The sequence below is a fragment of the Vibrio sp. RM-41-2B genome (assembly GCF_024744415.1).
Taxonomy (GTDB): Bacteria; Pseudomonadota; Gammaproteobacteria; order Enterobacterales; family Vibrionaceae; genus Vibrio; species Vibrio diabolicus.
In genome coordinates this window covers 1-53877 of the sequence record NZ_JAMQWD010000037.1, presented here as the reverse complement: position 1 = coordinate 53877, position 53877 = coordinate 1, and the positions used below count along the sequence as shown (strand labels likewise).

53 protein-coding genes, 1 tRNA gene and 1 riboswitch are annotated in these 53877 nt (G+C 45.9%); of the genes, 37 read left to right on the top strand and 17 right to left on the bottom strand.

The genetic code is table 11. The features are described 5' to 3' along the window. Positions 1-62: 62 nt before the first annotated feature. Positions 63-153, top strand: a tRNA-Ser gene (locus tag NB463_RS17505). A gap of 732 nt (positions 154-885) precedes the next feature. Here the strand turns inward: NB463_RS17505 and NB463_RS17500 are convergent. From NB463_RS17500 to hemC, 4 genes are read right to left on the bottom strand one after another with little or no spacing between them, the layout of a single operon-like run. After that, positions 886-2067 (bottom strand): heme biosynthesis protein HemY, encoded by a 1182-nt coding sequence (locus tag NB463_RS17500; protein WP_258432275.1) that lies wholly within the window; start codon positions 2065-2067, stop codon positions 886-888. Further along, positions 2067-3278, bottom strand: a complete 1212-nt coding sequence (locus NB463_RS17495; protein ID WP_053807592.1) for a uroporphyrinogen-III C-methyltransferase — start codon at positions 3276-3278, stop codon at positions 2067-2069. The genes NB463_RS17500 and NB463_RS17495 overlap by 1 nt, the downstream gene beginning before the upstream one ends. A gap of 17 nt (positions 3279-3295) precedes the next feature. After that, positions 3296-4024, bottom strand: coding sequence for a uroporphyrinogen-III synthase (locus NB463_RS17490; protein ID WP_053807593.1), 729 nt, complete (start codon positions 4022-4024; stop codon positions 3296-3298). A 2-nt stretch (positions 4025-4026) separates the two neighbouring features. Continuing rightward, the gene (gene hemC, locus NB463_RS17485) at positions 4027-4965 is read right to left on the bottom strand and encodes a hydroxymethylbilane synthase (protein WP_005393847.1); all 939 of its coding nucleotides are present in this window, start codon (positions 4963-4965) and stop codon (positions 4027-4029) included. 346 nt (positions 4966-5311) lie between these two features. Between hemC and NB463_RS17480 the strand changes: the two genes are divergently transcribed. Then, the gene (locus NB463_RS17480) at positions 5312-7840 is read left to right on the top strand and encodes a class I adenylate cyclase (RefSeq protein ID WP_006743006.1); all 2529 of its coding nucleotides are present in this window, start codon (positions 5312-5314) and stop codon (positions 7838-7840) included. 69 nt (positions 7841-7909) lie between these two features. On the opposite strand, the gene cyaY is transcribed toward NB463_RS17480, so the two are convergent. Next, a complete protein-coding gene (gene cyaY, locus NB463_RS17475; RefSeq protein ID WP_012841286.1) occupies positions 7910-8224 on the bottom strand; it encodes an iron donor protein CyaY in 315 nt (104 codons plus the stop codon). A 74-nt stretch (positions 8225-8298) separates the two neighbouring features. Here cyaY and lptM point away from each other — a divergent pair, with 74 nt between their 5' ends. From lptM to NB463_RS17440, 7 genes are all read left to right on the top strand, one after another. Then, on the top strand, positions 8299-8415 hold the full coding sequence (gene lptM / locus NB463_RS24000) for an LPS translocon maturation chaperone LptM (protein ID WP_005378746.1): 117 nt from the start codon (positions 8299-8301) through the stop codon (positions 8413-8415). A 61-nt stretch (positions 8416-8476) separates the two neighbouring features. Then, the gene (gene lysA / locus NB463_RS17465; RefSeq protein WP_006743007.1) at positions 8477-9730 is read left to right on the top strand and encodes a diaminopimelate decarboxylase; all 1254 of its coding nucleotides are present in this window, start codon (positions 8477-8479) and stop codon (positions 9728-9730) included. Between the two features lie 10 nt (positions 9731-9740). Then, positions 9741-10571, top strand: a complete 831-nt coding sequence (gene dapF, locus NB463_RS17460; RefSeq protein ID WP_006743008.1) for a diaminopimelate epimerase — start codon at positions 9741-9743, stop codon at positions 10569-10571. After that, positions 10565-11296 carry a DUF484 family protein gene (locus NB463_RS17455; protein ID WP_006743009.1) on the top strand — a complete coding sequence of 244 codons (732 nt, stop codon included), beginning with the start codon at positions 10565-10567 and terminating at the stop codon, positions 11294-11296. Before dapF ends, NB463_RS17455 begins: the two co-directional genes overlap by 7 nt. Continuing rightward, positions 11262-12194, top strand: coding sequence for a tyrosine recombinase XerC (xerC, locus tag NB463_RS17450; protein ID WP_258432273.1), 933 nt, complete (start codon positions 11262-11264; stop codon positions 12192-12194). The genes NB463_RS17455 and xerC overlap by 35 nt, the downstream gene beginning before the upstream one ends. 8 nt (positions 12195-12202) lie before the next feature. After that, positions 12203-12919: a 5-amino-6-(5-phospho-D-ribitylamino)uracil phosphatase YigB gene (gene yigB, locus NB463_RS17445; RefSeq protein WP_258432272.1), complete on the top strand. Its 717-nt coding sequence runs from the start codon at positions 12203-12205 to the stop codon at positions 12917-12919. 138 nt (positions 12920-13057) lie between these two features. Continuing rightward, complete coding sequence (locus tag NB463_RS17440; RefSeq protein ID WP_258432271.1) at positions 13058-15544, top strand: EAL domain-containing protein; 2487 nt, start codon at positions 13058-13060, stop codon at positions 15542-15544. An 83-nt stretch (positions 15545-15627) separates the two neighbouring features. On the opposite strand, the gene NB463_RS17435 is transcribed toward NB463_RS17440, so the two are convergent. Beyond that, positions 15628-16233 carry a tRNA-uridine aminocarboxypropyltransferase gene (locus NB463_RS17435; protein WP_258432270.1) on the bottom strand — a complete coding sequence of 202 codons (606 nt, stop codon included), beginning with the start codon at positions 16231-16233 and terminating at the stop codon, positions 15628-15630. Beyond that, positions 16233-17783, bottom strand: coding sequence for a COG3650 family protein (locus tag NB463_RS17430; protein WP_258432269.1), 1551 nt, complete (start codon positions 17781-17783; stop codon positions 16233-16235). The genes NB463_RS17435 and NB463_RS17430 overlap by 1 nt, the downstream gene beginning before the upstream one ends. A 47-nt stretch (positions 17784-17830) precedes the next feature. Here NB463_RS17430 and NB463_RS17425 point away from each other — a divergent pair, with 47 nt between their 5' ends. After that, positions 17831-18301, top strand: coding sequence for an EVE domain-containing protein (locus NB463_RS17425; protein ID WP_258432268.1), 471 nt, complete (start codon positions 17831-17833; stop codon positions 18299-18301). 53 nt (positions 18302-18354) lie between these two features. Here the strand turns inward: NB463_RS17425 and NB463_RS17420 are convergent, their stop codons facing one another. Both NB463_RS17420 and NB463_RS17415 read right to left on the bottom strand, forming a co-directional pair. Then, a complete protein-coding gene (locus NB463_RS17420) occupies positions 18355-19179 on the bottom strand; it encodes a Cof-type HAD-IIB family hydrolase (protein WP_005393831.1) in 825 nt (274 codons plus the stop codon). A 237-nt stretch (positions 19180-19416) separates the two neighbouring features. Further along, complete coding sequence (locus NB463_RS17415) at positions 19417-20424, bottom strand: alpha/beta fold hydrolase (RefSeq protein ID WP_109170342.1); 1008 nt, start codon at positions 20422-20424, stop codon at positions 19417-19419. 65 nt (positions 20425-20489) lie between these two features. Between NB463_RS17415 and rhtB the strand changes: the two genes are divergently transcribed. The 7 genes from rhtB to NB463_RS17380 all read left to right on the top strand — a co-directional run bounded on the left by rhtB (position 20490) and on the right by NB463_RS17380 (position 27168). Beyond that, complete coding sequence (gene rhtB, locus NB463_RS17410; protein WP_005393828.1) at positions 20490-21107, top strand: homoserine/homoserine lactone efflux protein; 618 nt, start codon at positions 20490-20492, stop codon at positions 21105-21107. Positions 21108-21132: 25 nt separating this feature from the next. Next, entirely contained in the window at positions 21133-22356 is a 1224-nt protein-coding gene (locus NB463_RS17405; RefSeq protein ID WP_005393827.1) for an EAL and HDOD domain-containing protein, read from the top strand. A 155-nt stretch (positions 22357-22511) separates the two neighbouring features. Next, a complete protein-coding gene (locus tag NB463_RS17400) occupies positions 22512-22847 on the top strand; it encodes a metalloregulator ArsR/SmtB family transcription factor (RefSeq protein WP_005393826.1) in 336 nt (111 codons plus the stop codon). Positions 22848-22889: 42 nt separating this feature from the next. Beyond that, positions 22890-23891, top strand: coding sequence for an ArsJ-associated glyceraldehyde-3-phosphate dehydrogenase (locus tag NB463_RS17395; RefSeq protein ID WP_005393824.1), 1002 nt, complete (start codon positions 22890-22892; stop codon positions 23889-23891). Between the two features lie 12 nt (positions 23892-23903). Beyond that, positions 23904-24398 (top strand): cyclin-dependent kinase inhibitor 3 family protein, encoded by a 495-nt coding sequence (locus NB463_RS17390; protein WP_145473433.1) that lies wholly within the window; start codon positions 23904-23906, stop codon positions 24396-24398. Positions 24399-24655: 257 nt separating this feature from the next. Then, a complete protein-coding gene (arsJ, locus tag NB463_RS17385) occupies positions 24656-25873 on the top strand; it encodes an organoarsenical effux MFS transporter ArsJ (RefSeq protein ID WP_005393820.1) in 1218 nt (405 codons plus the stop codon). Between the two features lie 281 nt (positions 25874-26154). Continuing rightward, a complete protein-coding gene (locus tag NB463_RS17380) occupies positions 26155-27168 on the top strand; it encodes an acyltransferase (protein ID WP_005393819.1) in 1014 nt (337 codons plus the stop codon). Here NB463_RS17380 and NB463_RS17375 read toward each other — a convergent pair. Continuing rightward, positions 27165-27494: a DUF2500 domain-containing protein gene (locus NB463_RS17375; protein ID WP_258432266.1), complete on the bottom strand. Its 330-nt coding sequence runs from the start codon at positions 27492-27494 to the stop codon at positions 27165-27167. The genes NB463_RS17380 and NB463_RS17375 overlap by 4 nt on opposite strands. 328 nt (positions 27495-27822) lie before the next feature. On the opposite strand from NB463_RS17375, the gene NB463_RS17370 reads away from it, so the two are divergent. From NB463_RS17370 to NB463_RS17355, 4 genes are all read left to right on the top strand, one after another. After that, complete coding sequence (locus NB463_RS17370; protein WP_005393815.1) at positions 27823-28191, top strand: hypothetical protein; 369 nt, start codon at positions 27823-27825, stop codon at positions 28189-28191. Between the two features lie 1082 nt (positions 28192-29273). Further along, a complete protein-coding gene (locus NB463_RS17365) occupies positions 29274-29894 on the top strand; it encodes a lysoplasmalogenase (RefSeq protein WP_005393811.1) in 621 nt (206 codons plus the stop codon). A gap of 69 nt (positions 29895-29963) precedes the next feature. Then, positions 29964-30185: a YecH family metal-binding protein gene (locus NB463_RS17360; RefSeq protein WP_005393809.1), complete on the top strand. Its 222-nt coding sequence runs from the start codon at positions 29964-29966 to the stop codon at positions 30183-30185. A 107-nt stretch (positions 30186-30292) separates the two neighbouring features. Next, positions 30293-30877, top strand: a complete 585-nt coding sequence (locus tag NB463_RS17355) for a YhgN family NAAT transporter (protein ID WP_005393807.1) — start codon at positions 30293-30295, stop codon at positions 30875-30877. Between the two features lie 57 nt (positions 30878-30934). On the opposite strand, the gene NB463_RS17350 is transcribed toward NB463_RS17355, so the two are convergent. Continuing rightward, positions 30935-31201, bottom strand: a complete 267-nt coding sequence (locus NB463_RS17350) for a DUF1145 domain-containing protein (protein WP_005378704.1) — start codon at positions 31199-31201, stop codon at positions 30935-30937. A 25-nt stretch (positions 31202-31226) separates the two neighbouring features. After that, positions 31227-31826 (bottom strand): 16S rRNA (guanine(966)-N(2))-methyltransferase RsmD, encoded by a 600-nt coding sequence (rsmD, locus tag NB463_RS17345; protein ID WP_012841297.1) that lies wholly within the window; start codon positions 31824-31826, stop codon positions 31227-31229. A 230-nt stretch (positions 31827-32056) separates the two neighbouring features. Here rsmD and ftsY point away from each other — a divergent pair, with 230 nt between their 5' ends. From ftsY to glpG, 6 genes are all read left to right on the top strand, one after another. Beyond that, the gene (ftsY, locus tag NB463_RS17340) at positions 32057-33253 is read left to right on the top strand and encodes a signal recognition particle-docking protein FtsY (protein WP_258432265.1); all 1197 of its coding nucleotides are present in this window, start codon (positions 32057-32059) and stop codon (positions 33251-33253) included. 22 nt (positions 33254-33275) lie between these two features. Then, positions 33276-33950 carry a cell division ATP-binding protein FtsE gene (ftsE, locus tag NB463_RS17335; protein ID WP_005393800.1) on the top strand — a complete coding sequence of 225 codons (675 nt, stop codon included), beginning with the start codon at positions 33276-33278 and terminating at the stop codon, positions 33948-33950. Continuing rightward, positions 33940-34908, top strand: coding sequence for a permease-like cell division protein FtsX (gene ftsX / locus NB463_RS17330; protein WP_005393793.1), 969 nt, complete (start codon positions 33940-33942; stop codon positions 34906-34908). Before ftsE ends, ftsX begins: the two co-directional genes overlap by 11 nt. A 177-nt stretch (positions 34909-35085) precedes the next feature. Then, positions 35086-35943 carry an RNA polymerase sigma factor RpoH gene (rpoH, locus tag NB463_RS17325; protein WP_005378693.1) on the top strand — a complete coding sequence of 286 codons (858 nt, stop codon included), beginning with the start codon at positions 35086-35088 and terminating at the stop codon, positions 35941-35943. A gap of 493 nt (positions 35944-36436) precedes the next feature. Next, positions 36437-36757: a thiosulfate sulfurtransferase GlpE gene (gene glpE / locus NB463_RS17320; protein WP_005378691.1), complete on the top strand. Its 321-nt coding sequence runs from the start codon at positions 36437-36439 to the stop codon at positions 36755-36757. Further along, positions 36757-37599 (top strand): rhomboid family intramembrane serine protease GlpG, encoded by an 843-nt coding sequence (gene glpG / locus NB463_RS17315; RefSeq protein WP_170903530.1) that lies wholly within the window; start codon positions 36757-36759, stop codon positions 37597-37599. The genes glpE and glpG overlap by 1 nt, the downstream gene beginning before the upstream one ends. A gap of 58 nt (positions 37600-37657) precedes the next feature. Here glpG and NB463_RS17310 read toward each other — a convergent pair whose 3' ends face one another. Then, entirely contained in the window at positions 37658-38068 is a 411-nt protein-coding gene (locus tag NB463_RS17310; RefSeq protein ID WP_046874381.1) for a flagellar basal body-associated protein FliL, read from the bottom strand. A 161-nt stretch (positions 38069-38229) separates the two neighbouring features. Between NB463_RS17310 and NB463_RS17305 the strand changes: the two genes are divergently transcribed. Beyond that, positions 38230-38769 carry a chorismate lyase gene (locus NB463_RS17305; protein WP_080955994.1) on the top strand — a complete coding sequence of 180 codons (540 nt, stop codon included), beginning with the start codon at positions 38230-38232 and terminating at the stop codon, positions 38767-38769. After that, positions 38770-39624 carry a 4-hydroxybenzoate octaprenyltransferase gene (ubiA, locus tag NB463_RS17300; RefSeq protein WP_005393780.1) on the top strand — a complete coding sequence of 285 codons (855 nt, stop codon included), beginning with the start codon at positions 38770-38772 and terminating at the stop codon, positions 39622-39624. Between the two features lie 67 nt (positions 39625-39691). Here the strand turns inward: ubiA and plsB are convergent, their stop codons facing one another. After that, on the bottom strand, positions 39692-42118 hold the full coding sequence (plsB, locus tag NB463_RS17295) for a glycerol-3-phosphate 1-O-acyltransferase PlsB (protein WP_053807606.1): 2427 nt from the start codon (positions 42116-42118) through the stop codon (positions 39692-39694). A 368-nt stretch (positions 42119-42486) separates the two neighbouring features. On the opposite strand from plsB, the gene lexA reads away from it, so the two are divergent. From lexA to dinF, 3 genes are all read left to right on the top strand, one after another. Then, positions 42487-43110: a transcriptional repressor LexA gene (lexA, locus tag NB463_RS17290; protein WP_005393778.1), complete on the top strand. Its 624-nt coding sequence runs from the start codon at positions 42487-42489 to the stop codon at positions 43108-43110. Between the two features lie 190 nt (positions 43111-43300). After that, on the top strand, positions 43301-44095 hold the full coding sequence (locus tag NB463_RS17285) for a class I SAM-dependent methyltransferase (RefSeq protein WP_005393777.1): 795 nt from the start codon (positions 43301-43303) through the stop codon (positions 44093-44095). 55 nt (positions 44096-44150) lie between these two features. Beyond that, complete coding sequence (dinF, locus tag NB463_RS17280) at positions 44151-45500, top strand: MATE family efflux transporter DinF (protein WP_170892860.1); 1350 nt, start codon at positions 44151-44153, stop codon at positions 45498-45500. Positions 45501-45557: 57 nt separating this feature from the next. Here the strand turns inward: dinF and sthA are convergent, their stop codons facing one another. After that, entirely contained in the window at positions 45558-46988 is a 1431-nt protein-coding gene (gene sthA, locus NB463_RS17275; RefSeq protein WP_258432262.1) for a Si-specific NAD(P)(+) transhydrogenase, read from the bottom strand. A gap of 263 nt (positions 46989-47251) precedes the next feature. Here sthA and fabR point away from each other — a divergent pair, with 263 nt between their 5' ends. Together fabR and NB463_RS17265 are read left to right on the top strand one after the other, a co-directional pair. Next, complete coding sequence (fabR, locus tag NB463_RS17270; protein ID WP_005378632.1) at positions 47252-47893, top strand: HTH-type transcriptional repressor FabR; 642 nt, start codon at positions 47252-47254, stop codon at positions 47891-47893. Continuing rightward, positions 47893-48258 carry a YijD family membrane protein gene (locus NB463_RS17265; RefSeq protein ID WP_005378634.1) on the top strand — a complete coding sequence of 122 codons (366 nt, stop codon included), beginning with the start codon at positions 47893-47895 and terminating at the stop codon, positions 48256-48258. The genes fabR and NB463_RS17265 overlap by 1 nt, the downstream gene beginning before the upstream one ends. A gap of 65 nt (positions 48259-48323) precedes the next feature. Here the strand turns inward: NB463_RS17265 and trmA are convergent, their stop codons facing one another. After that, the gene (trmA, locus tag NB463_RS17260; protein ID WP_033907263.1) at positions 48324-49433 is read right to left on the bottom strand and encodes a tRNA (uridine(54)-C5)-methyltransferase TrmA; all 1110 of its coding nucleotides are present in this window, start codon (positions 49431-49433) and stop codon (positions 48324-48326) included. 186 nt (positions 49434-49619) lie between these two features. Next, a riboswitch (cobalamin riboswitch) is annotated at positions 49620-49817 on the top strand. 56 nt (positions 49818-49873) lie between these two features. On the opposite strand from trmA, the gene btuB reads away from it, so the two are divergent. Genes btuB through murI form a run of 3 tightly spaced genes read left to right on the top strand, consistent with a single transcriptional unit; the run spans position 49874 to position 53297 of the window. Next, a complete protein-coding gene (btuB, locus tag NB463_RS17255) occupies positions 49874-51709 on the top strand; it encodes a TonB-dependent vitamin B12 receptor (RefSeq protein ID WP_152815620.1) in 1836 nt (611 codons plus the stop codon). Between the two features lie 60 nt (positions 51710-51769). Beyond that, a complete protein-coding gene (locus tag NB463_RS17250) occupies positions 51770-52453 on the top strand; it encodes an ATPase (RefSeq protein ID WP_104969913.1) in 684 nt (227 codons plus the stop codon). 40 nt (positions 52454-52493) lie between these two features. Next, positions 52494-53297 carry a glutamate racemase gene (murI, locus tag NB463_RS17245; RefSeq protein WP_258432261.1) on the top strand — a complete coding sequence of 268 codons (804 nt, stop codon included), beginning with the start codon at positions 52494-52496 and terminating at the stop codon, positions 53295-53297. Here murI and NB463_RS17240 read toward each other — a convergent pair. Then, positions 53260-53715: an RNA-binding protein gene (locus NB463_RS17240; RefSeq protein ID WP_046874612.1), complete on the bottom strand. Its 456-nt coding sequence runs from the start codon at positions 53713-53715 to the stop codon at positions 53260-53262. The genes murI and NB463_RS17240 overlap by 38 nt on opposite strands. Positions 53716-53877: the final 162 nt, after the last annotated feature.

Sequence of the window (53877 nt, the reverse complement as noted above, 5' to 3'; positions counted from 1 at the left end):
TCGTTATTTGCATAGACAAATAACAACATCATCAGTGTACTAATCTGTTGATGACAATTTGTGGAGAGATGGCTGAGTGGTTGAAAGCACCGGTCTTGAAAACCGGCATACGTTAATAGCGTATCTAGGGTTCAAATCCCTATCTCTCCGCCACTATTCAGAAGCCTCGCTAGAAATAGCGAGGCTTTCTTCGTTTCTGACGCTTGGAAATTCGTTAGGGACTGGAATCAATCCCTTAGCTGATCGTATCCCCGGACTAGGTATCCCTGCACTATGTCACTTGAGAAGCCTTGCTTTAAGCGCGTTCTCGCTATCCACGGGTTGTGCTGCGACAGAAGTTCATAACTTTATCTTCTAACGAGAGCCATCAAGTCTGAGTATTGGCATTCCTACCTCTAAGGGTAAAGTGTTTCTGTTAACAAGAGACTTGCCTTTACTCTTTACCCTTTACTCGATGTTGCGTGCGTTAGCGCTCTTAGTGTTACCTAGTGGCTCTTCGCTATCTTGCTCTGGTTGGTACAATAAACACGTTCTAAGTATTGTATAGGACAGTCCTGCATTGAAGAGAATGGAGAGTATCGGAGCTTATGTGCCTATTTTTTCTTCCTACTCTATTCCAAGTTATCTGCATTTTGTTAGTAGAGTTCCTTCTTAGAAGCTTAGATTTTGAAGAAAGTGAGTAAGCTATCTTTTAGAGGCTTTTAGTGAGCTTAATGGAGTGCTGCTGGGAACGAACTAAAGAAGCTTTGCTGGGGCCTCCTAATGAAGTTCAGGCGATTGCAGGGCATTAGCTCTAGTGGATATTGCAGGTTTGTGGAGTGTTGATAAATGACAGGCAATAAAAAAGCCGACAGTAAACTGCCGGCTTGGTTAGATGACCGCTACTTAGTCGTTCTGGACGAGCGTGAGAGCTTTACGAGAGACTTCGTGAGCGGCTTTAGTTAGATTCTGCTTCTCTAGTGTATCTGCTAGGAATGCATAATCAGAGACGTCAGAGCGAAGCTTTAAGGCGATCTCGAAGTGGTCTTGGGCTTCTTGCCACTTCTCTTGACGGAAATAGAAGTGCGCTAACGCGCTATGTGCTGCGGCGTTCTCTGGCTCTTTCTTCACTACTCCCTCTAAGAAAACCACGACAGGGTGGATATCTGGCAGGTTTAGATCTGGCAGTAGTTGATAAAGCTCAGGAGCCGATTGTTTTTTCAATGCTTCTTTTAGCACAGTAAAGGCTTCAGCATCTGCTTTCCGGGCTATCAACTCACGAGCAAAACAGGCTACTAGGTGTGTGTCTTGTTTTACTTTGCGTGCAAGGCCATTCCAATGAGAGATAAGCCCTTCGCTACCTTGCTGCTGTGCCACTTCATGGAGTAAGCCGCATTGCGCCTTTTGAATCAGATCTGCATGTTCTTCTTCCGTGATGAGTTTTGCTTTGGTTAACTGTGGCAAGAGGTCAATAAGAGGTTGCCACAATTTTAGCTGCATGTACGTTGTTTTCAGCAAGTTCAATACAATCGAATTACTCGCATACTGACCTTTTAACGATTGCAAAGTATCGAAAGCAGCCTCGAACTCGTTGTCGCGGATAAATTGTTTCGCTCGAGTCAGCTCTACTGCGAGATGAGCATTCTCTTGCTGGCTTGCTAGCTCTAGGTAGTGATCACGTTTTGCTTTATCACCTTGACCTTGTGCAGCTTCAGACGCGACTAAGTAACAAAGTAGTGGCATGTCGTGATGATTCGCCCAACGAGTCACTTTTTTCTCGGCACCTTTCCAGTCTCCTTCTAGGAGTTTAATAATGCCTTCATTGGTGTATCGGCGGGAATGGCGCATTTTGCGCACACTGAAGTAGTTCCATGTTGTAGAACTTGCGTAAACTAGCTTTTTAATTAGGTACTCAAGTAGAAAAAGACCTGCGAGTGCTGCGATAACGAATACGACCAATGTCGTTACGCTCATCTCGATCGTTTTCTCAGCGATGGAGATGAGAACATAGCCTTGCTGACCAGAAAATTGAGTGCCAACAAATAGTCCTGCACCTAGTACAACAAATAGGAAAATAAGACGAAACATTACTTATCCTCCATACCTGTCATCGTTGTGACTTCGCGACGTAGGCGCTCACGGATGACATCTGATAGTTGAGACTGACTTTGCAGTTTCGTTGGGTATTCCACTTGAATGTTTTGCTGGCTTAACTGGTTAACAGTTTTGTTGAACTCTTTAACGGAATTATCGTCTTGGTTGAAGAAAGCTAATGCCCATTTATCGGCCGTTTTTAGAGACGTGGTGTAAATTTCACCTTGCTCTTGGTACACCGCTTTTATTGCGGTCTCCAATTTGGCTTTGATGTTTTCTTTTAGGTAAAAGTGTTGCTCAGGAGAAAGCAGTGGAATGACGTTACCATCGCGCGTGCGGAACGTAATGAAGTTTTCTGAAAAGTCCTTCAGAGAGGTCATTAAGTTATCTTGCCAGTTTGCAATATCTTCAGACACTTCAGTGTTCTCTACGACTTCTGCTTCTGGGAGTAGTGCATTGGCGAGTGGTAGCTTGTCTACTTGCTGTTGCAGAGCAGTTAAGCGTAGTACCAATCCATCACGGTCAATCAGCGGGATAGTACGAAGTTTGGTGATATCGTTCGCCATTGCTTTACGTAGTTTGACGAGGCTAGGGTCATTCAGTGCGGCAATGCGTTGATCAGCACTTTCCATTAGTTGAGTTGCGCTTTCTACGTCATGCTCTAAGAACAGTTTACGACCTGCTAATTTGACGAGGTAATCGGCTTCAGCAAGTAGCCAGTCGTTTGGTCGGCGACCTTTCACATCGGCAACGGCAAGCTGTAAGCTTTCAATGCTCTTCTGTTGCTGTCCCAGTACCACTTCCGCTTTGTGTGTCACGGTCGTTGCTTTCTCGATGGTTTCTTCTTGTACCCGGCTGAGCTCTTGCTTCATGGAAGCTTGAGTGCTTTCTAGCTGACTTTTTAGTTGGGCGATCTGCGCTTGGTAATCGGCTTGCTGCTGATGTAGCTTGTATGCGAGGCCACCGCCAAAAATAATCGATAAGATGATAGCGACTGTGCCTAGTTTAACTCCGCGCTTGCCTTGTTTTTCTTCAAATTCGACTTTGGCTGGCTCGGCTGTTTTTGGGGGCTCGGCCACTTTTGGCTGTTCTTTTTTAGGGGCCGCATCCTGCTGCGATGTGCTTTTTTCGGCTATCGGTGCCGATGAGGTTTCTTCGGAAAGGTTTTTATCGTTATTTTTTTGGTCGTTATTTTTACTTGTCATGCCTATATCCTGTGTAGCTAGGGCTGGAGAGCCGCCAGTAATTCTTGGTTGGATGCGCTTCCCGTGCATCTCACCCGAGTGAACCCCCTTTGAAGTGCGATGTCAGCGATACGCTGACTGGGGATATACAACTCTTGTTGATTAAGCCAAGTCAATTGCTCTGACGTCAATTGGCTGCACAAATAATCCAGTTGCTCACCACTGGTGACGATGATCTGGTCAATTTGTAGGGTTTTCCATAGTGAGACACAGCTTACTGGATCGAATGGGATGAATTCTCTCTTGTAAGTCTCACTATAGTGAACTTTTGCGCCACGTCTCACCAATGCATCTTTGATCAGCTCTCTTCCACCGTTCCCACGAAGGATAAGAACCTGTTGTTGGGCCACATTATTGAGCTCTGGCAGTCGCAATAAATGTTCACTATCACTGACTTGGGGATAGTGTACTTTCTGTTGGGTACATTTGCTTAAATAGTGTGCTGTTTTTTGACCAACGGCAAGGTAAATGGCTTGTTTCGGCCATGATGTCTCGTTGCTGGCTATGATTTGCTGTGCACATTGCACGGCATGTCGACTAACAGCGATAACAATTTGAGCTTGATGCAGGTGTTTAGAGAGGTGCGTGTCCGTGAGATCGGCGACAATGTCGATCAGAGGATGGTGATATGCGGAAATGCCGTGCCTTTCGAGCAGAGAGCAAAGCGCGCTGCCTTGCTCTCCCGGCCGAGTGACCAACACTGCCATGATTATTCGTGATCTGCGTACAGCTTAGTTAGGATTTCACGAGCGCCGTTATCCAGTAGTTCATTGGCTAACTGCACTCCTAACGTTTCGCCGTCTTTACGATGGCCACGGATTTCACCACGAACAATTTCGCTGCCATCTGGTTCGCCAACTAATGCGCGTAGCCAAATGTTATCGCCATCTAGCAGGGCATAGCTGCCGATAGGTACCTGACAGCCGCCTTCTAGCGTCAGGTTCATTGCGCGCTCACACAAAACGCGGTCTACGGTGTCTTGGTGGTTAAGTGGCTCAAGTAGCTTAAGCAGCCTTTCATCGTCAAGGCGGCACTCAATACCGACAGCACCTTGGCCAACCGCAGGTAATGATTGCTCTGGCTCGATAAAGCTACGAATGCGCTCTTCAAGCTTCAATCGTTTAAGGCCTGCCGCAGCAAGAATGATCGCATCGTATTCACCCGCATCTAGTTTACCAAGGCGAGTGCCCACATTACCGCGAAGCTCTTTAATGATGATATCTGGACGATATTCTTTCAGTTGGCATTGACGGCGCAAACTGCAAGTACCAACCACTGCACCTTGAGGGAGTTCATCAATGTTGCTATAGGTATTGGAAACGAAAGCATCACGAGGGTCTTCACGTTCACAAATGGTCACGAGGCCAAGACCTTCCGGGAAATCGACGGGCACGTCCTTCATTGAGTGAACGGCAAGGTCTGCACGGCCTTCTAGCATTGCGACTTCAAGCTCTTTTACGAATAAGCCTTTGCCGCCAACTTTTGCTAGCGGTGTATCCAAAATCACGTCACCTTTGGTCACCATAGTTACTAACTCGACTTCCAAACCAGGGTGAGCGGCTTGAAGGGCGTCTTTGACAAAGTAAGCTTGCCATAAAGCAAGAGGGCTTTTTCGAGTTGCAATGCGAATAGGTGTGGATTGTGTCATGATCTTCTCAATGCTGTTTGGATTTGGGTTTATCCTACCATTCTCATCAAGAAATGCTTACTGTTAGTTCGTTATCTCTGAGAGCTATGAATGGAATTACATGACGTTATGAAAATAGTGTGACTGGATTCTCAATTAGACTAAGGACTATTATTAGTAATAGGTAATAAGAGCGACACTACCGCGCGATTAATTTTGTGACTAAAGTATGGTTTTGCATCCTGAGTGGTGCGTGGGCGTGAAACTTTACCCGTACCAATAAAAGTGTTAAATTGATCACGTTTTTAGGCCGTTTTGGTTTAAAACGTCAGCAGATTTTCGTGATTGTTCAACCAAGGAATTCCCCTTGCAGGCTTACACCCAAAAAATCATTCAGCGACTAGATAATTTGAATCAGCAGCGAGTTGATCGCGCGCTGGCGCTTATGGATTCGCAAAGCCAGCAAGTCTTCCACTTGATTCCTGCCTTGTTGAACTACAACCACCCTGTGATTCCTGGCTATTACGATGCCGATGTCCCGTTTGGTGTGCATGGGCTGGCGCTAAATAGCATTCAGCAGCAATTCATTGATGACATTCAACTTGCGATTGGTCAGCCACTTAAGACGGCAGAGAAGCCGGCTATCTTGGGCTTATACACCATGGGCAGTACCTCATCAATTGGTCAAAGTACTTCTAGTGATTTAGATATTTGGGTGTGTATTTCGCCAGATATGGATTGTGACGAGCGAGAATTGCTGACCAATAAATGCTTGCTGATCACCGACTGGGCACAAAGCCAAGGGGTGGAGGCGAACTTCTTCTTAATGGATGAAGAACGCTTTAGAAGCAACCATTCTGAAGAGATGACGGGTGATAACTGTGGCTCATCTCAGCACTTACTTTTGCTTGATGAATTCTATCGCAGCGCGGTGCGTATTGCTGGACAGCGTTTATTATGGCAAATAGTGCCGCCAGAAATGGAAGAGTGTTACGACGAGTATGTTTCTCAATTGTGCAGTGATGGTTACATCGACTGTAGTGAATGGATCGACTTTGGTAAATTGAACCGCATTCCTGCTGAAGAGTACTTCGGCTCGAACTTGTGGCAGCTATACAAAAGTATCGATTCTCCCTACAAATCGGTATTAAAAGCCATTCTGCTTGAAGCTTATTCGTGGGAATACCCGCATACGCAACTGCTAAGCATCGACACCAAACGTCGTTTCTTTGCCCATGAGCCAGACCTTTACGGCATGGATGCGTACTACTTAATGTTGGAAAAAGTGACCCGCTACTTAGAGCGAATCCAAGATGACACTCGTTTGGATTTGGTGCGCCGTTGCTTCTATCTCAAAACCCACGAAAAGTTGTCGCGTGAACCGGATGTCGGTTCAGTGGCTTGGCGCCGTGAAGCGCTGAGCGACATGATTGCAAAATGGGATTGGGATGCCAGCGTTGTTGCTGAGCTCGATGATCGCCGCAACTGGAAAGTTGAACAGGTAAAAGTGGTGCATCATGCGTTGCTGGATGCGTTGATGCAGAGCTACCGTAATTTGATTCAATTTGCGCGTCGCAACGACATTACCTCCGCTATCAGCCCGCAAGACATCAGTATTTTGGCTCGTAAGCTTTACGCCGCTTTTGAAGTATTGCCGGGCAAAGTGACGTTACTCAACCCACAGATTTCCCCTGATTTGCATGAACCGGATTTAAGCTTCATCGAAGTGAAAGATGGTGGTGTGAACAAGTCTGGTTGGTATCTCTATAAACAACCTCTGATCGCGCACCGCATTTTGGGGCAGCCATACTTAGAACATCATGAATACTTGAGCAAGTTAGTCTCTTGGGCATTCTTTAATGGTTTAATCACCGAGTCGACTCGTTTGCACGCGGTGGTGCGTGAAGCGCAACTGGATATCGATAAGTTCTACCAAATGGTGAGCGACTTACGAAATACCTTTGCGCTGCGTAAGCGCCGTCCGACGATGCAGGCATTAGCGAGCCCATGTGAGATCAGCCAGCTAGCGATGTTCATCAACTTTGAAAATGATCCTACGTCAGAGCTTTCGGGCCGTTCACTGAAAGTGGATGTGAAAAATACCGATATCTTCAGTTTTGGTCCGGAACATAAAAACTTAGTCGGCAGTGTCGACTTGGTTTACCGTAACTCCTGGCATGAAGTGCGTACGCTGCATTTCAAAGGGGAAACGGCGATGCTGGACGCACTGAAAACCATTCTGGGCAAAATGCACCAAGACGCGTTGCCACCAGAATCGGTGGATGTGTTCTGTTATGCGAAGAACATGCGTGGTGTGATGCGTAATATGGTCTACCAGCTTTTAGCGGAATGTATCGACTTACGCTTGAAGCCAGTAGAGCAAGAAAAACGCCGCCGCTTTAAAGCGATGCGCCTTGGTAACCAAACTTACGGGCTGTTCTTTGAACGTCGTGGTGTGTCGGTGCAGAAGTTAGAAAACTCCATTGATTTCTATCGCAGCATTTCTACTAACAAACTTAAAGGCTCGCCGCTATTAATGCTCGATCGTGAGCAAGAGTATCAAATGCCAGAAGCGGTGGATGGTTTTGCCAGTGAAGGTCTGGTGCAATTCTTCTTTGAAGATAATGAGGATGGCTTCAATATTTATGTGTTGGATGAGTCAAACCAAGTTGAAGTGTATCACCAGTTTAGTGGCTCCAAAGACGAGATGATTTCGTCTGTGAACAGCTTTTACACATCCGTAAAAGATGACAGTCGTGTTGCGTCGAAATTTATCAACTTTAACCTGCCGCAGTACTACCAGATTATCCATCCTGAAGAGGGCAATGCTTATATCATCCCTTATCGCAATGATGGGTGCTCACCGCATCGTCCCACTAAAGCGGTAAACGCGTAATTAAACCCGTATCAATAAACAAAAAGAGCACTTCGGTGCTCTTTTTGTTTTGGTGACGATTGACCAGCATTATGCCCAATCAATGGCTTCGCCCGCGTGCTTTTCACACTCTTGCTTCACCATTTCAAATAGCTCCATGCCCGTTTTTGAGCAGGTCCATTTATCTTCAATAAGCTTGAAGTGGAAACCACCAGATTTGGACGCCAGCCAGATCTCATGCATCGGCTCTTGGCGGTTAATGATGATTTGGCTGCGGTCTTCAAATTCCAATGTCATTACGTTGCCAGTGACTTCGTAATCAATGTCTGCGCCTGAATCATCGATGGATTCTTCGATGATTTGCATCTGCGCATCCACCAGTTGATGAAATTCAGTATCGTTCATCCGTCTATCCTATTGCTTTTCCTGAGTGTGGTGCGATTATAGGGGGCATTGATTCAATAATCACGATATGCGAAATGAAAAAATTAGTTACTGTGTTGTTTGTGATGGTTGCCGCGACGTTAGCGGGATGTGGCCAATCTGGCTCACTATACATTCCAGATGACACTCAACAGAATGAGCAATCACAATAAATAACCGCGCCTTAGGGTGAAATTAGGGTTCAGCAGTCGAATAAAATAAGGGAAGCGAATTTTGGATTACTTCAACTATCAGGATGATGGCCAGCTTTGGGCCGAAGACGTCCCACTTCAAGCTCTTGCAGAGCAATATGGCACTCCTCTTTACGTATATTCTCGAGCCACGCTAGAGCGCCACTGGAAGGCGTTTGATAGTGCTGTGGGTCAACATCCTCATCTAGTTTGCTACGCGGTGAAAGCGAACTCAAACCTAGGCGTATTGAACGCACTGGCGCGTTTGGGTTCGGGCTTTGATATCGTATCAGGTGGTGAACTTGAGCGTGTGATTGCCGCAGGCGGTGATCCGAAGAAAGTCGTCTTCTCGGGTGTTGGGAAAACACCTGCAGAAATGAAGCGTGCTCTTGAGCTAGGTATCAAATGTTTCAACGTTGAATCTGAGCCCGAGCTAGAACGTTTGAATAAGGTTGCGGGTGAGCTTGGTGTGATTGCGCCAATTTCTCTGCGTATCAATCCAGATGTCGACGCGAAAACACACCCTTACATTTCGACTGGTCTTCGCGACAATAAATTCGGCATTGCATTTGATCGTGCGCCAGATGTTTATAAATTCGCGCAAAGCCTGCCGAACTTGAATGTGCAAGGCATCGACTGCCACATTGGTTCTCAGCTCACCAATATCGACCCATTTATCGACGCGACAGACCGTTTATTAGCCCTGATTGATGATTTAAAAGCGCAAGGCATTAACATTCGTCACCTTGATGTCGGCGGCGGTTTGGGTGTGGTCTATCGTGATGAATTACCACCTCAGCCTTCAGATTACGCGAAAGCGTTACTAGGCCGTCTTGAAAATCACCAAGACTTGGAGCTGATTTTTGAGCCGGGCCGAGCAATTGCTGCGAATGCAGGTATCTTGCTAACGCGTGTTGAGTTTTTAAAACATACTGAGCACAAGAACTTTGCCATCATCGATGCGGCAATGAACGACTTGATGCGTCCTGCACTATACCAAGCATGGCAAGATATCGTGCCAGTTTCGCCGCGCACGGGTGAAGCACAGACTTACGATTTGGTTGGCCCTATTTGTGAAACCGGCGACTTCTTGGGTAAAGATCGCGCACTCGTTTTGCAAGAAGGTGATCTACTCGCGGTTCGTTCAGCAGGTGCCTATGGTTTTGTAATGTCTTCGAACTACAATACTCGTACCCGAGCGGCAGAAGTAATGGTGGATGGTAAACAAAGCCACTTAGTTCGCCAGCGTGAGGAGCTGACCAGTTTGTGGCAGCTGGAACAGATTCTACCGGAGTAACACACAACAAATGCATTTCCACTTTTCCAAAATGCACGGTTTGGGCAACGACTTCATGGTCGTCGACTGTATTACCCAGAACGTGTTTTTCTCGCAAGACCTGATCCGCCGTTTGGCGGATCGTCATACCGGCGTTGGTTTTGACCAATTGCTCGTGGTAGAAGCCCCTTACGACCCTGAAACTGATTTCCATTATCGGATTTTCAATGCCGATGGTAGTGAAGTCGAGCAGTGCGGGAATGGCGCGCGCTGCTTCGCGCGCTTTGTTCGCTTGAAAGGGTTGACCAATAAATACAGCATCAGCGTAAGCACCAAAAAAGGAAAGATGATTCTCAACATCGAAGATGATGGAGAAGTGACGGTCAACATGGGCGTTCCAGAGTTTGAGCCGAACAAAATTCCTTTTAAAGCCAAGCAAAAAGAGAAAACCTACATCATGCGCGCTGGTGAAAAAACGCTGTTCTGTGGCGCGGTAAGCATGGGTAACCCGCATGTGGTGACGGTGGTCGATGACGTGGATACTGCTGATGTCGATACATTAGGCCCGCTGCTTGAGTCGCACGAGCGTTTTCCAGAGCGCGTCAACGCTGGCTTTATGCAGGTGGTGAGTCGTGACCATATTCGTCTTCGAGTTTACGAGCGAGGCGCAGGTGAAACACAAGCTTGTGGTAGCGGCGCTTGCGCGGCGGTAGCGGTAGGGATTCTTCAGGGTCTGCTGGATGAAAACGTTAAGGTTTCTCTACCAGGTGGTGAACTGCGAATTGCGTGGCAAGGTCCGGGTAAGCCGTTGTTTATGACCGGACCTACAACGCATGTATTTGATGGTCAATTGTCTTGCTAGTAGAAGAAAAAGGAAACGGTTTGTCTCAAGTAGAAGCAGATGCCTTAACGGCTGAAGTGGTGGCCGAGTACCTCAAAGATCATCCCGATTTTTTTGTGCAGCGTCCGGAGCTTGTGGATCGTCTATCTTTCCCACACTCAGACTTGGGTGCGGTGTCTTTGGTGCACATACAAATGAATCGCCAACGTCAGCGCATTGAAGAGTTAGAGGAAGAGATCACCACACTGATGTCGCTTGCGGCGAACAACGATCGCACCTTTTACGAATTTATGGATTTGCAGGGGCAGATTCTAAAGTGTGGTGACTTTAAACAAGTCATTCATTCTATTGAAGAGAAAGCTAAAGCACTAGGCTTACGCGCGTTTGTTCGATTGTTTAGTCAATGCGACGCATCTATTCAATTGAGTAAGGAAAGTTATCAACGTTTTGCGACCACTCACTTAAATGGCAAAGACGCGTACTTAGGACGTCTTCGCAAAGTGGATCGTGAAGCTTTGTTTGGCAATATGGATGTGCCGGAAATGGGGTCCTATGTGGTACTGCCGCTGGTGAAACAGCAAACACTGGGCGTGCTAGCGTTCTCTAGTGAGGATGGCGGTCATTTTCAACCAGATATGGATACCTTGTTTTTGCGTCACCTATCATTAGTAGTGGCACATCTCGCTCAAACATTGGTATGGCAAAGTTACGATGACGACAACTCCCAACACTCCTCTGCCAAATAGTCTGCAAAAGCCTCTTGAGCGCTTCTATGAATTCTTACGAAGCGAAAAGGGGCTCAGCCTACATACTCAACGCAATTACAAACAGCAGCTAGAAACCATGGCGCAGCACTTGGCTGAAATGGGACTTAAAGATTGGTCTCAAGTTGATGCAGGCTGGGTGCGCCAATTAGCAGGTAAGGGCATGCGGGAAGGCATGAAAGCCAGCAGTTTAGCGACGCGCCTCTCATCGCTGCGTAGCTTTTTCGATTTCCTTATTCTGCGTGGCGAGATGTCAGCTAACCCTGCCAAAGGGGTTTCAGCGCCACGTAAAAAGCGCCCGTTGCCGAAAAACCTCGATGTTGATGAAGTGAGCCAACTGCTTGAGGTCAACGAAGACGACCCGTTGGCTGTGCGTGATCGCGCCATGATGGAGCTGATGTACGGTGCTGGCTTGCGTTTGGCTGAGTTGGTGAGTGTGGATGTACGTGATGTACAACTGCGCAGTGGAGAGCTTCGTGTTATCGGTAAAGGCGACAAAGAACGTAAAGTACCATTCTCTGGCATGGCAACTGAATGGGTTGCCAAGTGGTTGAAAGTCAGGGGCGACCTTGCTGCGCCAGGTGAACCTGCCTTGTTTGTGTCTAAACTCGGAACGCGTATTTCGCACCGTAGCGTGCAAAAACGTATGGCAGCATGGGGACAGAAACAGTCAGTGGCGAGCCATATTAGTCCGCATAAATTGCGTCACTCGTTTGCGACACATATGCTCGAATCCAGCAATAACTTACGTGCGGTGCAAGAGCTTTTAGGACACGAGAACATTTCGACGACCCAAATCTACACGCACTTGGATTTCCAACATTTAGCGCAAGCCTACGACCAAGCCCACCCACGCGCACGTAAAAAGAACGGGGAGTGAGCCGAAGTATGAAATTTTATCGCCGTATCGAGCCTATTAAGGCCATGACCTTCGATCTTGATGACACGCTGTATGACAATTACCCGGTGATTATCCGTATGGAGCGTGAGTTGCTAGCTTGGTTGCAGCAAACACATCCTGCCGTGGCGCACATGGATAAGGCTGATTGGATGCAGGTAAAAAAACATGTGCTCCAGCAGAGACCGGATCTCAGAAGCGATGTGACGCTTTGGCGTTTAGTACAGCTAAAGCATGGTTTTCTTTCAGTTGGCTATGATGAAGCGCAAGCTCAAGCCGCAGCTGAAGAGGGTGTGCAGCTCGCTTTGGATTGGCGCAGTCAGTTTGAAGTGCCCCAATCAAGCTTAGATGTTTTGACACAATTGGGAGAGCGAGTTCCGCTCGTGGCGATCACAAACGGCAACGTCGATTTAGATAAAATTGGCTTAACGCCGTATTTTCAATGTGTGCTCAAAGCGGGGCCTGATGGGTTAGCGAAACCCGCCACCGATATGTTTACTAAGGCGAAACGGTTCTTGGATATTCCAGCAGAGAATATTCTGCATGTCGGTGATCACCTAACCACAGATGTGCATGGTGCCAAGTCGGCTGGTTTTGCGGCTTGTTGGTTCAATGATATGAATAAAAATATCATTAACCATTCAAAAACACGTACTTTACCTGATATTGAAATCAATAGTTTGCAGCCGTTACTCACACTTTTTTAATTGCTTTCGCATTAATCCATTCTAATCTCATTTTGTGTCTAGAAAAGCAGCGTAAAGCCACGTAAATTATTCACTATTAAGTAAAAAGAGTAACGCCACACGTCGTGGTGAAGATAGTGTTACGGCAGTGGTAGGTGCATGCGAGCTTTTTCAAAACTGGTTCATGATGTCAGTCAGTTAAATGACTTTTTAGTCACTTCTCAGTTCTCTTCAAGTAAACAATATTTGGTGCAAATATTGTCGACTCAATCACGCGACTTTACGACCACACTTGCGGACGCTGTTTTATTGTTGCTGCCGAATGCTCATGTCGTGGGGCATAGTACGCGTAATGTCATTCTGGAGGGGGAGATATTTACCTCTGGCTGCCTGATCAGTGTGACTGAGTTCGAACAAACCACGCTTACTTCTGCCGTCCAAACCTACTCTTACTCCCCCGATATTGATGGTGGAGAGCTCAAACGCTCGCTTCTGTTGCAGCATAATTCGCAAGTGATCCTCAGCTTTGCTGTGCAAATTGAACGACGTGACTATCCCTTGTTTCAAACCTTCGCTAGTGAAGAAGTCGTGATCTCTGGAGGGTTGGCGCAGAGTATTGATGATGGCTGTTGGGTGCTATATCAAAACCGAGTTTACGATAATGCCGTGGTCGCCGTAGCTTTGCACAGCGATACCTTGAAGCTATGGACGGATGCGTATTCGGAATGGAACCCGATTGGCATGCCACATAAAGTCACCCATGCAAAAGGAACGCGCTTGTATTGCTTAGGTGAACAGAAAGCGTTGGACGTATACAAGCGTTACTTGGCGGATGGCCATGATGTGACGCTGAGTCAGCTGCTCAGCTTTCCTTTATATCGAGAAAGCTTGGGGCGCAAGGAAGTTTGCACGGTAACGGAGCTGCACGCTGATGGTAGTATGAGTTTCGACAGGCCTTGGTGTCTTGGTGACGAAGTACAATTTTGCTATAACCACCCCTCATTAACGCTCGAACAGGTGCGACATGGTGTGGTTGAGTTAGCCATGCATCAACCTGAAGTCGTGATGATTTTTAACTGCGCGTCACGGTTAGACTTTATTGACAGCAGCGACGAAGTCCAAGCCTTCAAAGATATCGCGACGACGTTTGGTAGTTATTGTATGGGGGAACTGCATGGCGGTATTGGACAGCCAGAAATTCTTCATCACAGTCTGACGTATTTAGCGATGCGAGAGGGAGACGAAGTACAAGCATTGAACTTGCCTAAGTCGCCCGTTAGCTCCTCTATTTCACCATTGTTTAGCTTGATTCGAAATGCGATTGGCGACCTCAACCATATGAACGCGCATATGGGGTATCAACTCGATCGCCAAACGCGCAAGTTACAAGAAAGCTATCGGCGAGATAGTCGCACTGGATTACAAAACCGAGTCGCGCTGCAAGAGCGGCTGAGTAGCATTGATTTGGATGAGCACTTGCTGACTCTAAAGCTACTTAACTTCAGCCATATCAATGAAAAATACGGTTATAGAGTAGGGGATCAGCTACTTAAAGACCTCTCAATGCATTTTACGAATCGACTGCGAAAGCGTTTTGGCATGCCAACGGCTTTGCAGCTTTATAGTATTGGGGTTGGTGAGTGGGCGTTCATATTTAAAGCTGACCAAAGCAGCGAAACCATCAAACAGCACTTTACTCGTTTTGCCGACGCGGTAGAGCAAACTAATTTTGAGCCAATTGGTCTGCGCGAAATAGATTATCTTTCTATCTCGCTGTGCGGTGGCTTAGTGAGTCGTCGAGATTTTCCATCAGCTTCTGCAGATGAGCTATTGCTTAAAGGCATTGAAGCGAGGCGTTCCGGTGTGCGCAGTAATACCCATATCTGCAATGCGAAAGACATCGAAGTCAGTGAGGATGTGCGTAAGGAGCAACTTGGATGGTTGAGTTGCGTCAGTAAAGCCATTCTCAAACAGAACATCATCACCTATAGCCAGCCGATAGTGCATGCGGATAGCCATAAATTGGCAAGCCAAGAATGTTTGGTTCGCATTTTGGAGGAGGATGGAACGGTAATTGCGCCAGGGCGCTTCCTGCCTATTATTTCCGATACGCATCTTTATACTCGATTGAGTCGGCACATGATCCATTCTACGTTATATTACATGCGAGATAAGCAAGGTGACTTTTCTATTAACTTATCGCCGCAAGATTTGCTTAGTGATAAAACTTTAATGCTTTTAGAGCATGAAATTTGTCAGCTCAATGACCCTAGGCGAATTGGTTTGGAAGTGTTGGAATCTGAGCAAATCAAAGACTACGGTCGAATGATCGAAGTATGCAGTCATTTCAGAAGCTTAGGAGCGCGTATCATTGTTGATGATTTTGGCTCAGGCTATTCCAATATTGATGAAATCCTAAAGCTGGAGCCGGAAGTCATAAAGCTCGATGGCAGCTTGATCCGTGATATCGATAAAGACTTAAAGCAGCGCAAAATAGCTTCTCAGTTGGTGCGTTTATGTCAGGTGTTTAACGCGGAGACGGTGGCGGAGTTTGTCCACAATCGAGAGGTGTGCAAAATCGCGCAGGATATGGGCGTCGACTATCTGCAAGGCTATTATCTGGGTGAGCCGACCCGATTATTTTAATGCTGTTTCACGTGAAACCATTCAAAATAAAAAACGCAGCCTTGGCTGCGTTTTTTATTTTGAGCAATTCGGTTTTAGTTGCGTTAGCTCGGTGATTGCTTGAGAGCGTGTCCACTTTTTTCGGCTTGAAATAGTGCAAGGTAGTGAGCAAAGAATGTGAGCATTTTTTGCTGGTTATTTTGCTCGCCTAGTTGTCCGAGTAAATGTGCGGCGACTTCAAACGTGCACAAGTTACCTTGTTGTTGGTTGCGTCGCAGCTGATATTGCGAGTCTGTCGATGCAGACAGCTCCATAGTAGGGATACTTTCTAACCAACGGCTCTTGTTGATCATCTTGCGCGCCTCTTGCCAGGTGGCATCCAAAATAATAAACAGCGGATTTTTGGTTTGTTGTTGGCTTTGGAGCGCCACATGTTCGAGTGTGACGCTTTCTTCACTTGGGAATAGAAGCACTGGATACAGCGACGGATCAGCTAATCGAGCGAGCAATTCTGCTGGTGGTTGTTTTCGGTCCCAGATTACTCGCTCAATATTGAGTTGGCACTGCTCTAGTAGCTGGCCGGTATTAGTATCACGCGTCAGTTCATTCGGATGCATCAACAGCAAGATGTTGTGCTCGCTGGTAAGTTTCGGCACCAATGAGCACATACAGTTGAATTTAAAACCACAATTTGGACACGGTTGCGACATTACAGACGAACTCCTTCGCGCACAGGGCTAACCCCATCCGAGAACAGACGCACGCCACTGATTTGGTTTGGCGTTGCCGTTGGTGCCATGCTTGGGTTGAGTGGGTAGCTAACCCCACTATATTGCATCACGTGTTGCGCTGCCTTAGCTCCGCCACCGCTGACATTAAAAATTAGATCTCGCCAGCCATGAGAGGTTTGTTGGCCGAGCATAATCGGGCTTTGTACCAGTGTGATGCGGCTATTGAAGCGCCACTCTTTTTCGTGATGTTCAAATATCAGCAATGTACAGCCACCGGAACCACACCAATCCAGCTGTACTAATAGCTCTTCGTTACCATCGCCGTTGAGGTCATAAGTTAGCCAACGGTACTGGTTGTTGTTGGGGTTGGTTTGGTGAATGAAGAAGTAGTTGCGCACGGCGGCATCTACTTTTGAGTCAAACTCCGCACTAGAAGGTACGTCTGCACTCCTGATGGGCTTGTTGGCGCGTTTCTCGGCTGGTTGCATCATGCCCTCATCACGAACGGTGGCAGGGTAAAGCACTAAACCACCATCGGCGATTGGGTATACCAAGTTACCGACTTTTTCTTTGGTCGCTTTGAGCTGATTACCTTCTCGCGTAAACAGTCGCTCTGACATCAGTCTTTGTTGTTGATGATGCGTCATGACGACTTGAACCTGAGACGGACTTAATTGTTGCCAGTACCCACGTTCGATTAACGGTGCTTGCCCATTGGCGTAACTGTATTTTGTTGTGGCGCTGTGGTCTGGGTTTAAGGTCATTTGCACCTCAAAACCTTGTGATTGGGTTGAAGTCGCGACATAGGTATTGGCCCAGCCAAGCGTGGCGTCCACGTTTGCAGCTGTACCACAACCTTGATAAGTGTCGCCATCATGTTTTAGCGTCGCTTTCCAGCCATACAAAGAATCACTCATCGTATCTGAGCAGAGGTTTTCTGTTAGGCGAAGTTCACCATCTTGTAGTTGATATGTGCGCTGGCGAGGTTGAAGTTGACTGCTCTTAATCGCTAATTTTGTGATTTGTTTGCCGATTGGTTGGAATGTCAGTCCATTAGCCTCAAAGCTTGCCGACCAAGAAGGCTCATTACCAAACACGCGAGTTGGTTTGTTTGGTTGCTGACAACGGTTTGGGTTTTCCGTTGTCAGGAAGTTCACTTGTTCCACGACAAAGTTAGCATCGAAATCGGCAGAAAACCCATCGATGCCCGGTGGGTTGAGATGGCCGATAACCTCTCCATACATGGTTTGGTAAGGCTCGTTATTTAACTGAATTGCTCGTTGCATTTGCTGTGGTGACAGTTGTAACCAATATTGCTTGTCGCTGCCACAAGGCATGATGTATTGGCTCTCGTGACCGACGATCACTTTTCCACGTAGCATAAAGGTTTGAGGTTGAATGGTGTCAGGCTTATCTAAGGTGGCTGGTGGAGAAGCTGGGTCGGCAGCGCCAGATTGTGGCGGCTGCGAACTACATGCTTGCAGAACCAGCAGAGTGGCAAGCGCCACTGGGTTTTTCAAAGCCTTCATGTTATATCTTCCTCATTATTGTTACTCAATCGGCATCGGATGGCATTATGGCATATTGGTTATTTAAAACTGAACCAGATACCTTTTCTATTGACACGCTTCGAACCCAAAAGGTTTCATGTTGGGAGGGAGTTCGTAATTATCAGGCGCGCAATATGATGCGTGACCAAGTGAAGGTGGGCGATTTAGTCCTGATTTATCACTCTTCTTGCAAGAATGTTGGCGTTGCCGGTATTGCTAAAGTCGTGAGAGAAGCCTATCCCGATCATTTCCAGTTCGATCCTGAAAGCGATTATTACGATCCAAAGTCAGACCCAGATAACCCGCGTTGGCTTATGGTGGATGTCGAGTTTGTGCGTAAAACGGCGCGAGTGATTCCGTTATCGGTGATGAAAGCGATGCCAGAACTTGAGAACATGCCATTGGTGAAACGTGGAAATCGCTTGTCGATCATGCCTGTGACAGAAGAAGAGTGGGAAGCGATCCTTGGCAAAGAGAAGTGGCCAAGTCAGCGATAAAAGAAAAGGGCGCGAATGTGCAGCCCTTTGTTATTGTTTGGAGTATTTGCAGCTTACAGCAAGTGATCTTGTAGGTAGTGTGCAACCGCATCTTCTGCATTGCTGCCAATCACTTCGTTATTTGGCAATGCTTTCATCACTTTCTCGTGTGATGTACCCATGACCAATCCTTTACCTGCCATCGACAGCATTTCTACGTCATTCATGCCATCACCAAATGCCACGCAATTTTCTAACGTGAGGCCGAGTTTTTTCGCTACCGCTTCAAGAGCATGGCCTTTAGACACACCTGCACTCATTACTTCCAAGCACCATGGTGTTGAAAACGCAATATTCAGCTTATCGCCAAATTGTTCACGTAGTTTGTTTTCAAACACCACCAAGCGTTCATGGTCTTGTGCTGGATGGGTGAAGAAGATTTTCGCAATACCGTCAGTTGGCGCTTGGTCTTCATCGAATAAGACGTATGTGAATTCGTCATGGAAATCACGCAATGTTTCGTCGTCTTTGTTCATCAACCAACTGTCATTTTGATACATGTGGATAAGTATTTCTTGATCGTGCTTGATCGTGTCGATCACGCCTTGAACCAGCTCTGCAGGGACATTCTCGCTGTACATCAGCTGGTCTTCCTGGTCATGCACACGGGCACCGTTCGAGGTGATCATGTAAGCCGGAATACCGACCTGACGACGGATGCTCGCAACGTCTACGTGGTGACGGCCTGTTGCAAAGACAAAGGTGTAACCCTTTTCATGCAGCGCTTTTAGCGTCTCTTTTGAGTAAGCACTGAGCTGATGGTTTGGTGCGAGTAACGTGCCATCCAGATCTGAGGCAACGATTTTAGTGATCTCTTTGCAAGGTAGCGATGTGCTCATGAAGTCCTCGTAAACGGTTTGGATAGTGTGGAACAGGTGAATTGCAAACGGAGTACAGCAGACTGACTAGATCATACTGCTCCGAATGCGGGGGAACTTTGGTCGGTTGCATCTGCATGGTTCAACGCAGCCAGACCCAAGCAGTGTACGTCAAAATGAGGATGAAAAAGAGGGTAAATCAATGTGCAGACATTTCCTCTTTAATCATGGCCGTGAAATGGTCGCCTAGAGTTCTTATTATGTTTTTTCGTTTGGCGATGATTTCGGGTCATTCATAAAGCGGAAGATCGCATCGAGTGCTTGATTACGATACTGGTCGGTCTCGAATAAGATCTCATGCTGAGCGTCTTCGATAGAAAGTAGCTCCGCATGTGGGTTGGTTTTACGCAATTTATCGATGAAACGTTTTTGCGCCAGATTGCTGACAATACGATCGTTCCCAGCTTGAATCAGGAGCACCGGTACTTTGACTTGGCGAGTCAATAAAAAGCATTGTTTTGCTGCCATTAGCCCTTGCCATACCCATCGTGTGCTCGGTCCACCGACTTGCAGTTCCGGCTTTTCCGTATAGAGATTTCGGAACCATTGGTAGCGACCATAGCTTTGGCTGAGCGGGTTATCTTCAAAGGGCTTAGGAAAGTAGGCCTGATGTCCTGGTGCATAGCGTGGCAAAGTCGATACCGCTGACATAATTTGTGTCACTGGAATCGCTATTGGCGATAAGTACCATGGCAGATTAATACCAAACATAGGCGCACTAAGAATCAAGCCGGTAAAGGGATGTTCTGGGTGAGTTTGCAGATAACGTGTAGCGATTGCGCCGCCCATGGAGTGGGCAATGATGAAACATTGCTGATAGTCGCTAAGGTCGTGTTTGTTTACGACCACGTCCATATCGTCAATATAATCAGTAAAGTCATAGACGTGACCCATATCTGAGTCAGACAATAGACGATCTGATAAACCTTGTCCGCGGTGGTCAAAGGAATAGACGTCGAAGCCTTGGCGATAGAGATCGTAAAACAGTTCTTGGTATTTCCAGGAAGATTCAATGCGCCCATTAACGATGAGCACGGCTTTTTTATGTTCTGGGTTGGTCAGTTTGCACCAGTAGATGTTCTTTTTCTCAGTTCCTTTAACAAAGCCTTCTTGGCGAGTTTGCCAAAGTGCCGCGATCGGACCACCAATTGCTTGCTCAAATAATGACTCTTGAGTATAAGTCAAAGGTGAATGGTTAGTAGCCATTAGTCGATTACCTGAAGATACGTTGTTTACGCGATGTATCATCGAAGAATTAGTGAGGAAATGCAATGGATACCCACGTCTGGTTAGCTTATGTAGTAACTGCAATCGTTTTTAGTTTGGCTCCGGGGTCTGGCACGGTGAACTCAATCAGCAATGGTTTGAGTTACGGTACTCGCAAATCTTTGGGGGCTGTGATCGGTCTCCAAATTGGTTTGGCCATTCACATTGCGTTAGTTGGGGCGGGAATTGGTGCGCTGGTCGCACAGTCGGCAACGGCATTTTCTGTCATTAAATGGGTTGGCGCGGCTTATTTGGTTTGGTTGGGTATCCAGAAATGGCGAGACACCTCCAGCTTGGTGGCGGCTGAGAGCCACAAAGACATGTCTGGCATGGCACTCTTGTACAAAGCTATTTTGATTAACCTGACGAACCCTAAATCGATTGTTTTTCTGGTGGCGTTGTTTCCACAGTTTATTGACCCGGCACAAGACCAACTGACACAACTGTTGGTGCTTGGTGTTACGACTGTTGTGATCGACGCGTGTGTGATGTTGGGTTACACCACCTTGGCGGCGCAAATGGGACGTTTTATTCGCTCTGATAAAATCATGGGGAAAATAAACAAAGTCTTCGGTTCAATGTTTATGGGTTGTGGTGCATTATTAGCAGCTGCAAAGTCATAAGCCATTTAATAGGTCCTTCTTTAGCATGAATACAACGTATGTTGCTCGCCAGCCGATCTTTAACCGCAAAAGACAGACGCTGGGTTATGAATTGTTGTTTCGAGATGGGGAGAGTAACGCATACCCTTCGCATATTGAGTCAAACCGAGCAACATACCGATTAATTGTCGAGAATTTCCTATCACTGGGCACTAACCCAGTGATTGCTTCTTCGCGATGCTTTATCAATTTTCCTCATCAAAGCTTGGTGCGCCGCTTACCGCGCAGCTTGCCAAAAAACAAAATCGTCGTCGAAGTCCTGGAAACTTGCCAGCCGACCGATGATCTTCTCGATGCGATTCGCGAGTTGTATCGAGAAGGCTATTTGATCGCGCTGGATGATTTCACCTTAACGCCGGAGTGGCGTCGCTTCTTACCTTACGTGCACATCGTTAAACTCGATATCATGGCAATGGGGCTGGAAAAAGCGTGTGCGTTGGTCAAAGCTCACCTTGCTAAACGCGTCAAGTACCACTTTTTGGCGGAACGTGTTGAAACCGCAGAAGAGTTTGAGCAAGCCAAAGCGGCTGGCTTTAAGTTTTTCCAAGGCTACTTTTTTAGTAAGCCATTAGTTTCGCAAACAAAATACGTGAGCCCTGAGCAAGTGTTAGCGCTACAGCTTTTTCGTGAAGTCTGCTCACCAGAGCCAGACTTTACTCGTATTGAAACCATCATTACGCAAGATGTCGCGTTGTCGTACAAATTATTGCGCTTTGTAAATACGCAAGCGCCAAACCTCGCTGTCGAAATCAGCTCGTTTCGTCAGGCCTTGATCTACCTTGGTCAGGATAATCTTAAGCAGTTTGTCTCCTTGGTCGTGGCGTCGTATATCTCTAGTAACAAGCCTCGAGAGCTGTATCACCTTTCATTACAACGAGCGCAGTTCTGCCAATTAATGTCGCGTTATCAGCCATTTTCCCACCTCAACGAACAAGGGTTTATGGTCGGCTTATTATCGATTTTAGATGCGATGCTTGATTTGTCGGTGGAATCTTTAGTCAAGCAATTGCCACTTAGCGAATCCGTACAACAAGCCTTATTACATCGCAAGGGGGTTTATGGTGCGCTGATTTCTCTCGAAGAGTGTTACGAGCGTGCCGACTGGTCAGGCGTCGAAAAAATCACGACGCAGTTGGGGTTGTCTTTGGAAGAGGTCAAGCTCTCGTTAGGTGAAGCGGTTCGCTGGAGTCAAAATGTCGCAACTGCGTAAATTTCTGCCGTATCTTTATTCTCTCTAACCGTTCTTCTCTCAATCTTTATTAGCTGTTTCGATGTGAAACTTTTATGACGATTCTGGGATCACTCTTGACGACATCCTAGAGTTAAATAAGTATATACGCATATCCATATATAGGTATGTTTATTATGCTTCCACATCAGTTTTTCAAGCTGTTATCCGATGAAACGCGCGTACGTTGTTTAATGCTGGTGGCCCGTGAAGGCGAAACTTGCGTGGGTGATTTGGCGTTTGCGTTGCAAGAGAGTCAGCCGAAAGTTTCTCGTCATCTTGCTCAGTTACGCTCCAGTGGCATCTTGGTGGATAAACGCCGAGGGCAATGGGTGTACTACGAGTTATCGCAGCAATTACCAGGTTGGATGCGTAAGCTGATTGAAGACTTAGTGGCATCAAACTGTTTGAAGCAAGAGTACCAAGACGACATCACACGCTTGCACGATAAAAGTCGTGAGGCTTGCTGTTAATAGCAAACAGAGATTCAAGGTAGAAGATTAAAGGGTAAAACTATGACAATTAAAGTAGGAATTAATGGCTTTGGCCGAATTGGTCGTTTAGCACTGCGAGCGGCATTCGACTGGCCAGAGTTAGAGTTTGTGCAAATCAACGATGTCGCAGGTGATGCAGCGACGCTTGGCCACTTATTAGAGTTCGATTCAGTGCAAGGTCGTTGGCACCATGAAGTGCAGGTTGAGGGCAATGAGCTCGTCATCAATGGCAAGCGCATCGCCACGACTCAGCAACGTGACATTGACGCCGTGAACTGGTCTGGCTGCGATGTTGTGATTGAAGCGACAGGTGTACACCGCAAAACCTCGTACCTAGACCAATACCTCGATCAAGGTGTGAAGCGCGTGGTGGTGAGTGCGCCAGTGAAAGAAGAAGGCATTGCGAACATTGTAGTTGGTGTGAATGACCACATCTTCGATCCTGAAAAACATCGTATTGTGACAGCCGCTTCGTGCACAACAAACTGTATAGCGCCTGTGGTGAAAGTTATTCATGAGAAGTTGGGCATTGAGCAATCCTCTTTCACGACAATTCACGATTTGACCAATACGCAAACCATTTTGGATGCACCGCACAAAGATCTGCGCCGTGCTCGTGCGTGCGGCATGAGCCTTATCCCGACCACTACCGGTAGTGCGACTGCGATTGTGGAAATTTTCCCAGATTTAAAAGGCAAGATTAACGGCCACGCGGTACGTGTACCATTGGCGAATGCGTCATTGACCGACATCATCTTCGATGTAAAACGCGATACCACAGCAGAAGAAGTGAACGCTTTGCTGAAAGAGGCGTCGGAAGGGGAGTTAAAAGGCATTCTTGGCTTTGAGGAACGTCCGTTAGTGTCGATCGATTACAAAGGCGACCAACGCTCAACCATCGTTGATGCACAATCCACCATGGTGGTTGGCTCACGAATGGTGAAGATTTACGCGTGGTACGACAATGAAATGGGTTACGCAACGCGCACCGCAGAATTGGTTCGTAACGTTGGCCTGGCATAACAGGAGTTCATAATGTCTCATCCTACATGGCAATTAGATTTGGACTCTGGTGCATTAGTCCTAACACCGTGCCCGGGTACCAAAGGCGTCGAGTTGAAAGTGTCGTTGGAACAGTTGAAGGAGCAGGGGGTTCAAGCGGTCGTTACTGCATTGGACGATAGCGAGTTAGCAGCGAAAGACGTTGCGGCTTTGGGTGACACCACTCAGCAACTGGGCATGAAATGGTTCCAGATCGAGATTGAAGATGACTGCGCACCAAGTGAAGAATTTGCGGCGAAGTGGCACCAAGCCAGTCCGGAACTGCATGCGATTCTTGCTCAAGGTGGCAAAGTCGCGATGCACTGCATGGGCGGCTCGGGTCGCACAGGTTTGTTTGCGGCTCACTTGTTGCTAGAGAAGAAATGGCAGTTAGAAGATATCGTGCGAGAAGTGCAAGCTCTTCGCCCTGGTGCGTTTACAAAACCGGTGCAGCTTGAGTACATCGAACGCGTGGCGAAAGACGCTTGATCAGCTTAAATAGCTTTTGGAACATCATGATCCAAAAGCTATTTTCCAGTTTATATAATGGAAAATAGGTCAGCAGTAAAACTAAAGATTTTAATTTAAGCTTTTGTTTTTATTGGTTATTTTTGTCCATTTTTTAAATTTCGGTGTGTTTGTGAATTCGAACTAAGGTTGTATCGCCTTATGGTTGGTGTACAGGTTAATAAGCATTTGGCACATGATGATCTAAATGCTTCTATCGCTGTACATAAGAGGTCAATATGATTTCTCAATTGAGCAAAAGTATTCGTCAGTACATGTTAGTGACGTTTAACTATTGGAACTTTACCGTGACCGACGGAGCGCTGCGTATGCTGGTGGTGCTCTATTTTCACGACTTGGGTTATTCCACGTTAGCTATTGCCTCACTGTTCCTTTTCTATGAATTTTTTGGTGTGGTGACCAATTTGATTGGTGGTTGGTTGGGCGCAAGGTTAGGCTTGAACAAAACCATGAACATTGGTTTAGCGATGCAAGTGTTTGCGTTGTTGATGCTGGCAGTACCCAACGCATGGCTGACGATTCCTTGGGTGATGGCGGCACAAGCTTTGTCGGGGATTGCCAAAGACCTCAACAAGATGAGTGCCAAGAGTGCGATTAAAACGCTAGTGCCAGACGAGCAGCAAGGCGCGCTTTACAAATGGGTGGCGATTTTGACGGGCTCGAAGAACGCGCTCAAAGGAGCAGGTTTCTTTGTCGGTGGCTTGTTGTTGTCTTGGGTGGGTTTCCAAAACTCGATGTTTATTATGGCGAGTGTGCTGGCATTGGTGTTTGTTTGCAGCATGATCTGGCTAGAAGCTGACATGGGTAAAGCAAAGAGCAAACCTAAGTTTCGCCAAATTTTCTCCAAATCTGAATCTATAAATATTTTATCTGCGGCACGTATGTTCTTGTTTGGGGCGCGTGATGTTTGGTTTGTGGTCGCTCTGCCTATTTATCTCGGCAGTGTGTTTGGTTGGGATCACTTGTGGGTCGGTGGCTTTTTAGCCGCATGGGTCATTGCTTATGGGTTTGTGCAAGGCTTTGCGCCGCGTATTACTGGTAAAGCGCAAGGTCGCGTGCCTGATGGTAGTGCAGCATTAGTATGGGCAGGAATTCTTGCGTTAATTACGGGCGGTATTGCTTATGGTGTGCAAATCGGTTGGCAGCCTGAGTTGGTGATTGTTGTGGGGTTAATGATTTTTGGCGCTGTGTTTGCCATTAACTCTTCACTTCATTCGTATCTGATTGTGAGCTATGCCAAAGGCGATGGTGTGTCTCTCGATGTTGGCTTCTATTACATGGCCAATGCGATGGGACGTTTGATTGGCACGGTATTATCGGGTTGGATCTACCAAGAGGCTGGTCTTGCGGCGTGCTTATGGGTCTCCTTTGCTTTCTTGGCGCTGACGACGCTGATTTCGATTAAGTTGCCAAAAGCTAACGTTGCTACTGCGTAACTATCCCCAGTATTGCTATCTGTAGATGGTATAAATGGCTCCAAGTCGGAGCCATTTTTGTTTCTTATGCGCCGTTGATGTAATCAAACTGTGTGGGTTTGGCATCGAGAGTGAATGCTGATGTTTGGTTTTTGTTCCCGCCAACGGATTAGAGTGGCGATGAAATCCACGTTGTAGGTCATTGTTGCGTTAAAAATAAGCAAAAACAGATTGTTAACCATTTCACTGGCTGAGATTTACCCTATGCTATAAACGATAAGCGACTCAAAGTAGGGAAAGGTATGAGAGAAAGGGTTCTGTTTTTTGATTTATTGCGCTGCTTTGCTGCGGTGGCAGTGATCGCCATTCACGTCTTGGCCCCTTATCGAAATGAGTTAGGAGTGATTCCGTTTGACCAATGGTTGACGGCGGTAGGCGTTAATAGCGTTACCCGCTGGGCGGTGCCAGTTTTCATTCTGATCACCGGAGCGCTGATGCTCAGTGACACTCGGCCATTTGACGGTAAGTATTATATCAAAAGGCGTTTAGGCAAAGTCCTAGTCCCATTTCTTATTTGGTCGATGTTTTATGCATACCTCTCTGGCTGGACGGCTCAAGGGTTTGACTTTGAAACCGTAAAAGAGGTGTTAAGCAATAGCCCATTTCACGCAACGTATTACCACCTCGGTTTTTTCTATTACTTTATACCTCTGTATTTTGTAATTCCGTTGTTCCAATGGATGGTACGCAACGTTGATGACAATGTGTTGTATACCTATCTCGCATTTTGGCTTTTCACCAGCACGCTGTTTTTGTTCAAGATTGATGGTCCGTGGAGTAACCAAATGTGGCTCTACATGGGTTACCTTCCACTGGGGTATGTTCTATTTCAAAAAGTACCTTTGAACCGCTCTATGGTGACCTTATTTACAGGGTTTGGCCTCGTCGCGTTGGCTGTGACATTTACTATGGTCGTGACGAACAGTTTAGAGGCGGAGAAGTACACGGTTGGACGCTGGCTTTCTTACAAAACACTGAATGTCATTCTAGCGGCTTCGATGATTTTCATGATCGGTCGTTACTTTGGGGAAGGCTTGTCACCAAAAGTACAAAAAGTGGTGAGTGTGATCAGTCAGCACAGCTTGGGGATTTACTTACTTCACCCAATTTTCTTATGGCCGATGAAAGCGTTTGGTTGGTACACCGGACATCCCGCATGGGTGATTCCAGTCTGGATCATTATCAGTGGAGCTGGAGCCTTGGCGATGAGCTATCTATTTTCTCGCTCTGCCAAGACTCGTTGGTTACTGCCTTAACGTTTGATGGCGAAGTGAAGGAATTTGTTACCACGATAGGTTAGCGTTCCTTTATCTCCAGGGGTGAGTGCATGGTAGTAGTGCACTCCAATTTGGAACTCTCGTTTAGGGCCAATAGAACCGCGTTGGACATAAATCCAATATTCTTGGTCGTCTTGGCCTGGTGGTGCATCTGGGATGTCGATAGCTTGCTTATCTAAAATAGTTACCTGTGCACTTTGTTCTGGAGCGTCTTCGCCCACATAGTGCTTGCTATAGAAACGAAAAAATACCCATGCGCCCAAAGCAATAAGGGCGAACAGGGCGACAATAAGTGAGATTGGCATGTTAACCTCCGATGTTTCATTGAGCTCTATTCTACAGAACTCATTGATGAAACGATGAGTTGAGATAACTTATTCATAATCTAATGAAAGGGACATGAATTTTATTCGGCGCACTTCACGGTTTATCTCAATGGGGACGCGATGAAATCGTTGCTTCATCTGCAAGCTACGTCACTAAAGCTGAACTAAGCAGCTTTCACTTGTCTGGCTATATGCGCTCAAGGGCACAAATTGAAAGTAAAATTGCACTTAACGGCTCGAAAAAGCTCTAAATTTATAGAAGAATAAAAATAACGAACACGGGAAGGGTCTGGTAAGGAGGGTTACGATGTCAGATATTGAAAAAGTAGTCATGCGTACCCGAACGATCGAAAAACTTTTGCGTACTCAGTACCATGCAGAAGGGAAAGGGTTACACCAACTTATTAATAGTTGTGAAGAACGTTTACCACATGACGTGATAGCGAAGCTTCGTTTTATCGCTACTGTGCGTAATAAAGTGGTTCACGAAGACGATTATAAGCTGGATGATCGGAAAGGCTTTATGGCGGCATGTGACGCTTGTGAAAAAGAGCTAACGCCAAGAAGCTCTCGTTTTATTTGGCGTGCAGCAATTTTGCTAATGACGTTGATTACGCTCGCCGCTCTTGGTTTCTACTACATGCACTGGGATATCTTGTCCAAACACATACAGTAGAAAAGCACAGATAAATAAAAAAGGACGCATTTGCGTCCTTTTTTATTTTTAATCAGTAGGTTAGTACATCATTGGCAGTGTCATTAAACCCACAACCACTGCAATCATTACCAGCCCTTGTTTTTGAGAAGATGAAATCATAACACTACCCCTTAATCTTTGATGAACTCGATGAATTTAATATAGCACTGTTTTTGGGGTTTGATCAACATATGCTCGATAATCTTTTCAAAAAATACACTTAACTTGTCTTTTTTTACGTGTTTTTGACTAATGAAACTGTGTTTTTTGTGTTGTATTTAAAATGTTCGTATTGTGTGATTGTTGTTCGTATTTGATTTAAGTGTATGATTTTAAAGTGTCAATCTTGGTTTGTTGTTGGCTTGGAAATTGTTTTTTGTTTCGGTTGGTATGTTGATTGCCGATTTTGTCTGTGTTTCTCAAAAATTGAGAAAATAAAAAGATGTGCTATGGAGGTGCATCATTGAGTTGAGGTGTGGAAGGGGAATTTTCTTATCTAATGAGAAAATATGGGCTTAAAAAGTGTTTAGTGATTTGATGGTTTATGAAGTCGGTATTTTCGATGGTTATTGAGAATGTGGCTTTATTTATCATTATCTTACGTTCGTTATTTGATGTTTTTGTTATTGAGTTAAGTTTGATTTTTCATGTTGTTCTAATCTGTTCATCGGTGGTTTCTACTATCTTAGCTCGCTACCAAGACGATTTTCTGTTTTGTGTCTGTTATTTATTCTTGTTGCCTGTGATGTATACAGTCTGATGGTTTAGTCATCAGTTTTTGACGTGATGGGTTACCAAGGCCATTGGGCTGCTTTTTAGTTAAATGGCCTGACTAAGCGCGGGTTATTGTGCCGTGTGATTTGATGAACTTGGCTCATGGGATAGGGCTCTGCCCCATATTTATGGCTGTCATTAAGGCTCATCGACTTAATTGTTGTGCAGACTGAGGGTTACAAAATGTTTCGAATCGCTAGCGAGATCCAACTTTCGCAGATTGTGTCTTTACATCAAAACTGGTCTACCTAGACTAGCGGCGAGTTTAAGTAAAAGGTGTATACGGCATGTGGAGTTGGCTGGCGATAGGGCTATCAGGTGTGTATTCCGTGTTGGGAGCAAAACAAGCTAACCCGACACAATCCCTCGTGTTTAAAATCTTTACTCTGCTACTTCTTCTTGTGTTGGTGTTAACTCAAGGTGCATCCGCAACATATACCTACTGGATTGCGGGTGGGCTTATTGTGTCTATGGTGGCAGATACGCTGCACTCGTTTAAAACTCGCAAGCTAATTTACTTTGCTGCGTACTTACTTGCTCAGGTGTGCTATAGCAAGTCATTTTGGGTGCAGCTTAATGGTGAGATTGTCTGGTGGCTGTTGGCCCTACTGCTCGCAGCGAGTATCGTGGCGTTCTTTTTGTTGCTACCTCAACTCGACTCTCTGGTGTTTCCTGTTGTGATCATGGGGATGATGTTGGTTCAGCTTGCTTGGGCGGCGGGTGAAGTTTGGTTGCAGGCCCCGAGCTATGCCAATGCTATCGGTTTCAGCGGAACCCTAGTTTTGATCTATTCGGCGTTGGCGTATGCGATACACGGTTACCGAAAACCGATGAAACACGCCTATTTGTGGGTAAGTGGTAGCTACTTCTTTGCCCACGCCCTCATTGTTGCCTCTATCATTTACTAATTTAAGTCAAAGCAGCTCCCGAAGATTTCAGTAAACTGGACGTATTGTTCTTGATGACTGGAGTCAATAATGAGTGAAATCCATGCCCACGAGCTGCTAAACCTACTTCGAGAAACGCCAATGGATCGCGAAGCGCTGGCACAGCACTTTGGCAACACCGTTCGCTTTCATACCTGTAAACTGAATGATCTAGACTTAGACGCATTGCTAGCATTTTTGCTCAAGCGCGACAAAATCCGTGAGCTTGAAGGTAAGTTTGTGGTCAATATGGCGCGTGTCTGCAATCACTAAGCGGCGGCTATGATGCGAGGGTGAATATGCTGTTTTCGCCCTCAGCCATGTACTCACGTTATCAGTTTGCTATACACTGGCCGCCATTTTTTAGGTGAGGCCAGAATATGGACATTCTTTCTGCAGCGACCATGCTGTTTCTAATCATGGACCCTCTCGGTAATTTGCCGATTGTGTTGTCTATTCTCAAGCACATCGATCCTAAGCGTCGCCGTAAGGTATTGATTCGTGAACTACTGTTTGCCTTACTAATCTTGATGTTGTTTCTGTTTGCAGGACAAAGCATCTTAAGTTTTTTGCATGTCCAGCCAGAAACGCTCAGCATTTCAGGTGGCATTATTCTCTTCATTATCGCGATTAAGATGATCTTTCCGAGTGCTGGTAGCATCACTGGACTGGCGGCAGGCGAGGAGCCCTTTATTGTTCCGATGGCCATTCCTATGATCGCGGGCCCTTCAGTGATTGCAGCATTGCTTTTGCTATCTTCACAGCATCCAGAAAAAATGTTGGAAATGTCCGCATCAGTTGTGATTGCCTGGGGCGCAACATTTTTTATTCTAATGTTTTATGGCTTCTTTAATCGTTTGTTGGGCGAGCGTGGTCTAAAAGCGGTAGAGCGTTTAATGGGCTTGTTGCTGGTGATGATCTCCACTCAAATGTTTTTGGATGGTGTTAAGAGTTATCTTGGGTGACGGAATAAACGCAATAAAAAAGCCGCTCTTGAGAGCGGCTTTTTAGTATTTGGGCGATTACATCATGTGTTTACGACGAATATCAAGCAGGGCAAAAATACCAAAGATCAGGATGGAATATTTTTCCCAACTGCTCATTTTAATTTTGTCGCCAAATGCGCCAATGAAGATGGCCATTTGCAAACCGTGCATGATGAACAAAAAAGCGGTCATGATGTACAGCGCAATCGCGGCATTGCCGGGAAACGGCATAAATATATTGAGGATCAATACTAACCAAACAAAGGCGATAGCCGCTTTGGCCAGCATAATTAATGCTTTCATTTAAGTGTCCTTTTAAATCGAGGCGTTATGCGGAGGTACGTTCATATAGACGGTAACTCACTTGGCCTGCTGTTTTTTCTCGATGTAACTGCCAGTTTTCTGGTAAGTCGGCAATATTGAGTTCTTTTTCTGTTTCAATATAAATCATCGCGTCTTCCGCGAGCCAGCCATTTTGTTCTAGCAGAGCCACGGTTTCATCCAATAGTCCCTTACGAAAAGGTGGGTCAATAAACACCACATGATGCGCAGTACCCGGCTGTTTTAAAAAGCTCAAGGCATCTGTATTCACTACTTGGATGTTGTTCGCGTTAAGAGACGCCACGTTCTTCTGTAATTGCTGAAAAGCTTGTGGATTCAGCTCGACCATGGTCACTTGCTCTGCTTGGCGCGAAGCCGACTCAAAGCCTAAGCCGCCGGAGCCGGCAAATAAGTCGAGACATTTTGCTTGCGGCACATCTTGAGCCAGCCAGTTAAATAGCGTTTCTTTGACGCGATCGGTCGTTGGGCGTAAGCCTTCAGCATCGTGTACAGGAAGTTTTCTGCCTCTCCATAAGCCACTAATAATGCGAACAAAGCCCGTTGTTGGCTTTTTTTGTGATGAGTTTTGCTGGCGACGTCTTACCATAGATTTTTTGACCGCTAATAAAGTGATACTATATCTAATCGCCCAAGCCGTGAGCTTGGAGCTTGGATACAGCCCAGAATATTCAAGATGACAGAGTGTAACACTAATAAGATTAGAATTACCTAATCGGAAAGTTTTCACAACTTTGTCATTAGCCTTTTTTAGACAGATAATAATCTTGTCAAAAAAGAGTCATTAATAGATAAAAGAACAATCTAGGATAGCCCCAGATGACGGAAAAAAAGAAGCGCGGATTACTTTCGTGGCTAGGTTTTGGTGACGAAGAACAAAGCCCAAAACCAAAAACTGAAGAAACAGTAAAAGAAGAAGCAGTGGAAGCGCCTTCTGAAGAGCAGCAAACCGACGCGGCTGCTGAGCAAGCGGAAGCAACGCCAGAACTTGAAGAAGAATCGAAAAAAGCGGAGGCTGCCCCAGCAGAAGCAGAAGCAGAAGCAGAAGCAGAAGAGCCTGCTGCACCTCGCGTTCAAGAACAAGAAAAGCCAACAGAGAGCTTTTTTGCTCGCCTCAAACGCAGCCTAAGCCGCACAAAAGCAAACATCGGTGCTGGCTTCTTCGGTCTGTTCAGCGGTAAGAAAATCGATGAAGACTTATTTGAAGAGCTAGAAGAGCAACTGCTTATTGCTGATGTGGGCATGAATACCACAACAAAAATTATCAACAACCTGACAGAAAAAGCCACACGTGGCGATCTGAAAGACGGCGAAGCCCTTTATGGTTTGTTGAAAGAAGAAATGGCTGAGATTCTTTCTAAAGTCGAACAGCCACTAGAAATCGACAGCAACAAAACGCCTTACGTCATCTTAATGGTTGGTGTAAATGGCGTGGGTAAAACCACGACCATCGGTAAGCTTGCCAAGCAGTTCCAAACTCAAGGCAAAAAAGTGATGCTTGCAGCGGGCGATACTTTCCGTGCCGCAGCGGTTGAGCAGCTACAAGTGTGGGGTGAACGTAATAATGTTCCTGTGATTGCTCAACATACTGGCGCAGACAGTGCTTCTGTTATCTATGATGCGATTGAAGCGGCAAAAGCACGTGGTGTGGATGTTGTGATTGCCGATACCGCGGGTCGTCTACAGAACAAAGCGAACCTAATGGAAGAGCTGCGTAAGATTGTACGTGTGATGAAGAAAATTGATGACTCTGCACCACACGAGATCATGCTGACGCTAGACGCAGGTACAGGGCAAAATGCCATCAGCCAAGCGAAACTTTTCAGTGATGTTGCCCCTCTAACCGGGATTACCTTGACTAAGCTGGATGGTACAGCGAAAGGCGGCGTAATTTTCGCTATTGCCGATCAGTTTGGTATTCCAATTCGTTACATTGGTGTGGGTGAAGGTATCGAAGACTTGCGTCCATTTGAAACTCAAGAGTTTATTGACGCACTGTTTAGTCGTGAAGAATAAAAAGAGTTAGAGGAAATCAACGGTGATCAAATTTCAGCAAGTGAGCAAAGCTTACCGAGGTGGTCGACAAGCACTGCAAAAAGTCGATTTTCACCTGAGGCGCGGTGAAATGGCGTTTTTAGGCGGGCATTCCGGGGCTGGTAAAAGTACCTTGCTGAAATTGATCTGCGCGATAGAGCGCCCAACCGATGGAAAAATCCATTTTAATGGTCACGATATCACGCGCATTCCAAGCAAAGACATCCCTTTTTTGCGCCGCAATATTGGGATTGTTTTTCAAGATCATCGTCTACTGATGGATCGCAGCGTATACGACAATGTCGCTCTGCCGATGCGCATCGAATCGATTTCTGAAAACGAAATCAAACGCCGCGTTTCTGCGGCGTTAGATAAAACTGGCTTGCTTGATAAGGCTCGTTGCCTGCCGAGCCAACTCTCTGGTGGTGAGCAACAACGCGTCGGTATTGCCCGTGCCGTGGTCAATCGACCAACGTTGCTGGTGGCTGATGAGCCGACAGGTAACCTCGATCCCGAACTATCCAATCGCGTATTGCGTTTGTTCGAAGAATTTAATCGTGCTGGAGTGACCATCTTACTCGCCACACACGATGTGGGGTTAGTAAACACTCGCCCACAGTATCGTCATTTTGAATTAAACCAAGGCTTCCTAAGTGAGGTAGAAGACTATGGCAGGTAACAAGCACTCCCAAAAGAAGGGGAAAGGCCGCAGTGCCAAGCGTGCGAATACCGATGGTTTTTTCTCTGTCCACGCAAAACAAGCTAAATCCTCTTTTAGCGCCTTATGGCAACGACCACTAGGCAACATTCTGACCCTAGCGGTCATCTCCATGGCACTTGCCATGCCAGCTTGTTTGTATCTATTGGGGAAAAACGTTGCGGGGGCAGCGGAAGATGTGGCATCTCCCTCGCAAGTTAGTGCTTACTTAGTAGAAGGCATGCCGGATGCACGTGTGATGGTTCTCAAAGATCAAATTGAAACTTGGCCTTTGGTAAAAGAAGTAGAATATATTTCTCCACAGCAAGGTCTGTCTGATTTGAGCCAATATGCAGGATTCGATCAGGCTATCAGCCTTTTAAGTGGCTATGCGCTACCCGGTGTGTTGGTGATTACGCCAGCCTCGGAGCTAAAAAGTGATATTCAGTCATTAGCCAAAGACGTTCGAGAGCAACAAGACGTGACCGATGTGAGACTTGACGAAGACTGGCTGGCGCGTCTTGATGCGATCAAAACTCTCGCGAGTATTATTGTCATTACTCTGACAGTGTTGATGCTCGGTGCGGTATTTTTAATCGTTGGCAACACGTTGCGATTTAATGTGCTGGCGAATAAAGAAGAGATTCAAACCATGAAACTGATCGGTGCAACGGACAGTTTTATTCTGCGCCCTTATTTGTACACGGGGATGTGGTTTGGCGTATTAGGTGCCACCATCGCGTGGTTGGTAACGGCTTTAGTGACCATTGTTATGAATAGTGCGGTGGAAGATCTTGCTGCATTGTACGACAGCCAGTTTCGCCTGATTGGTCTAAGCTGGGATGAATCTTTGCTATTAATCATCATTGGTAGTCTTTTGGGATGCATTGCGGCGCGCTTTTCGGCGCAACGACATTTAAAAGAAATTGAACCAGTTTAAGTGATGAAGGTCTTACTACTTGGATTTTATTAGCACTAGCTAATCTGGATCCCTTGTTTAGACCGAATGTTTATGGATAATTGCTTCCCCTTCTTGAAACTTGTTCATTTTGAGTTCAAGATATCGAAGCTAAATTTGCAATGTAATGCTCCAGATCAGAGATTGATGAGGAATTGAATGACAAAAGAAGCGTATCCGATGGCTCTAGTCACGCAAGATAGCCTTGATAGCTATATTCGCTCAGTAAACAGCTACCCAATGCTGACTGCAGACGAAGAGCGTGAGCTGGCAGAACGATTACACTACAAAGGTGAGATTGAGGCTGCAAAAGGTCTAATTCTTTCGCACCTACGATTCGTTGTTCACGTTGCTCGTGGTTACTCTGGCTACGGTTTGCCAATGGCGGACCTTGTGCAAGAGGGTAACATCGGTCTAATGAAAGCCGTTAAGCGTTTTAACCCAGAAGTAGGGGTTCGCTTGGTGTCTTTTGCTGTCCACTGGATCAAAGCAGAGATCCACGAATACGTGCTACGTAACTGGCGTATCGTGAAAATTGCGACCACTAAAGCGCAACGTAAGTTGTTCTTCAATTTGCGTAAGTCGAAAAAGCGCTTGGGTTGGTTTAACAACGGTGAAGTCGAAACCGTTGCGCGTGAGTTAGGTGTTGAGCCTTCTGAAGTTCGCGAGATGGAATCACGCTTAGCGGCGGTGGATTCAACCTTTGATATGCCAACTGATGAAGACGACAGCTCAAACGCTTACACAGCGCCGATGCTGTACCTAGAAGACAAATCGTCTGATGTGGCTGACAACATCGAAGCTGCAAACTGGGAAATGCACACCAACAACCGCTTGGGTCATGCATTAGCGAGTTTGGATGAGCGTAGTCAGCGCATCGTGCGTTCTCGTTGGTTAGATGATGAGAAAGCAACATTGCAAGACTTAGCTGATGAGTTTGGTGTTTCTGCCGAGCGTATTCGTCAGCTAGAAAAAAACGCAATGAAGAAACTAAAATTGGCTGTGGGTGAATTTTAAGTTCTACTGCTAATTGAAAGTAAGATTTTCATAGAAAGCCGAGATCATGTGATCTCGGCTTTTTTATTGTCGATCGAAAATCGATAGCGTTTGCGATCCATATTTTATGTGCTACCTGTGTATAACTCTGTGAAGTAATTATTTATCAATTGTTCGAAACCCGGACAAAATAAGGGATTCAAGCACTTTTCCATCTGGGGATAGTTATAGATATACACACAGTTAGATCAGGATCATCACTACATATTGTGGATCAAAAGATCCAAATACACTTTATCAACGCAATTCACAGCTTTATCCACAAATGGTTGGAATGTGTACACTTTTTAAAACCCTGATTATCCATGTGTCTAAGTTTGCCGTTGGATAGGTTACAATAGCGGCAGTATACCCAAGCGGCTTCAAATATAGATTTTATGCTGTACCACGGGTGCTGATTAGCACGTTAGGTTCGAGGTTGCTTGGGTATATTAATAAGACAATGAGAAAGTAAATGGATCAGTTTAAGCATATCGATGTACAAGGTGCGCAAGCGCTGCTCGAGCAGGGTGATGCAAAGCTTGTAGATATCCGTGACCCTCAATCGTTTGCCGTTGCGCATGCGGAGTCCGCGTATCATTTAACTAACGATACGATCGTTGCGTTTATGGATGAAGTGGAGTTCGAACAACCTATTCTGGTGATGTGTTACCACGGCATTAGTAGCCAAGGTGCCGCACAATATTTAGTTAACCAAGGCTTTGAACAGGTGTACAGTGTGGATGGTGGCTTTGAAGCCTGGCACCGAGCAGAACTACCGATAGTGAGAAGTTAATGAAGAGATTGGTAACGTTAAATAATCCACGTATGGCGCAAGCCTTTATTGATTATATGGCCTCTCGCAAGATTGATATCCAGATGATGCCAGAAGGGGATGGGCAATTTGCGCTGTGGCTGACCGATAGCCAACATGAAATAGAAGCGGAAGCTGAACTTAAGCTGTTCCTTGCTAACCCGTCTGATTCAAAATACAGCGCTGCCTCGTGGGACGTTGCCGATACTCGCAAGAGCACATTTCATTATTCTAGCCCGAGTATCATGAGCATGGTCAAAGCAAAAGCAGGCCCAATGACTTTGCTGATCATGACGGGGTGCACCATCATCTACTTGTTACAAATGTTTGGCTTTGGCAATGGCGTGTTTAAGTTGTTGCACTTCCCGGCCTTTGAGGGGCAACAATGGCAAGTGTGGCGATGGCTAAGTCATGCGTTACTGCACTTTTCAGTGACTCACATCGTGTTCAACTTACTATGGTGGTGGCAGTTGGGGGGCGACATCGAACGTCGTCTCGGTTCCGGTAAGCTATTGCAACTCTTTGTAGTATCAGCAGCGCTTTCTGGGGCTGGCCAATTCTATGTTGAAGGGGCAAACTTCGGTGGCTTGTCTGGCGTGGTCTATGCACTGCTTGGCTATTTGTGGATATTGGGTTACCGCTTGCCACATTTAGGCCTTACGCTACCCAAGCCAATCATCGTTTTTATGTTGGTATGGTTAGTTCTTGGTTTTGTGCAGCCGTTCATGGCGATTGCAAACACCGCTCACTTAGTGGGTTTACTGTCGGGGATGGCGATTGCGCTGTTTGATTCAGGCAAGATGAAATACCAACAGCAAGCCTAAAGCTGAAATGAAAAGACCGCTCAAGAGCGGTCTTTTTTATGTTCAAAACGATTTGGGTTTATTGGTAAAGGTATTTTGTAAACAACAAATCGGCAATGATGGTTTTACCTGTTTCGGGCAAAAGTGTTTCGTTGAGGGTCGTCACTAAGGTTTTGCGCAGATCTTCTCGGCCAGAAAGGGACTTAATAGTATCTTCTGTTTGCTTACCCAGTAATTCAATTACTGCATCGCGAATCAAAGGTTGGTGATGCTCAACAATCGATAAATCTTGTTGGCTCATTACCATGATGTCGATGCGCACTTGCACATAACCTAACTTTTTGCCTTTGGTGTAAAAGTTAGTAGTGAGATCAGGCTCAAGGGTAAAGTATGCCAACTTAGGTCCAGCTTCTTCCGTTTCAGCCCAACTTGGTGCGGCGAACAGTATGGTTAACGCAAAAATAATTTGGGCTATATAACGTTTGTACATATTTCTAACTTTTCTTTCTCTGGATCGCGATATTCGAATCGCTTCAGTCTTGATACAATGGGCCGTCTATAACAAATAACGGAACTTACGGTTACATACATTACTATGGACGGTAAGTTGTTGCTTTATTGTACGCATAAAGCCTCCAATTGAATACTAGTATGAATCAGCCAACATCACTCTATCTTGCTTCTTTATTGGAAGTAGAGTGGCAAAACCCCGACGAATTCGAATTTCCAAATGAATTTGCCAAGCACTGGCTTGAAGAGCAAGGGTCTTTGTCACGTCGTTTAAAACAACACTGCCAAGCATTAACGGTAGAATTGCTACAAAATCAGATCGTCACTGCGGCGACGTTAAAACAGGACGAAAGCCAGTTATTGTCCGAACAAGATTGCTTACTGCGAGAGGTAATTTTGTGTGGTGACAATGATAACTGGGTTATCGGACGGACATTAATTCCTCGCTCAACCTTAGTTGATCAGCAGTATGATTTGGCTCAACAAGGGGATATCCCATTAGGACTAACAGTGTTCAGCGCAGACAACGTTGAGCGAGACTCTTTGCAAATGGGATGGGTAGCCGTACCAGAAGGACGTTTGTTAGCGCGACGCTCAAGGTTGTGGATGAATCACAAACCGATGCTGGTCGCCGAGTTATTCTTATCTAATTCACCAGTTTACGCTAAGGAGACAGTGTAAATGTCCGCAGAAAAAGCCAAAGCATATTGGCAACTGATGCGCATGGATCGCCCGATTGGTTCACTGTTACTGATGTGGCCAACGATTTGGGCGCTGATTATCTCAGCCCAAGGGATGCCGAGTTGGGATGTATTTATCGTGTTTGTATTGGGTGTATTCCTAATGCGTAGCGCGGGGTGCGTGATTAATGATTTTGCTGACCGCAAAGTCGACGGCCATGTAAAACGTACCAAGCAACGCCCACTGCCATCAGGGAAAGTGACAGCAAAAGAAGCGATTGGATTATTTTTGGTTTTGGGTATCAGCTCATTCTTGTTAGTGCTGACCATGAACCCGTTGACGATTCAGCTATCCTTCGCTGGCATCGTGTTGGCGTTCATTTATCCATTTATGAAGCGTTACACTCATATTCCACAGCTCTTTTTAGGCTTGGCGTTTAGCTGGGCAATTCCAATGGCGTGGGCTGCACAAACCGGGGAGCTACCACTGATAGTTTGGTTTGTGTTTCTGATTAACGCTTTATGGACCATTGCTTATGATACTCAATATGCGATGGTCGATCGCGATGATGATTTAAAGATTGGCATTAAATCGACGGCAATTTTGTTTGGTCGTCATGACAAGCTTATTATTGGTGTGTTGCAACTGATTACGCTCGCGATGTTGGTTTGGTTAGGGCAGTTCTACCAATTGGGACAAAGTTACTACTGGACCCTTTTGATTGCAGCGTCGTTGTTTGTTTATCAGCAGCACTTAATTCGTCACCGTGAGCGGGAGTTGTGCTTTAAGGCTTTCCTCAACAACAACTATGTTGGCATGGTGATAGCGATAGGGTTATTGGTCGCATTTTGGTAAGCGAAGAAATAGCAAAAAGGCATCCGATTGGATGCCTTTTTTCTTATTTTGGAAGAAGGTAAAACGGTTACGACTGAAGTTGATGAATACTCTCTTCGATCGTCAGTTTCACTTCTGGATAAAGCAGAGTGAATAGTAATCGTGCAAATTGCTGCGTTTTCTTCGTGTCACAGTTACCATCGTTATCGAGGTATTTTTGCTGTTTGAGCGTATTGAACATAGCGGTAAACACACCTTTATCGAAGAATTCTGGCGCATTAATACCGTGTAAGCGTCCTAAACGTTGAGCAATATCTTGGCTCTTCTGTTCTAGGTCCGATTTACCGAGCTCTGGGTAAGCAACAAGCAAGTTCATCGCGATAGAGTAGCGCTGCAGTGTTTCCGTGATTGTACGACCTAGCAGAACCAAAGGCTGGTTGTTCGACTGATTGATCTCCAGCTTATCACCATCGAGGCTAATCATTTTCTGATCGGCAAACTCATGCAGTGTTTTAACGACCAATTCATCCAACTCGTCTTCTTGATAGCTTAAGAACAACTCTTTCTTCAAGAATGGGTAGATTTGCGCGACATTCGCTTGAATCTTTTCTACCGAGAGGTTGCGCTGACGAATGATCATCTGAGCAATTAATGATGGCAGAGCAAACAAGTGGATGATGTTGTTGCGGTAGTAGGTCATCAGGATCGACTGGCTACGATCCAGCGAAATGATGTCACCCATGCTATCGGTTTCAATCACGAACTTATCAAGCGAAATTGCATGATCGACCAACTCCTCAGCACTTTCGGTAGGGATAGTGGAGGTGCTTGAGTACGGGTTGTTTTTGAGTAGCTTTAAGTAACACTCAATCTGGTTGATCAGCGAGTCACGAGAAAGTGCACGTTGACGAGAAGCAAGCAGTGCGGTTGCACATAAGGTCAACGCGTTTGCTGCCGCCGCATCGTTGATGTGCGTCATCATCTTATTAGCAAGGTCGTTGACCACAGGGTTCATCCATTGTGGTTTGTTACCACCCATGCTGTCGATGTCTTTCGTCCACTCAGGAGCATGCTCGTTCAAGTATTGGTTGAGCTGAATTGGCTCACCGAAGTTCACATAGCCCAAACCAAAGTTACGCAGTTTACGCAGAGTACGCAGTACAAGCCCTGCGTTTTCTTTCTCTTTGCGTTTGCCACGCAGCTCTTTCGCGTAAGTGCCTACTTCCATTACGTGCTCGTAACCGATGTAGACCGGCACTAGTGTTACTGGGCGGTTTAGACCACGTAGCATTGCTTGGATGGTCATAGCCAGCATGCCCGTTTTCGCTTGCAGTAAGCGACCTGTACGTGAACGACCACCCTCACTGAAGTACTCGACTGAATAGCCTTTGGCAAACAGCTCAGCTAGATACTCGCGGAAAATGGTTGAGTACAGTTTGTTGCCTTTAAAACTACGACGAATAAAGAACGCCCCACCGCGACGGAAAAGAGGACCGGCCGGGAAGAAGTTCAGGTTAATGCCTGCCGCAATGTGCGGAGGCACCATGCCTTCATGGTATAGAACGTAAGACAATAGTAGGTAGTCCATGTGACTACGGTGACACGGAACGTACACAATTTCGTGGCCGTCTTGCGCTAAACGACGCACAGTCGAGGCGTTATTGATGTGCAACCCTTGGTACAGCTTTGTCCATAGCCAACTCAGGATGCGGTCGCCGTTTTTCACTAGACCGTAGGAGAAGTCGGCGGCGATTTCATCCATGATGTCGTGGGCTTCTTTACGTGCCTTATCAATCGAGATATTTTTGCTCTTGGCTTCGTCAGCGATCGCCAGTTCAATAGCTGGGGATTTTAATAAACGAGCAAACAACACTTGGCGTTGTGGCAGGTTTGGGCCTGAAGCCGCAAGTTTTTGGCGAGAGAAGTGGATACGCGCCACGCGAGCCAATTTGTGCGCAATTGCGCTGTCGGTACCGTGAGAGTCTGCCATATAACGCAGAGATACCACGGGACTAAAGCGAACCAAGCAGTCGCGTCCTGCTGCTATTACCGCTTTCGCCTTTTGCGGGCCATTCATTGGCTGAAGGTAAGGCTTTTGGTTTTCTTCTTTACCTGGTTTACGACCCCAAAGCACGGTTGCAGGGATCATTTGAACGTCCAACTCACTATCCAGCTTATGCAGTTCCAGTAAGTCAGAGAACAGAGAGACAGAGTCGGTTGGGACATCATTATCGTTGTTCATCACAGTTGGACGCGCAGCGATAAAGACGAAACGGTTCAGCGTTTTGCCATTGATTTCCAGCGGACTGAGCGGGTCAGGCAGACCAAGGCTCATGGCTTGTTTTTGCAGTGTCAGCAAATCCACGTTCGAGCGGAACGGTAGGGCATATACAATCGGCTTAGCGAGGTCGATATTCAGATCTTCAATCGGGTTCGACGGGATTGTGGTGCCCTTTACCAGTACCGATAAAGGTAGTTTTAGTAATGAACGTGAAAATGATTGTCCAGAAGACATAAAGTTCACAGCCTCAATAGGTATTCAAACAGGCCTAACCTTATTTCAGTGTCCGCTTTGCATGTCTTCTATAGAAAAAGAAATGAGTACGGCAAAAGAAATAAGCCTAGGCGATAAAATTTAAGCGCAGCAAGGATACCAGAAACTGGTCAAACCTTTTAATTTTATTGGCTGTAAATTAGTCGAACTCCTAAGTTGTTGCTTTACTTTGATTAACTGAAAAGGCGATGTTTTAAACGCATGAATAATGAACTTGGGCAGCAAACGAAGTGCACTCCACAAATAAATTAAAAAACAACCAATTGGGTTTTCATTTGAGCATTTACTGGATATACTCACAGTTAACTGTATAAAAAGACAGGTGAGACATGAAGCCGTTAACGCCACGCCAACAACAAGTCTTCGATTTGATCAAAAGTAAAATCGATGACACCGGAATGCCACCAACTCGTGCAGAGATTGCGCGTGAGCTTGGCTTCCGCTCTGCGAATGCCGCAGAGGAACACCTAAAAGCGCTTGCTCGTAAGCAAGCAATTGAAATTATCCCAGGTGCATCGCGTGGGATTCGTATCCTACTTGATGACTCTGCCGCTAATGACGAACAGGGCTTGCCTTTGATTGGTCAAGTTGCTGCGGGTGAGCCCATATTGGCTCAGGAACACGTAGAAGCGCATTACCAAGTCGATCCTGCGATGTTCAAACCGCAAGCGGATTTCTTACTTCGTGTAAATGGCGAAAGTATGAAAGACATCGGGATTATGGATGGTGATTTGCTCGCGGTGCATAAGACCCAAGACGTGAGAGATGGTCAAGTTGTCGTTGCGCGTGTTGATGATGATGTGACTGTGAAGCGTTTGGAGCGCAAAGGTTCAACCATATTACTGCATGCTGAGAATGAAGAGTTTGCCCCAATTCAAGTGGACTTAACGTCTCAGCACCTTACGATTGAAGGCTTAGCCGTTGGTATTATTCGCAATACCGATTGGATGTAAGTGTGTTTTAGCAGCCCAGTTCATCTGGGCTGTTTTGTCTTTTCTCTTCTCTTTGTTCTACTTCCTCTAAAAGCTTGCTTATCATCCTGACCTTGTTTGTTTTGAGCAATTTATAAGCTTGATAATGTAATTGATATTCATTATCATCTATTTCAATGTCTATGTTTTCTCTCTGGCGCAGGAAATGCCCATGTCTCAGTCTAAACATCAAGTTCCTAACCATTTATTAAAACCACTGTTATTGCGTAGCCGTGAAAGCATGGTCGACAATGGCTTGGTGTACGATCCGATAGCTGCTAAAGCGTGTTTGAGCTGTAAGATGGCGCCGGATTGTTTGAGTGGTGATATTGCGCAGAAGCAATTGCTGCACGTGACGCTGACCCAGCTTTGTGACCAGCAGGTTAGTCACTTCTTACAGCAGTATCCCGATGCTTGGATTATCAATGTCGGAGCTGGGCTGGATACCCGCTTTTATCGTTTGGATAATGGACGCTGCCATTGGATAGAGCTGGATGTGACGGAAAATTTGGTATGGCGTCAGCGCTTGTTCCACAAAAATGAACGTTATGAACATCGCTGTGGCAGTGTGGATGAAATGTCGTGGCTAGAGACGTTAGCCATTCCAGAGCAAGCACCGGTACTCATTTTATGTGAAATGGCACTGCTCGATTGCACAGAGCGTCAAGTCGCGAAATTTATTCAAACCTTGGGTCGACATTTTGTCTCTGCTGAACTGTGTATGGTGCTGGCAGGAGATTTAACGGAAACCAAGTGGGGACAAAAGCTTGGCTCTGATCGCTATGCACATGGCTTTGAAGCGCCCGCAGAACAGATATTGCAATGGTTACCATGGGCACAGTGGGTGAAAGCTTTTTCGCCATTCGATCGATTCTGTTCTCGTTGGAAAGCTTGGCAGCGTTGGCTTAATAAGATTCCAATGTTGAAGCATCGCCTCACGCCAGTCCTCGTTCACATCAAGTGGTAATTGGCTAGTCGTTAAGCGCTCAGGTACACTCGTCGATCTTACTGATGAGGTGCCTGTGACAAATTCAATCTTCTCTCCTTTATCTAACCCAAAAGTTCATCGCCAAGTCTTAGCTTTAGCGATACCTATGGTGCTGTCGAATATTACTGTTCCATTGCTCGGTTTGGTCGATGCTGCGGTGATTGGTCATCTAGACCACGCTTGGTATTTGGGCGGTGTTGCGTTGGGCAGCACCATGATTAGCGTGACGTTTTGGCTGCTTGGTTTTTTGCGTATGTCGACTACTGGGTTGGCGGCGCAGTCCTATGGCGGTGAAGACCGAAAGCAACTTGCCTTGGTGTTTATGCAAGGCTCACTCATGGCGCTACTGTTTGCGTTAGTCTTTCTTATTGCCCATAACCCGATTGCTGATTTGATCTTTGGTTGGAGTGACGCCAGTGCTGAAGTGAAGCACTACGGCATGCAATATTTCTCTATCCGAGTGTGGAGTGCCCCCGCTGCGCTAATGAACTTTGTGTTGTTGGGGTGGCTGCTCGGAACGCAAAATTCCAAAGCACCAATGTGGATGGTGATCATCACTAACGTGACTAATATTGCCCTCGATTTGTTGTTTGTGATTGGTTTGGAGTGGAAAGTAGAAGGCGCTGCGCTGGCATCGGTGATTGCTGACTACTCAGGCATGGGTTTTGGTCTCATGTGTGTCTGGAAAACCTGGCGAGAGAGGCAATTACCATCACCTCAAAAGTTGCTAGCCAGCACTCAACACGGTTTAGGGCGATTCGTGAAATTGAATCGCGATATTTTCTTACGCTCCTTGTGTCTGCAAGCGGCTTTTAGCTTTATGACGTTCCAAGGCGCGAGCTTTGGTGATGAGGTTGTCGCTGCAAATGCGGTTCTGATGAGCTTCCTGATGATTATCTCGTATGGCATGGACGGCTTTGCTTATGCAATGGAGGCCATGGTCGGGAAGGCGATTGGTGCCAAAGATAGGCAACAATTGAGTGCATCGCTTGTCGGCACTTTCTTTTGGAGTTTGGTTATTTGCTTAGGACTGACCGCGCTCTTTGGTTTGGCGGGATCGCAGTTGATCGCAATGATCACTTCAATTGAGGCGGTACAACAGCAAGCAGCTGTGTATCTACCTTGGCTGGTGGTGATGCCACTTGCGTCGATGTGGTGCTTTCTATTGGATGGCATTTTTGTCGGTGCAACCAAAGGCAAAGACATGCGCAATAGTATGTTTGTCGCGACCAGCAGTTTCTTCGTTGTCTTTTACTTATTCGCCGAGTGGGAAAATCACGCGCTGTGGTTTGCAATGACGAGCTTTATGTTGATGCGGGGTATTGGTTTAGGGGTTATCTTTCTCTACCAATGGCACAAGGATACCTTCCTAGCACAATGTTGATATAAAAACAGCAGGTCCAAGCCTGCTGTTTTTCTGTCTGCTATCAAGAAGCATAGATTAGAACAAGCGGTTCAAACCATTCAACGCAGCGACACGATACGCTTCGGCCATTGTTGGATAGTTGAAGGTGGTATTGACGAAATACTCGATGGTATTCGCTGAGCCTTTTTGCTCCATAATGGCTTGACCGATGTGGATAATTTCCGCGGCACGTTCGCCAAAACAGTGAATCCCTAAGATTTCTTTGGTTTCACGATGGAACAATATCTTCAAGCTACCGATGTCTTTCCCTGCGATCTGTGCACGAGCTAGATGCTTGAACGAAGAGCGTCCTACTTCATACGGTATTTTCGCAGCTGTTAGCTCTTGCTCGGTTTTACCCACAGAGCTAATCTCTGGGATGGTGTAGATACCCGTTGGAATATCATCAATCAGATAGTTTTCTGCCTGACCTTTCGTAATGGCTTGTGCGACAAATCGCCCTTGGTCATAAGCGGCGCTTGCAAGGCTAGGGTAACCGATGACATCGCCTACAGCGTAAATGTGCTCAATATCGGTTTGGTAGTTACGGTTTACTTTTAGTTGTCCGCGAGAGTCCGCTTCCAGACCCACAGCACCCAAATTCAACTTATCGGTGTTACCTGTTCGACCATTCGCATACAACAAGCAGTCCGCCTTCATCTTCTTGCCAGATTGTAGGTGAATAATCACGCCATCTTCTGTGCCTTCGATTTTTTCATAGGTCTCATCATTACGAATTACCACACCGCTGTTCCAGAAGTGGTAAGACAGCGCATCTGACACTTCGTTATCCAAAAACTCCAACAAGCGGTCGCGGGTATTGATAAGGTCGGTTTTCACTCCAAGACCGCGGAAGATAGAAGCGTACTCACAACCGATAACGCCCGCACCGTAAATGATGATATGGCGAGGGTCGTGTTTCAGGCTCAAAATGGAATCACTGTCGTAGATGCGCTCATGCAAGAAATCAACGTCGTTAGGCTGATACGGACGAGAACCCGTCGCGATGACAAACTTATCCGCTGAATAGATTTCTTCTGTGCCGTCGCTTTGCATTACTGCAATTGAGTAGTTATCGATAAATCGCGCGGTTCCGAACAAAAGTGTGCATGAGTTACGGTCATAAAAGCCCTGACGAAGTCGAGTTTGCTTATCAATGACCGATTTAGCATGACCTAAAATGTCAGAAAATGTTGCATGAACGCTGGTGTTGTTTCGACAAAATAGCGGGTTGCTATTAAATTCAATGATGCGGCTAACGGCATGACGCAGTGCTTTTGATGGAATAGTACCCCAGTGAGTACAACCGCCGCCGACACTGCTTTCTTTCTCGACAATGGCAACATTCAGTCCCGCTTTGGTTAATCCCATTGCAGCCCCTTCTCCGCCAGGGCCACTACCGATTACGATCACGTCATAGTGATTAACATGCGCCATGATGCCTTCCTTGTTATATTTGCTTAACATTGCTTTAGCGCGATTTTAACTCATTTACTCTATTGGTACACGTCATGCCTGTTAGAGAGTGGAAGTGATCACGCAGAATCGACCAAAAGGATGATTTGGTATGTTGTATGTCTATAAATTGCATCGAGAACATTGCAATTAGATGCATGCCAATAGTAACGTTCTCGGCGCTCAGAGCGAGCGAAGCAACATATCTTTCTCCGTAGGAGCAAATTGCGTTATATTGAGGCTCTTGTACCCTACAGAAAAAGAGCAAGTTAAGAATGAAATCGATGGGAATCCGCGCACAGCAAAAAGAGAAGACACGTCGATCATTGATCGATGCGGCATTTAGTCAATTAAGTGCGGATCGCAGCTTTTCCAGCCTTAGCTTGCGAGAAGTCGCCCGAGAGGCAGGGATTGCACCGACTTCTTTTTACCGTCACTTCAAAGATATGGATGAGCTAGGCTTAACCATGGTTGATGAAGGCGGTTTGCTACTACGTCAACTGATGCGTCAGGCGCGTCAACGTATTGTGAAAGAAGGTAGCGTAATTCGTACCTCGGTCGAAACCTTTATGGAATTCATTGAAAGTAGTCCGAACGTTTTTCGTTTGTTGTTGCGTGAGCGCTCCGGCACTTCTGCTGAATTTCGTACCGCTGTTGCTCGAGAAATCCAGCATTTTGCGGCAGAATTAACCGAGTATTTAATGAGCACCGGCGTGACCAGAGAAGAGGCGTATACTCAAGCAGAAGCGTCTGTGACTTTGGTTTTCAGTTCGGGGGCTGAAGCTTTAGATTTAGATCGACGTGAGCGCGATGAACTCGCCGAGCGATTGATCATGCAATTGCGAATGATAGCCAAAGGGGCCTATTGGTATCGCAAAGAACGTGAACGTAACCGATTAAAAGGCGGGATAGAATAATGTCGAATGGAAATAAATCTGAAAAGAAAACGCTGATTTTGGCACTGGTTGCAGGTATGTGTGGTGATGCTTTGTTGTCATGGTTGACCATGAGTGAAGTATCGTTTTCAATCTTCCCATTGATTGCACTCGTACTGGCTGTACAAGCTCTTTACCAAGAGTACCTAAATAATCCGGTATCAGAAGATATCCCATTAGTTGGCTTGGCGTGTTTCTTCGTAGGTGCGTTTGGTCACTCTGCGTTTATTAAAGCGCAATACCCAGAAGCAGGCTCAAACTTCTTTGCGATCATGGTTTCAATGATCTTACTCGCATGGATTGGTAAGAAGTTAGGTTTTGTCAGCAAGAAGACTTCTGCGGAATAAGCAAAACGAATCAAATTAAAAAAGCGAGCCATTGAGCTCGCTTTTTTTGTATTTGACGCGGTGGGTTACGCTTTGCGTTCCAATAGCACGCCCGCTTCCATATGGTGGGTGTAAGGGAATTGGTCAAACAGAGCAAAACGCGTCACGTTGTGTGTTTCGCATAGAATGTCCAAGTTCTCTTTTAGAGTCTCAGGGTTACAAGAGATGTACATGATGCGCTCGTAACCTTGCACCATTTTACAAGTATCGACATCCATCCCAGCACGTGGTGGATCGACAAAAATCGTATTGCAGTTGTAGCTCTTCAGATCCACGCCTGCATCTTGTAGACGACGGAATTCACGTTTACCTTCGATTGCTTGAGTAAACTCTTCTGCTGATAGACGTAGGATTTGTACGTTATCAATCTTATTGGCGGCGATGTTGTACTGTGCAGATACAACCGATGGTTTTGCTAGCTCAGTTGCCAGGACGCGGTCGAAATTCTGTGCCAAGGCCAGCGAGAAGTTACCGTTACCACAGTAAAGTTCTAGTAGGTCGCCAGTGCTTTCTTGGGTGCAGTCGACCGCCCATTCCAGCATCTTCTCTGCGACTTTGCCGTTCGGCTGAGTGAAGCTGTTCTCTACTTGTTGGTAGATGTAGCTCTGACCATTTACATCGAGTTTCTCGATCACGTAGTCGCGGTCTAGGACAATCTTCATCTTACGAGCACGACCAATGATGTTTAGATTGAAGCCTTCATCATTTAAGCGCTGTTTAAGGGCTTTTGCGTTTTCAATCCACTCTTCATCAAGTTGGCGATGGTAAAGGAGTGAAACCAGAATCTCACCACTTAGCGTCGATAGGAAATCCACCTGGAACAGTTTACGACGTAGCGAGTCGTTGTCTTTCATCGCTTCAACCAATAGCGGCATCAGGTCGTTGATCAGACGGCTTGCTGCAGGAAATTGGTCAACACGGTATTTCTCACGAGTTTCTTGGTTGAACATGATGTAGTAAAGATCTTCGCCTTCATGCCAAACACGGAACTCAGCACGCATGCGGTAATGCTGCTCTGGTGATTCAAACACTTCCAGTTCTGGCATGTTGTATGGCGCGAACATATCCGTGAGACGTTCGACTTTTTCAGCCAGTTGTTCTTGGTAGCGTTGTGGGTTTACATCAAGAGTAGCCATGATCTTACCTTTTATGGTGCATTCAATTTAAGAGCGCAGATTTTATTCAATCTCAATAGGATGTCCAGTTTTGTACTGGAATTGATTTAAAGATAGTGCGTACAGACAGAGTAGAAAGCAAAATCAATCAAAACGTTACAACTTATAAGGGCAATATTGGCTGGACAAATAATCAATAGCTGAATAATATTTGCCTCAAGTTGGTGTTATCTAGCAATCTAGATGGCTGAAATGGGAATCTGGTGTGAATCCAGAACTGACGCGCAGCGGTAAAAGAGAACGAACGCTCATCAGACACTGCATTAGTTTATGTGGGAAGTCGAGCAAGTAGGCGGTACACCCGTGCTCTTGAGTCCGAATACCTGCCAACAACTGAGCCACAGCACTGGACTGTCATGATGACAGGGCTCGGAAGGAATTACGCGATTTAGGACAATACAATGAGAAAATCCGCACTGGCGATCACTTTGGCATCGCTGCTTTCACCTGTCTCTTATCTACAGGCCCAAGAAACCTCCACTGACGAAACCATCGTTGTTACTGCAAACCGTTTTGAGCAAGCCGAAAGCCGTACGTTGGCAGATGTCGAAGTGGTTACTCGACAAGACATTGATCGCATTCAAGCGAAAACCCTACCAGATGTGTTGCGCCGTCTTACGGGGATTCAAGTTTCACAAAATGGTGGTCGTGGTCAGTTAGCGTCTTTATTTGTTCGTGGTACCAGTTCCGACCAAGTTCTAGTACTGGTTGATGGCGTACGTTTTGCGCGTGCAGCGAAGGGCGCTGTGGACTTTAACCAAATCCCACTTACTTACGTTCAACGGATTGAGTACGTGCGTGGTGCGCGTGCGTCACTTTATGGTTCAGAAGCGATTGGTGGCGTGATCAATATCATCACCATTGCGCGTGCTGACGAAGAAGGAACGAAGTTAAGCGCTGGTTTAGGTAGCTTAGATTACCAAGAATTGAGTGTGGCATCTGGCATTAAAGTCACAGAGAGCGGCCAACTGAATATCGCGCTTGGTAGTGAAAGTGATGATGGCTATAACGTTCGTCCTGTACCGGGAGTTAATGACGGCGATCGCCATGGCTTTGATACAAAGAATGGTCTGCTAGGTTACGTGCATAACTTCAATGACCAGTGGTCTGTATTTGGTAACCTACGTGCTTACGAAAATGTTTATCAATATGACAGCAGCTACGGCAGTCGCGGTTATTACGAAGCAGAAAAAGACGACCTTTCTGCCACTCTGGGCGGTAAGTATCAGTCTGGTAACGTGATGTCAGAACTACAAGTAACGGCACAGAAACAGAAGTCTTGGAACTATGAGCAAGCAAAAGGCAAACACTCAGGTACTGAAGATGAACTTGAACAGCAAAATGTCCAGTGGACCAACAGTTACTTGTTAAACAACAATACGACGTTTGCTGGTGGTATTGATTGGCGCAACGAATCTTACAAAGACAAGAGTGCGAATAAAACGTTTGATCGTACCAATGGCGCTCTGTTTGGTATGGCAACCACTAGTATTGATAAAGCAATGCTTGAGGGCAGTGCTCGCTTGGATGATAACGAAGAATACGGTAGTGAGTTCACTTACAGCTTAGCGGCTGGTTACCAGTTTGTGCCAGAGTTTGGGGTTAAAGCTTCTTTTGGTACTGCGTTTAAGGCTCCAAACCTATATCAACAGTATGACCCAACATACGGTGAGAAAGATCTGAAGCCGGAAGAGTCAGATGCTTGGGAGCTAGCATTCAGCGGTGATGTCCAAGGCGTTTTTTGGTCCGTTACGGGTTATGACTATAAAATCACGAATCTTATCGATTACCATCCAACCACATACAAATATTTGAATGTCGATGGTGAAACACATATCCAAGGTGTGGAGCTTGTTGCTGAGTTTGATACAGGGATTGTGCAGCACCAGTTGAGTGCGGATTACAAAGATGCTGAAGACGATAAAGGGCATCAGTTGCAGCGCCGCGCTAAAGAAATGTATAAGTGGAACGCTTTAGTGAGCTTCGATAAAGTGGACTGGTCGGTTAGCTATCAGTACGTCGGTAAGCGTCCAGATGTGGATTACAGCACTTGGCCTTCACAAGATATCACGCTTTCTTCTTACTCGTTGGTTGATACGGCTGTGACTTACTATCCGAGTGAGTCGACCTCTATTAGCGCTCGTATCGATAATCTATTTGATGAAGAGTATGAGATGGCAAAAGGTTACCCTGCTGCGGAGCGAGCGTACTATCTAAACGTTGGCTACGAATTCTAATCGTGAATGAACACAAACCGCCTTCGGGCGGTTTTTAATATTTTTGTGATGGAAAATCGAATGACGAAACCTAAGCAAGTGGTGATCAGTTGGTCCAGTGGCAAAGATTCGACATTAACGCTTGAGCGCCTTAACGAGAATCCAAATTATCAAGTTGTCGGTTTGTACACGACTTACGTAGGGAAAGAAGTCCCTTTCCAAGCAACTCCGCTTGAGGTTGTAAAAATGCAAGCCGACTTACTTGCGCTTCCGCTCATTACTATCGAACTGCCTGAAGTTTTTCCGAGTAACGACATTTATCAATCGACCATCGTTAATGCATTACAAAGTAGTGGTCTGAATATAGAAGCTGTCGCATTTGGCGATATGTTTTGCAATGGCATTGCCGAGTACCGACGCAGCTATATTGAACCTGCTGGCTGGGAGTGCGTCTTTCCGCTATTAGGGGAGAGCAGCGACAAACTAGCGATGGAAATCATAGAGCGTGGTATTCAAACGATGTTGATCACCATCGACGGAAGTGTTCTCCCTCCAGAGTGGTGTGGTCGCTGGTATGACAAAGTCCTAATAGAGTCATTACCAAGTCAAATTGATCCCTGTGGGGAAAATGGTGAATTTCACACACTGGTCACGTCTTCGCCGTCTTTTCAAGGGCATATCGAGCTGACGAAGCGAGATGTAGAATCTGGAGATAGATTCAGCCATCAAAGATACCATGCTAAAGCATTGCCAAAACAAATCTAAGCAGTATGATCGCAACGTTTCTGTTCTTTAGGTAAGGCTCGTGCGAGTAGCAAGTAAGAAAAAAGTCCTAGTTTTTGACTCCGGTGTTGGTGGTCTTTCTGTATTCCAAGAGATACATCGCCTATTGCCGCATCTTGACTACTTATACTTATTCGATAATCAGGCTTACCCTTATGGTGAACTCGATCAGGCGGTACTCATTTCACGAGTTAACCAACTGGTCTCTTCATTAGTCGAAGAACACCAAGTCGACATTGTTGTCATTGCTTGTAATACGGCAAGCACCATAGTGCTTCCTTCCTTACGTGAAAATCTATCGATTCCCGTTGTTGGTGTTGTCCCTGCGATTAAACCCGCATCGCTTTTGGCATCAAAAGGGGTGGGGCTGATCGCCACTCCGGCGACAGTAACACGTCAATATACTCAAGAGCTAATACGAGACTTTGCGCAAGGCAAACCAGTTGAGCTGGTGGGATCAACTCGCTTGGTGGATATGGCCGAAGAGAAGTTGCGAGGCAACAGCGTTTCTCTAGACGAACTGACAAAAATCCTGCTTCCGCTTCGCGATAAAGTAGACGTTGCGGTGCTCGGTTGTACTCACTTCCCTTTAATCAAAGAGGAAATTCATCAAGCTTTGGGTGAGGACGTTACTTTAATTGATTCGGGTGCAGCCATTGCACGTCGAGTAAAAGCATTACTATTAAGTGATGAAATTGAGGATACGGAAGAGGGAAGTAAGTCGATTTATGCCAGTGCAACTCCTTGGCAGGAAGATGCACTGAACATTTGTTTAAAGGAGCTAGGTTTTAATCCTGTTCTGGTTTACCACCATCCGGGTGTTTAGGATCGTTCGCAATTCTCACTTTTAGCGTTCTCTCCATATATTCCTTTTCATTAAGTTTATCGATAGCTGGCTTGGCATCTGCCGCAGCCATCACGACAAAACCAAACCCTCTTCTTTTTCCAGTGCGCTTATCTTTCATTAAGCGTACTGCATAGACCTGTCCATATTCAGCAAACAAATCGCGAACGTGACTCTCATTGGCCTTATAAGGAAGGTTGCCGACATACAGAGTTTTAGTTGATGGATCCGAGTCTGTTGATTGAATAGAAGGTGTCTGGCTAGAAAATGAAAATAAAAAAGCAGTAGCGATAACACCAATGAGAAAACTCAAGGCTGGTGGGATGGTGACTTGAGAGAAGACGATTCCCCCAACGACGGCCAGCCCAGCACATAAAATCAGATTTTTTTTAGACGTCATTTTAATTACTACACATAGTGATAAAGAGATCGATTGTCCATTAACAGAATAGACACATGAATCTTACGTATATGGTTGGTGTTTTTCCAACCAATTGCTGTGATATGTCTCAAATGTGACGAAGAAATATGCAAATATCACGCTTTTGGCTAACTAATGACC

Bases quoted from the DNA above. Each gene is read 5' to 3' on its own strand.
- NB463_RS17500 (WP_258432275.1), bottom strand. From the start codon at position 2,067: ATGTTTCGTCTTATTTTCCTATTTGTTGTACTAGGTGCAGGACTATTT.
- NB463_RS17495 (WP_053807592.1), bottom strand. From the start codon at position 3,278: ATGACAAGTAAAAATAACGACCAAAAAAATAACGATAAAAACCTTTCC.
- NB463_RS17490 (WP_053807593.1), bottom strand. From the start codon at position 4,024: ATGGCAGTGTTGGTCACTCGGCCGGGAGAGCAAGGCAGCGCGCTTTGC.
- hemC (WP_005393847.1), bottom strand. From the start codon at position 4,965: ATGACACAATCCACACCTATTCGCATTGCAACTCGAAAAAGCCCTCTT.
- cyaY (WP_012841286.1), bottom strand. From the start codon at position 8,224: ATGAACGATACTGAATTTCATCAACTGGTGGATGCGCAGATGCAAATC.
- lptM (WP_005378746.1), top strand. From the start codon at position 8,299: ATGAAAAAATTAGTTACTGTGTTGTTTGTGATGGTTGCCGCGACGTTA.
- dapF (WP_006743008.1), top strand. From the start codon at position 9,741: ATGCATTTCCACTTTTCCAAAATGCACGGTTTGGGCAACGACTTCATG.
- xerC (WP_258432273.1), top strand. From the start codon at position 11,262: ATGACGACAACTCCCAACACTCCTCTGCCAAATAGTCTGCAAAAGCCT.
- yigB (WP_258432272.1), top strand. From the start codon at position 12,203: ATGAAATTTTATCGCCGTATCGAGCCTATTAAGGCCATGACCTTCGAT.
- NB463_RS17440 (WP_258432271.1), top strand. From the start codon at position 13,058: ATGCGAGCTTTTTCAAAACTGGTTCATGATGTCAGTCAGTTAAATGAC.
- NB463_RS17435 (WP_258432270.1), bottom strand. From the start codon at position 16,233: ATGTCGCAACCGTGTCCAAATTGTGGTTTTAAATTCAACTGTATGTGC.
- NB463_RS17430 (WP_258432269.1), bottom strand. From the start codon at position 17,783: ATGAAGGCTTTGAAAAACCCAGTGGCGCTTGCCACTCTGCTGGTTCTG.
- NB463_RS17425 (WP_258432268.1), top strand. From the start codon at position 17,831: ATGGCATATTGGTTATTTAAAACTGAACCAGATACCTTTTCTATTGAC.
- NB463_RS17420 (WP_005393831.1), bottom strand. From the start codon at position 19,179: ATGAGCACATCGCTACCTTGCAAAGAGATCACTAAAATCGTTGCCTCA.
- NB463_RS17415 (WP_109170342.1), bottom strand. From the start codon at position 20,424: ATGGCTACTAACCATTCACCTTTGACTTATACTCAAGAGTCATTATTT.
- rhtB (WP_005393828.1), top strand. From the start codon at position 20,490: ATGGATACCCACGTCTGGTTAGCTTATGTAGTAACTGCAATCGTTTTT.
- NB463_RS17405 (WP_005393827.1), top strand. From the start codon at position 21,133: ATGAATACAACGTATGTTGCTCGCCAGCCGATCTTTAACCGCAAAAGA.
- NB463_RS17400 (WP_005393826.1), top strand. From the start codon at position 22,512: ATGCTTCCACATCAGTTTTTCAAGCTGTTATCCGATGAAACGCGCGTA.
- NB463_RS17395 (WP_005393824.1), top strand. From the start codon at position 22,890: ATGACAATTAAAGTAGGAATTAATGGCTTTGGCCGAATTGGTCGTTTA.
- NB463_RS17390 (WP_145473433.1), top strand. From the start codon at position 23,904: ATGTCTCATCCTACATGGCAATTAGATTTGGACTCTGGTGCATTAGTC.
- arsJ (WP_005393820.1), top strand. From the start codon at position 24,656: ATGATTTCTCAATTGAGCAAAAGTATTCGTCAGTACATGTTAGTGACG.
- NB463_RS17380 (WP_005393819.1), top strand. From the start codon at position 26,155: ATGAGAGAAAGGGTTCTGTTTTTTGATTTATTGCGCTGCTTTGCTGCG.
- NB463_RS17375 (WP_258432266.1), bottom strand. From the start codon at position 27,494: ATGCCAATCTCACTTATTGTCGCCCTGTTCGCCCTTATTGCTTTGGGC.
- NB463_RS17370 (WP_005393815.1), top strand. From the start codon at position 27,823: ATGTCAGATATTGAAAAAGTAGTCATGCGTACCCGAACGATCGAAAAA.
- NB463_RS17365 (WP_005393811.1), top strand. From the start codon at position 29,274: ATGTGGAGTTGGCTGGCGATAGGGCTATCAGGTGTGTATTCCGTGTTG.
- NB463_RS17360 (WP_005393809.1), top strand. From the start codon at position 29,964: ATGAGTGAAATCCATGCCCACGAGCTGCTAAACCTACTTCGAGAAACG.
- NB463_RS17355 (WP_005393807.1), top strand. From the start codon at position 30,293: ATGGACATTCTTTCTGCAGCGACCATGCTGTTTCTAATCATGGACCCT.
- NB463_RS17350 (WP_005378704.1), bottom strand. From the start codon at position 31,201: ATGAAAGCATTAATTATGCTGGCCAAAGCGGCTATCGCCTTTGTTTGG.
- rsmD (WP_012841297.1), bottom strand. From the start codon at position 31,826: ATGGTAAGACGTCGCCAGCAAAACTCATCACAAAAAAAGCCAACAACG.
- ftsY (WP_258432265.1), top strand. From the start codon at position 32,057: ATGACGGAAAAAAAGAAGCGCGGATTACTTTCGTGGCTAGGTTTTGGT.
- ftsX (WP_005393793.1), top strand. From the start codon at position 33,940: ATGGCAGGTAACAAGCACTCCCAAAAGAAGGGGAAAGGCCGCAGTGCC.
- rpoH (WP_005378693.1), top strand. From the start codon at position 35,086: ATGACAAAAGAAGCGTATCCGATGGCTCTAGTCACGCAAGATAGCCTT.
- glpE (WP_005378691.1), top strand. From the start codon at position 36,437: ATGGATCAGTTTAAGCATATCGATGTACAAGGTGCGCAAGCGCTGCTC.
- glpG (WP_170903530.1), top strand. From the start codon at position 36,757: ATGAAGAGATTGGTAACGTTAAATAATCCACGTATGGCGCAAGCCTTT.
- NB463_RS17310 (WP_046874381.1), bottom strand. From the start codon at position 38,068: ATGTACAAACGTTATATAGCCCAAATTATTTTTGCGTTAACCATACTG.
- NB463_RS17305 (WP_080955994.1), top strand. From the start codon at position 38,230: ATGAATCAGCCAACATCACTCTATCTTGCTTCTTTATTGGAAGTAGAG.
- ubiA (WP_005393780.1), top strand. From the start codon at position 38,770: ATGTCCGCAGAAAAAGCCAAAGCATATTGGCAACTGATGCGCATGGAT.
- plsB (WP_053807606.1), bottom strand. From the start codon at position 42,118: ATGTCTTCTGGACAATCATTTTCACGTTCATTACTAAAACTACCTTTA.
- lexA (WP_005393778.1), top strand. From the start codon at position 42,487: ATGAAGCCGTTAACGCCACGCCAACAACAAGTCTTCGATTTGATCAAA.
- NB463_RS17285 (WP_005393777.1), top strand. From the start codon at position 43,301: ATGTCTCAGTCTAAACATCAAGTTCCTAACCATTTATTAAAACCACTG.
- sthA (WP_258432262.1), bottom strand. From the start codon at position 46,988: ATGTTAAGCAAATATAACAAGGAAGGCATCATGGCGCATGTTAATCAC.
- fabR (WP_005378632.1), top strand. From the start codon at position 47,252: ATGAAATCGATGGGAATCCGCGCACAGCAAAAAGAGAAGACACGTCGA.
- NB463_RS17265 (WP_005378634.1), top strand. From the start codon at position 47,893: ATGTCGAATGGAAATAAATCTGAAAAGAAAACGCTGATTTTGGCACTG.
- trmA (WP_033907263.1), bottom strand. From the start codon at position 49,433: ATGGCTACTCTTGATGTAAACCCACAACGCTACCAAGAACAACTGGCT.
- btuB (WP_152815620.1), top strand. From the start codon at position 49,874: ATGAGAAAATCCGCACTGGCGATCACTTTGGCATCGCTGCTTTCACCT.
- NB463_RS17250 (WP_104969913.1), top strand. From the start codon at position 51,770: ATGACGAAACCTAAGCAAGTGGTGATCAGTTGGTCCAGTGGCAAAGAT.
- NB463_RS17240 (WP_046874612.1), bottom strand. From the start codon at position 53,715: ATGACGTCTAAAAAAAATCTGATTTTATGTGCTGGGCTGGCCGTCGTT.